At 70.6% G+C, this 56,973-nt stretch carries 49 protein-coding genes and 1 pseudogene; 15 read left to right on the forward strand and 35 right to left on the reverse strand.

All coding sequences use genetic code 11. The features are described 5' to 3' along the window. Window positions 1-166: 166 nt before the first annotated feature. From TsocGM_RS15460 to TsocGM_RS15475, 4 genes are all read right to left on the reverse strand, one after another. On the reverse strand, window positions 167-439 hold the full coding sequence (locus TsocGM_RS15460) for a hypothetical protein (RefSeq protein WP_233578930.1): 273 nt from the start codon (window positions 437-439) through the stop codon (window positions 167-169). Then, complete coding sequence (locus TsocGM_RS15465; RefSeq protein WP_126726370.1) at window positions 430-1,248, reverse strand: site-2 protease family protein; 819 nt, start codon at window positions 1,246-1,248, stop codon at window positions 430-432. Before TsocGM_RS15465 ends, TsocGM_RS15460 begins: the two co-directional genes overlap by 10 nt. A gap of 375 nt (window positions 1,249-1,623) precedes the next feature. Beyond that, entirely contained in the window at window positions 1,624-2,895 is a 1,272-nt protein-coding gene (locus tag TsocGM_RS15470) for a M24 family metallopeptidase (protein WP_233578933.1), read from the reverse strand. Window positions 2,896-3,126: 231 nt separating this feature from the next. After that, window positions 3,127-3,681, reverse strand: a complete 555-nt coding sequence (locus TsocGM_RS15475) for an L-2-amino-thiazoline-4-carboxylic acid hydrolase (RefSeq protein WP_126726371.1) — start codon at window positions 3,679-3,681, stop codon at window positions 3,127-3,129. 412 nt (window positions 3,682-4,093) lie between these two features. Here TsocGM_RS15475 and TsocGM_RS15480 point away from each other — a divergent pair, with 412 nt between their 5' ends. The 3 genes from TsocGM_RS15480 (at window position 4,094) to TsocGM_RS15490 (ending at window position 7,507) form a co-directional block, all read left to right on the forward strand. Then, window positions 4,094-6,268, forward strand: coding sequence for a polymorphic toxin-type HINT domain-containing protein (locus TsocGM_RS15480; protein ID WP_126726372.1), 2,175 nt, complete (start codon window positions 4,094-4,096; stop codon window positions 6,266-6,268). A 65-nt stretch (window positions 6,269-6,333) separates the two neighbouring features. Next, complete coding sequence (locus tag TsocGM_RS15485; RefSeq protein WP_126726373.1) at window positions 6,334-7,041, forward strand: hypothetical protein; 708 nt, start codon at window positions 6,334-6,336, stop codon at window positions 7,039-7,041. A 115-nt stretch (window positions 7,042-7,156) separates the two neighbouring features. After that, window positions 7,157-7,507, forward strand: coding sequence for an HPF/RaiA family ribosome-associated protein (locus tag TsocGM_RS15490; protein ID WP_126726374.1), 351 nt, complete (start codon window positions 7,157-7,159; stop codon window positions 7,505-7,507). A gap of 85 nt (window positions 7,508-7,592) precedes the next feature. Here the strand turns inward: TsocGM_RS15490 and TsocGM_RS15495 are convergent, their stop codons facing one another. The 6 genes from TsocGM_RS15495 to TsocGM_RS15520 are packed head-to-tail and all read right to left on the reverse strand — an operon-like array spanning window position 7,593 to window position 15,047. Next, on the reverse strand, window positions 7,593-8,630 hold the full coding sequence (locus TsocGM_RS15495; protein WP_126726375.1) for an ROK family protein: 1,038 nt from the start codon (window positions 8,628-8,630) through the stop codon (window positions 7,593-7,595). Window positions 8,631-8,683: 53 nt separating this feature from the next. Further along, window positions 8,684-9,739 carry a Gfo/Idh/MocA family protein gene (locus TsocGM_RS15500; RefSeq protein ID WP_233578951.1) on the reverse strand — a complete coding sequence of 352 codons (1,056 nt, stop codon included), beginning with the start codon at window positions 9,737-9,739 and terminating at the stop codon, window positions 8,684-8,686. Continuing rightward, a complete protein-coding gene (locus TsocGM_RS27135; RefSeq protein ID WP_233578935.1) occupies window positions 9,628-10,698 on the reverse strand; it encodes a CDP-alcohol phosphatidyltransferase family protein in 1,071 nt (356 codons plus the stop codon). Before TsocGM_RS27135 ends, TsocGM_RS15500 begins: the two co-directional genes overlap by 112 nt. Then, entirely contained in the window at window positions 10,695-12,674 is a 1,980-nt protein-coding gene (locus TsocGM_RS15505) for a glycosyltransferase family 39 protein (protein WP_126726377.1), read from the reverse strand. Before TsocGM_RS15505 ends, TsocGM_RS27135 begins: the two co-directional genes overlap by 4 nt. Window positions 12,675-12,722: 48 nt before the next feature. Then, window positions 12,723-14,294: a lipopolysaccharide biosynthesis protein gene (locus tag TsocGM_RS15510; RefSeq protein WP_233578938.1), complete on the reverse strand. Its 1,572-nt coding sequence runs from the start codon at window positions 14,292-14,294 to the stop codon at window positions 12,723-12,725. A gap of 36 nt (window positions 14,295-14,330) precedes the next feature. Further along, window positions 14,331-15,047 carry a class I SAM-dependent methyltransferase gene (locus TsocGM_RS15520; RefSeq protein WP_233578940.1) on the reverse strand — a complete coding sequence of 239 codons (717 nt, stop codon included), beginning with the start codon at window positions 15,045-15,047 and terminating at the stop codon, window positions 14,331-14,333. 271 nt (window positions 15,048-15,318) lie between these two features. On the opposite strand from TsocGM_RS15520, the gene TsocGM_RS15525 reads away from it, so the two are divergent. The 5 genes from TsocGM_RS15525 to hemG all read left to right on the forward strand — a co-directional run bounded on the left by TsocGM_RS15525 (window position 15,319) and on the right by hemG (window position 20,696). After that, the gene (locus tag TsocGM_RS15525) at window positions 15,319-15,876 is read left to right on the forward strand and encodes a DUF2617 family protein (protein WP_126726379.1); all 558 of its coding nucleotides are present in this window, start codon (window positions 15,319-15,321) and stop codon (window positions 15,874-15,876) included. 145 nt (window positions 15,877-16,021) lie between these two features. After that, complete coding sequence (hemE, locus tag TsocGM_RS15530; RefSeq protein WP_126726380.1) at window positions 16,022-17,056, forward strand: uroporphyrinogen decarboxylase; 1,035 nt, start codon at window positions 16,022-16,024, stop codon at window positions 17,054-17,056. Between the two features lie 509 nt (window positions 17,057-17,565). Then, a complete protein-coding gene (locus tag TsocGM_RS15535; protein WP_126726430.1) occupies window positions 17,566-18,630 on the forward strand; it encodes a DUF1559 domain-containing protein in 1,065 nt (354 codons plus the stop codon). Between the two features lie 107 nt (window positions 18,631-18,737). Then, a complete protein-coding gene (locus TsocGM_RS26085; protein WP_158633580.1) occupies window positions 18,738-18,908 on the forward strand; it encodes a hypothetical protein in 171 nt (56 codons plus the stop codon). A gap of 324 nt (window positions 18,909-19,232) precedes the next feature. Then, entirely contained in the window at window positions 19,233-20,696 is a 1,464-nt protein-coding gene (hemG, locus tag TsocGM_RS15540; RefSeq protein ID WP_233578942.1) for a protoporphyrinogen oxidase, read from the forward strand. Between the two features lie 280 nt (window positions 20,697-20,976). Here the strand turns inward: hemG and TsocGM_RS15545 are convergent, their stop codons facing one another. The 11 genes from TsocGM_RS15545 to TsocGM_RS15595 all read right to left on the reverse strand — a co-directional run bounded on the left by TsocGM_RS15545 (window position 20,977) and on the right by TsocGM_RS15595 (window position 31,616). Continuing rightward, the gene (locus TsocGM_RS15545) at window positions 20,977-21,327 is read right to left on the reverse strand and encodes a hypothetical protein (protein WP_126726382.1); all 351 of its coding nucleotides are present in this window, start codon (window positions 21,325-21,327) and stop codon (window positions 20,977-20,979) included. Between the two features lie 75 nt (window positions 21,328-21,402). Then, the gene (locus TsocGM_RS15550; RefSeq protein WP_233578943.1) at window positions 21,403-22,362 is read right to left on the reverse strand and encodes a type II secretion system F family protein; all 960 of its coding nucleotides are present in this window, start codon (window positions 22,360-22,362) and stop codon (window positions 21,403-21,405) included. Window positions 22,363-22,413: 51 nt separating this feature from the next. Next, window positions 22,414-23,385 carry a type II secretion system F family protein gene (locus TsocGM_RS15555; RefSeq protein WP_126726383.1) on the reverse strand — a complete coding sequence of 324 codons (972 nt, stop codon included), beginning with the start codon at window positions 23,383-23,385 and terminating at the stop codon, window positions 22,414-22,416. Window positions 23,386-23,707: 322 nt separating this feature from the next. After that, a complete protein-coding gene (locus tag TsocGM_RS15560; protein WP_199756803.1) occupies window positions 23,708-25,168 on the reverse strand; it encodes a CpaF family protein in 1,461 nt (486 codons plus the stop codon). A 66-nt stretch (window positions 25,169-25,234) separates the two neighbouring features. After that, a complete protein-coding gene (locus tag TsocGM_RS15565) occupies window positions 25,235-26,410 on the reverse strand; it encodes an AAA family ATPase (RefSeq protein WP_126726384.1) in 1,176 nt (391 codons plus the stop codon). Window positions 26,411-26,471: 61 nt separating this feature from the next. Next, on the reverse strand, window positions 26,472-27,443 hold the full coding sequence (cpaB, locus tag TsocGM_RS15570; RefSeq protein WP_126726385.1) for a Flp pilus assembly protein CpaB: 972 nt from the start codon (window positions 27,441-27,443) through the stop codon (window positions 26,472-26,474). A 36-nt stretch (window positions 27,444-27,479) separates the two neighbouring features. Further along, the gene (locus TsocGM_RS15575; RefSeq protein WP_126726386.1) at window positions 27,480-28,025 is read right to left on the reverse strand and encodes an A24 family peptidase; all 546 of its coding nucleotides are present in this window, start codon (window positions 28,023-28,025) and stop codon (window positions 27,480-27,482) included. 167 nt (window positions 28,026-28,192) lie between these two features. Further along, window positions 28,193-28,381 (reverse strand): Flp family type IVb pilin, encoded by a 189-nt coding sequence (locus TsocGM_RS15580; protein ID WP_126726387.1) that lies wholly within the window; start codon window positions 28,379-28,381, stop codon window positions 28,193-28,195. Between the two features lie 237 nt (window positions 28,382-28,618). Then, complete coding sequence (locus TsocGM_RS15585) at window positions 28,619-29,272, reverse strand: hypothetical protein (RefSeq protein ID WP_126726388.1); 654 nt, start codon at window positions 29,270-29,272, stop codon at window positions 28,619-28,621. Between the two features lie 660 nt (window positions 29,273-29,932). After that, a complete protein-coding gene (locus TsocGM_RS15590; RefSeq protein ID WP_126726389.1) occupies window positions 29,933-31,147 on the reverse strand; it encodes a pilus assembly protein TadG-related protein in 1,215 nt (404 codons plus the stop codon). Window positions 31,148-31,193: 46 nt separating this feature from the next. Beyond that, window positions 31,194-31,616: a TadE/TadG family type IV pilus assembly protein gene (locus TsocGM_RS15595; RefSeq protein WP_126726390.1), complete on the reverse strand. Its 423-nt coding sequence runs from the start codon at window positions 31,614-31,616 to the stop codon at window positions 31,194-31,196. A gap of 257 nt (window positions 31,617-31,873) precedes the next feature. Between TsocGM_RS15595 and rpmF the strand changes: the two genes are divergently transcribed. The 3 genes from rpmF (at window position 31,874) to TsocGM_RS15610 (ending at window position 33,715) form a co-directional block, all read left to right on the forward strand. Next, complete coding sequence (gene rpmF, locus TsocGM_RS15600) at window positions 31,874-32,062, forward strand: 50S ribosomal protein L32 (protein WP_126726391.1); 189 nt, start codon at window positions 31,874-31,876, stop codon at window positions 32,060-32,062. A gap of 53 nt (window positions 32,063-32,115) precedes the next feature. Next, the gene (rpmB, locus tag TsocGM_RS15605) at window positions 32,116-32,436 is read left to right on the forward strand and encodes a 50S ribosomal protein L28 (RefSeq protein WP_126726392.1); all 321 of its coding nucleotides are present in this window, start codon (window positions 32,116-32,118) and stop codon (window positions 32,434-32,436) included. 553 nt (window positions 32,437-32,989) lie between these two features. After that, window positions 32,990-33,715 carry a hypothetical protein gene (locus tag TsocGM_RS15610; protein WP_126726393.1) on the forward strand — a complete coding sequence of 242 codons (726 nt, stop codon included), beginning with the start codon at window positions 32,990-32,992 and terminating at the stop codon, window positions 33,713-33,715. 187 nt (window positions 33,716-33,902) lie between these two features. On the opposite strand, the gene TsocGM_RS15615 is transcribed toward TsocGM_RS15610, so the two are convergent. From TsocGM_RS15615 to TsocGM_RS15675, 13 genes are all read right to left on the reverse strand, one after another. Next, on the reverse strand, window positions 33,903-34,145 hold the full coding sequence (locus tag TsocGM_RS15615) for a hypothetical protein (RefSeq protein ID WP_126726394.1): 243 nt from the start codon (window positions 34,143-34,145) through the stop codon (window positions 33,903-33,905). 238 nt (window positions 34,146-34,383) lie between these two features. Further along, window positions 34,384-35,817, reverse strand: coding sequence for a DUF1501 domain-containing protein (locus TsocGM_RS15620; protein ID WP_126726395.1), 1,434 nt, complete (start codon window positions 35,815-35,817; stop codon window positions 34,384-34,386). Between the two features lie 36 nt (window positions 35,818-35,853). Beyond that, window positions 35,854-38,793, reverse strand: coding sequence for a PSD1 and planctomycete cytochrome C domain-containing protein (locus TsocGM_RS15625; RefSeq protein WP_233578944.1), 2,940 nt, complete (start codon window positions 38,791-38,793; stop codon window positions 35,854-35,856). A 170-nt stretch (window positions 38,794-38,963) separates the two neighbouring features. Then, window positions 38,964-39,617, reverse strand: coding sequence for a hypothetical protein (locus tag TsocGM_RS15630; protein ID WP_126726396.1), 654 nt, complete (start codon window positions 39,615-39,617; stop codon window positions 38,964-38,966). A gap of 87 nt (window positions 39,618-39,704) precedes the next feature. After that, window positions 39,705-41,483 (reverse strand): glycerol-3-phosphate 1-O-acyltransferase PlsY, encoded by a 1,779-nt coding sequence (gene plsY / locus TsocGM_RS15635; RefSeq protein ID WP_126726397.1) that lies wholly within the window; start codon window positions 41,481-41,483, stop codon window positions 39,705-39,707. Between the two features lie 7 nt (window positions 41,484-41,490). Then, complete coding sequence (locus TsocGM_RS15640; protein WP_126726398.1) at window positions 41,491-42,237, reverse strand: sugar phosphate nucleotidyltransferase; 747 nt, start codon at window positions 42,235-42,237, stop codon at window positions 41,491-41,493. 49 nt (window positions 42,238-42,286) lie between these two features. Continuing rightward, window positions 42,287-43,498: a glycosyltransferase family 4 protein gene (locus TsocGM_RS15645; RefSeq protein WP_126726399.1), complete on the reverse strand. Its 1,212-nt coding sequence runs from the start codon at window positions 43,496-43,498 to the stop codon at window positions 42,287-42,289. 29 nt (window positions 43,499-43,527) lie between these two features. Next, window positions 43,528-44,388 (reverse strand): lipopolysaccharide kinase InaA family protein, encoded by an 861-nt coding sequence (locus TsocGM_RS15650; protein ID WP_126726400.1) that lies wholly within the window; start codon window positions 44,386-44,388, stop codon window positions 43,528-43,530. Beyond that, on the reverse strand, window positions 44,385-45,923 hold the full coding sequence (locus TsocGM_RS15655; RefSeq protein ID WP_158633582.1) for a glycosyltransferase family 39 protein: 1,539 nt from the start codon (window positions 45,921-45,923) through the stop codon (window positions 44,385-44,387). The genes TsocGM_RS15650 and TsocGM_RS15655 overlap by 4 nt, the downstream gene beginning before the upstream one ends. Window positions 45,924-46,050: 127 nt before the next feature. Continuing rightward, window positions 46,051-47,043 carry an NAD-dependent epimerase/dehydratase family protein gene (locus tag TsocGM_RS15660; protein ID WP_126726402.1) on the reverse strand — a complete coding sequence of 331 codons (993 nt, stop codon included), beginning with the start codon at window positions 47,041-47,043 and terminating at the stop codon, window positions 46,051-46,053. A gap of 22 nt (window positions 47,044-47,065) precedes the next feature. After that, a complete protein-coding gene (gene waaF / locus TsocGM_RS15665) occupies window positions 47,066-48,136 on the reverse strand; it encodes a lipopolysaccharide heptosyltransferase II (RefSeq protein ID WP_126726403.1) in 1,071 nt (356 codons plus the stop codon). A 46-nt stretch (window positions 48,137-48,182) separates the two neighbouring features. Next, the gene (gene lpxK, locus TsocGM_RS15670) at window positions 48,183-49,232 is read right to left on the reverse strand and encodes a tetraacyldisaccharide 4'-kinase (RefSeq protein ID WP_126726404.1); all 1,050 of its coding nucleotides are present in this window, start codon (window positions 49,230-49,232) and stop codon (window positions 48,183-48,185) included. Between the two features lie 176 nt (window positions 49,233-49,408). Further along, on the reverse strand, window positions 49,409-50,041 hold the full coding sequence (locus TsocGM_RS15675; protein ID WP_126726405.1) for an SGNH/GDSL hydrolase family protein: 633 nt from the start codon (window positions 50,039-50,041) through the stop codon (window positions 49,409-49,411). 174 nt (window positions 50,042-50,215) lie between these two features. On the opposite strand from TsocGM_RS15675, the gene TsocGM_RS15680 reads away from it, so the two are divergent. The 4 genes and pseudogenes from TsocGM_RS15680 (at window position 50,216) to TsocGM_RS15695 (ending at window position 55,461) form a co-directional block, all read left to right on the forward strand. Further along, window positions 50,216-50,542, forward strand: coding sequence for an Mpo1-like protein (locus TsocGM_RS15680; RefSeq protein WP_126726406.1), 327 nt, complete (start codon window positions 50,216-50,218; stop codon window positions 50,540-50,542). A gap of 380 nt (window positions 50,543-50,922) precedes the next feature. Further along, window positions 50,923-53,298: a TolC family protein gene (locus TsocGM_RS15685; protein ID WP_233578945.1), complete on the forward strand. Its 2,376-nt coding sequence runs from the start codon at window positions 50,923-50,925 to the stop codon at window positions 53,296-53,298. Window positions 53,299-53,838: 540 nt separating this feature from the next. Next, window positions 53,839-54,165, forward strand: a pseudogene (locus TsocGM_RS15690) (H-X9-DG-CTERM domain-containing protein); the annotation flags it as partial. A gap of 60 nt (window positions 54,166-54,225) precedes the next feature. After that, on the forward strand, window positions 54,226-55,461 hold the full coding sequence (locus TsocGM_RS15695) for an aldo/keto reductase (protein WP_126726408.1): 1,236 nt from the start codon (window positions 54,226-54,228) through the stop codon (window positions 55,459-55,461). 117 nt (window positions 55,462-55,578) lie between these two features. On the opposite strand, the gene TsocGM_RS15700 is transcribed toward TsocGM_RS15695, so the two are convergent. Then, window positions 55,579-56,970, reverse strand: a complete 1,392-nt coding sequence (locus TsocGM_RS15700; protein ID WP_233578946.1) for a sulfatase family protein — start codon at window positions 56,968-56,970, stop codon at window positions 55,579-55,581. Between the last annotated feature and the right edge of the window lie 3 nt (window positions 56,971-56,973).

The following is a 56,973-nucleotide window of genomic DNA, read 5'->3' on the forward strand; positions in this document are numbered from 1 at the left end:
AGATCGCGCGGCGACTGGGGATCGGCCGGACGTCGGTCCGCCGCATCCTGGCCGCCGGCTGACGGCCAGGGCCGCCCTGCGCTCGGGCCGCGCGGGCGTCAAGGATGGTCTTCACCGGACGGATACGATGCTCGTGCCGGGGGAGCCAATCGGACGAGGAGGGGGATCAATGAGCCTGGGGAATTGTCCCGCCTCGCCCCGCCTCGTTGCCGGCGTCGTCGTCCCAGCAGAGGCCGGCGGCGGCGAGCTCGGCGGGGGGGATGTCGAGGAAGCGATGCAACAGGGAGTCTCGGCCCCAGTCCTCGTTCTCGATCGCCTCCAGCGGGGGGAGGTCGACGAGGCCGAAGTGCCGGGAGAGCAGGTCGTAGGCCTCGGCGACGCCAAGCTCGACGATCGGGGTGGGACGTCGGGAGCGGGCGGGATCGGGGTTCAGAGCCACGGTCGGGCCCCTCGGAACGGCCTGGGGGCGGGTTCGTCGAGCAGGATGACCGGGGCGAGCTGCCAGACTCCGTTGCCCAGGTCGATCCAGGTGTAGCCCGGGGCGGCCTGGCTGGCGCGGAGGCGCAACTCCTCGGCGCGGACCTGGCCGCGCTCCCCGCCGGCGGCGAGGAAGATGAACGCCGCCAGGGCGAGGTGCAGCAGGAACAGCGGCTGGCCGGTCACGACGATCGCCACGACGCAGGCCCCGCCGGCGATCATCGCCAGCGCCTGGCCCAGGGCGGCGGCGATCTCGGTCGCCCTCAGCCGGCCGAGCGGCCGGCTCAGCATGGCCCGGAGGACCCGGCCGCCGTCCATGGGGAAGATCGGCAGGAGGTTGAAGCAGGCCAGCAGCAGGTTCACCCGAAGCAGATCGCCGAGCACCATCCCGATCGAGCCGGCCGCCATCGCGGGTGCCAGGGCGGAAACCACCGCCAGGCCAGCGAACAGCGTCGCGGCGATGCCAACGTTCACGGCCGGGCCGGCCAGCGCGATCAACAACTCGGCCCCCGGCTCGCGGGGCATACGGTGGAGGCGGGCGACGCCTCCGATCGGGTAGAGGGTGATGTGCTCGGTCGGGATGCCGAAGCGACGGGCCGTCAGGGCGTGGCCGAGCTCGTGCAACAGCACGCAGCCGAACAGCGCCAAGACCATCAGGACCGCCTCGACCCCGCGCTGCGCCGTCGCCAGCACCGCCATCATCACGAAGAAGGTGGCGTGCACGTAAAGGTCGATCCCGGCGACCCGGCCGAGCTTCCAGGACAGTCGCATGATCGATGAGTTCCTTTCGAGCGGAACGAACGCTCTCATTCTAGGTTCGTCTCGCGCACTCGGGAAGTTCACCCTCGGCGCCCCGGATGTCTTGCTCGGGCCGTTTTCCCGGGAGTCATCTCCTGTATCGTCGGATCAGATCGGGATTTTCCGACCCCCTCGGGGCTGGGACCGGGGCCCGGGATGGTTGGGACGGAGGCCGGGAACGGGCGGGGCGCGATGGCCGTCGCGGCGATACGGGCGGCGGGCGAGGAGGACGAGGATGAACGTCCGAATCCGTTTGCCCTTCGTGCGTTGCGGTCGTTTTCCGGGCCGGCGCCAATGCCTCCTCGATCGTGATCGAGGCAACGGGGAGGCCCCGCCGGGATGGGTGGCTCAGCGTTCCAGGATGCCGGGCCGGGGAAGGGAGAAACCCTTGACCATGATCTCGAGCTTCGGCCAGCGTTGGGCCTCGGTGACGACCTCGAAGCCCCGGGCGTCGACCACCACGGTGTCCTCCGACTGCGCCGGGCCGACGCTGGGGGACCAGTTCAGCGGCAGATTCTCGCGGATGACGAACGGGCTGTCGGGCAGCAGCGGGAACTCGGTGGGGGCATAGCCGACGACCGATCCCTGGTAGGCGAGGGTCCACTCGTGGGGATGGCCGAACTTCTCGTAGATCCGACGGAGGCGCCGGAAGACCTCGGCCACCGGCTGGCCGGGGCGGGAGAAGTAGATCGCCGTGGCGTCGACCATGGCGGCGATTCCGTGCGCCTCTCGGACCTTCGGGTCGACCGGGCCGAGCGAGACGATCCGGGTGACCGAGGCGCAGAGGCCGTGCCGGCGGCCGGTGGCCCGGATGACGGCCCGGGACCGGATCGGGGCGGACTTGAAGGCCGGGCGGCGATAGCGGGCCGGGCGGTCGTCGCCGGCGACGCTCAGCGCCACTGGTGTGACCCCCTCGCGCAGGAGGCGGTGGCAGAGGTGGCCGGCCAGGTCGGCCTCGGTCTCGCCGGGCTCGAAGTTCCGGCAGGTGGCCTCGACGCAGAGGGTCAGCGTCCGGCCGAGTTCCCTCAGCCGCTGCCGCTCCAGCTTCGAGAGGGAGAGCCGCAACTCGCGGAGCCGGTCCGTCTCCGTCGAGAGCCCCGGGCCGGCCAGGTCCGAGGCGATCTTCCTGCCCCGGCAGAGCGATTCCACCAGCGGCCCCGCCGGCTCGTGCCAGGGGCGTTCCTTGAGGTGGAAGCCCAGGCCGGCGACCTCCTCCTCGAAGGCTCGAGGGCTCTGGACGTTGTCGGCCAGGATGGCCCGACAGCGATGGTTGATGAAAAGCTGGACCGAGGCAAACTCGGAGCCGAGGTGCTCGCGCAGGTCGCCGCCGGAGGTGAACCAGGAGACGGAGTCGGCCCGGCCCAGCAGGGCGGCATGGTAGCCGTGGCGTTCCAGGAACTCGACGACCCGCCGGTGCTTCTCATCCACGTCGGCCCGGCGGCGCCGGAGGTCGGGGTCGAGGTGGTCGGCCGCCGGGTCGGCCAGGGCCGGCAGCGACTCGGTGTCGGGCCGGTCCTCGGCGGTCTCCATCACCCGGCGCTGGGTGGCGAGCTCGCCGCTGGTCGGCTCGTCGTCGACGAGGTTCATGTACAGGTCGCCCACTCGAATCTCGGTCGACACGGCCTCGCCTCCTCTCCTGGGCGATCGATCGGTCAGGCGTTGGGAAGCCGAGCTGCTCCCCGCTCTGGACCGATCCGATCGCGGGCGTCCGATCGGACGGGAGACTGGGAACGCCGCCGCTCGGGCCGGAGGGCGGACAGGACAGGGGATCCCGGACGCTCGTCGATCCGAGGCGGAAGGATCATCGTTCCGCGCCGCGTCTCGAATTGCAAGACAGCGGCCCGGAACGAGTTACACCTTCGGCCCCGCGCGTGGGTCCGGTTCAATTAAGCGGCCTGGCTCGGGGACATTCGGGGGACCGTCGGGCCGGTCGGCCGGGAGGTGGCGGAAGCGGAAGTCGCAGAATGGCGCTCCTTCCATGATCGTCTGGGTGCGCGAGAGCGTGATGTTCGGGTCGAAGCCGCCGGCGAGGGCGGCGTCTCGGCAGCACGAGAGGCGGGAGCCGAGGTCGCCGAGGCCGAGCTGGCGGTACATCTCGGCATATCGGCAGCGGGTGACGTTGAAGTCCAGCCGGTCGTCCGACCGCTCCAGCCACTCGATCTCCAGGGCTCCCCCCTCGGTCCAGAGGTCGAGCGTCTTCGAGAAGGCCGCCAGGCCGGCCTCTCCGACCGACTTCGCCAGCTCGGCCCCCGACTCGCGGGCCAGTTGCTCGACCACCCGGCGCAGCAGGGCCAGGGTCCGTTCTTCCCCCAGCTCCTCGATCACCGCGGAAACCAGCGGAGCGACAATCCGGGCCTCGATCTCTCGGCGTTGCAGCAGGGGAATCCGGCGCGGTTGCTCGTCCATCGTGCGATTCCCCCGGGGATCAGGAATGGTGCCGGACCCGGTGCGAATTCCAGAATCGGGCGGATGCGCCCCTTGTCTTTGATTCTATCCTTCATCACGGAACGCCGCGAGGATCGCTCGCCCTCCGGGGCGGTCGCGACGCTGGTCCCGCTTGCTATCGACGGTTTTTCGCGCGAGTTGATCGGGATTTGCCCGCGTTTTTCCTTGACAATTGCACGCATGGAGGCGATGCTTGGATCAGGGCCGCGTTGCTAGGATCAAGGCGGCCCCCCGTTTCCGAGGGACACGCGTCCGGGAGTGAACGTCCTCCGCATGTCCGACGTCGAGCTTGATTGGGGGGCTCGGCTGCCGGGGGCGGGATGTCGAGAGAGACGACGGCCGCCCGGGACCATCCCGACACCAGGAGGTTGCCATGGTCTGCTCGACCGCGATCCGATCGGTGCTGTTGCTTGGGATCGGGCTGGGGACCCCGGTCGAGTCGAGCTCGCCCCCGGCCATCGAGGATGCCTACCAAGCCGCGTCCCGGGCTGCCGGGAGGGACCCCGACGCCCAGGTCCGGTTGGCCCTCTGGTGCGAGGCCAACGGCCGGAGGGCCGACGCGATGCGGCACCTGGCCCTGGCGGTGCTGGTGGCCCCCGACCACTTCGCTGCCCGAGGGCTGATGGGCCAGGTTCGCCGCGGCGCGTCCTGGCGTCGGCCGGCCGAGGTGGCCTCGGAGCCGGACGACGCGGCGCACGCCGCCCTGCGGGAGGAGTACGAGGGGCGTCGCTCCCGGATGGAGGAGACCGCCGACGCCCACTGGAAGCTCGCCCTCTGGTGCGAGCGATCGGGCCTGACCGACGAGGCGACCGCCCACTTCGCCGCGGTCACCCGGCTTGACCCGAAGCGGGAGGCGGCCTGGAAGCGGTTGGGCTACAAGAAACACCACGGCCGGTGGCTGACCGACGCCCAGATCGCCGCCGCCAAGGCCGAGGCCGAGGCCCGCGAGGCGCTGGAGAAGACCTGGCGCCCTCGGCTGGAGGCGTGGGCGGCGCAACTGGCCGACCCCGGGACACGGGGCGAGGCGCTGGCCGGCCTGGCGGCCGTCGAGCATCCGCTGCTGGTGCCGGCGATCTGGTCGGTGCTCGTGGCCGGCCGGCACGCCGACGGTCCGGTGGCGGTGCAGGTCCTCGGCCAGATCGACGCCCGGGACGCTTCGCGGGCCCTGGCGACGCTGGCGGCCTTCAGCAACGACGCCGAGGTCCGCCGGCTGGCGACCGAGACGCTCAAACGACGCGACCCTCGCGAGTGGGCCGACCTGCTGATCGGGATGATCCGCAAACCGATCCAGTACAGTGTCCAGCCGGTGAACGGGCCCGGCTCGGCGGGCGAGCTGTTCGTCGAGGGCAAGCAGTACAACTATCGCCGCGTCTACGCCGCTCCGCCGCCTCCCTCGGTGCCGCTGCTGCCAGGAGACCAACTCCGGATCGGCCCGGATGGCCTCCCCCTGCTCGCCCGATCCGAGGTGTTGGTTTCCCCCGCCTACAGCGACCCGGACCTCTCTCGGGCCCTGGCCGGAGCCTCTCCCGAGCGGCAGCGCGAATTCACCGCCCGGCTCCGGCAGGAAGGGATCGACGGCCAGGCGGCGGAGACGTTGGTGTCGGCCTTCTCAACGAACAGACAGCTTCCGTCTCTCGCGTTCCCGAGTGCTCCGCACTCACGATTCGGCGCCATCCCCCTGAACAGCGGGACGACGTTCAGTCTCGCATACAGCCGCGAGTACCAGATTCCCATCGGCCAGATGTTCCTCGAGGCCGAACGGGCGACGGCGCAGGTCCAGGAGCACCTCCGTCGGGATGTGCTGGCGATCGAGCTGACAAACGCCCCGATCCGGGAGCTAAACGGCCGGGTCGTCCCCGTGCTGGAGGAGGCCACGGGCACCCGCAACGGCGACGACCCCGACGCCTGGCGAGCCTGGTGGATCGACCAGATCGGCATGAGGCAGGTCCTGCCCCGACCGGCGAACGGCACCTCGACGGTCACCGATGTCGTCTCGGTCCAGCCCCGACCGGTCCCGATCGGCGTCTTCGAGCTGCCGCTCGTCGCCATCCGGATGGCGAGCTGCTTCGGCGCGGGGACGCCGGTGCATACGGTCGACGGCCCCCGGCCGATCGAGGAGATCCAGGTCGGCGACCTGGTGCTCAGCCAGGACGAAGCGACGGGCTCCCTGGCGTACAAGCCGGTCATCGGCCTGCACCACAACCCTCCGAGCACGACGTTCGAGGTGCGCATCGGCGGCGAGACAATCGTCTCCAGCGACTTCCACCGCTTCTGGGTCGCCGGCCGGGGGTGGGTCATGGCCCGGGAACTCCGGGTCGGTGACACGATCCGGGCCGTCGGCCGGACGGCCACGGTGGAGGCGATTGAGGAGGGGCAGGTCCAACTGGTTTACAACCTGGACGTGGCCGAGACACGCAGCTTCTTCGTCGGCGAGCTGGGCGTGCTGGTGCACGACAACTCGCTGCCTTCGACAACGATCGAGCCCTTCGATGCCGTCCCCGACTTGGCCGCGATCGCCGAGCCGGAGGCCGGCGAGCCGGGCGAGTGACCGAATTGACAGCGGCCCTCCTCGCGGCGAAGATCCCGAAGGAACGGACGAGGAGGGTCGCCGCCATGCCGGGTATCCTGGATCTGATCGAAGACCGAGGGGACGGGCCGATCCTGGCCGGCTCCGGGGTGGCGGTGGCGGACGTCGTCGATCGCCTGGAGGCGGGGGAGAACGCGGAGGCCGTGCGGCGATCGCTCGGGTTGCATGCTGGGGACGTGGTTGCGGCGATCGCCTCGGCCGCCCTCGGCGCCGGGCCCGACGACGGGCCGCCGCTGGTGCGGTCGCGCCCGACTCGCCCGAGGCTGGTGGCCGCCGTCTCGGAGCGCAACCTCGTCGCCCTCTTTCCCGACGCCGACCGGCCGAGCTTGCTGGCGCTGCAGGCCGGACTGCTGCAGATGCTTGACTCCTGGGAGCCCAGCCATACCGCCGCCCAGGAGGCCGATGACCGCGGCGAACGGACGACCTCGCAGTACTGGCACGGGATCGCCCACCGCCGAGAGCCGGACCCGGGCAACGCCTCGTACTGGTTCCGCCGGGTCGGCCGCCATCCGGACTTCACCGCCCTGGCCGAGGCCGCTCGGCCGATTCTGGCCGGGGCCGGCGATGAGGGGCTGGCGGCCCGGCTGCTTCGGGATGGCTGGGATCCGTTCGCCTTCATCGAGGCGTGTACCTCGGCCCGATCGGGGTCGCCGACGGCCGGCGCCCTGGGTCGAGTTCAGCGGCAAGAGATGGCGATCCTGCTTTCGACCTCGCTCCGGCACGTGGATCGCTGATCGTCCCCCGCCGTCGCCTCCCTCGGATCGGCCCGGACTGGGAGGTGCCGAGGGCCGACGCACGGCACCCCATCACCGATCGGCCGGGCCCTTCCCCGGCCGGAAAGGAATTCTCATGCATGTCGAATTGACCACGAATAACTACATCGAGCACGACGCCGACCTAGCCGATCGCGTCCAGGCCGAGGTCGACCACGTTCTCGGCCGCTTCGGCGACCAGATCACCCGGGTCGAGGTCCATCTCGGCGACGTGAACAGCGATAAGAAGTCGGGCATCGACATCAGGTGCACGATGGAGGCACGCATCGCCGGCCACCAGCCGCTGATCGCCTCCCACGACGCCGCCTCGATCGACGAGGCCGTCAGCGGAGCCGCCGAGCGGCTGGAGCGGGTGCTCGACAGCACCTTCGGCCGCCTCGGCCACGTCAAGGGCCGCACCTCCTTCGGCGGCGACCAGGCGATCTGACGAGTGGCCGGGCGCGTCGCACGCAAGCAGCTCCGCCCGGTGGCGGCTGGGGTCGGGACGACTCGACCCCAGCGCGCCGGGCGGGTCACGGCCGGTCGCGGTAGAGGGCGACCAGCGCCGCGCCGATGGCCTGGGAGAGGTCCCCCAGCGTCGCCGGTACGATCCGCATGCTCGCCCGCTGGTTCGGGAAGAGGAAGGGATCGGCCGACTCTCGGACGATGCGTAGGTAGCGCTCGCGGAAGGCGTCGGTCGTGGCCTCGGGATCCATCAGGCCGCCGCCGATGACGAAATAAGAGGGGTCGAGCGCCATCGCCAGGTTGGCGACGTGCAGGCCGAGTGCCTTGGCCTGGAAGTCGAAGATTGACAGGGCCAGTTCGTCCCCGCGCTGGGCCAGGCCCCGGAGGGCGAAGGCGCGCTCCTTCATCGGCCGATCGGAGCGGGCGAGTTCGTGGTTGGGGTACTCCGCGAGCTTCGCCTCCAGCAGGCGAGGCAGACCGGCGAGGGTTGTGTAGACCTCGATGCAGCCCCAGGTCCGGCCGCAGCCGCAGGGGTAGGCGGGCACGCCGAGCACCTGCAACGGGGCCGGCATGTGGCCGCCTTCCATGCCCGCCAGCGAGTCGCCGGTTAGGGGCAGGCCTCGGCCGTCGACGTAGGCGCAGCCCAGGCCCGAGCCGGGGGCGAGCATCACCACGCTGCCGGTCCCCGAGCCTCGGACGCGCTGCGCCTCGCCCACACCGCCGAGGTCGCCGTCGTTTCCCACGGTCACGGGAATCGGCCGGCCGGCCTTCGCGGAGAGGGCGTTTCGGTAATGCTCGTGCACGTTGAAGCCGGCGAAGCTTTCGGGGAGATTGGCCGAGCGGTCGAGCACGCCATACGAGCGGAACGGACCCGGGATCGCCAGGCCGACTCCCCGGACCCGGTCCCAGCCGATCCCCTGCTCGCGCAGGAAGGCGTCGACCGCCTCCACCCAGCCGCGGACGACCGCCTCGGGACCCTTCTGGGCGTTGGTCGGATGCTGGAGCAGCCGGGTGGAGACCGTGGTGCCGTCCTCCCAGACGGCCCCGACCTTGGAGGTGGTGGCGCCGCTGTCGGTGCCGATGTAAATGAATCGGGATTCGCTCATTGTTGGTTCCGATTGTCTTTTCGATGCGGTGTGCTGTGTCCGGGACGGCCTTCTCAGGGGGCCGGCGCGACGGCCCGGTGCTCCGTCGCCGCGCGGAGAACAGCCTCGCAGAGGGCGATCGTGCCGAGGTTGTCCGCTCCGGAGATATCGGGTTCGGTGCCGTTCTCCAGGGCGATCATCAGTCCGGCCATCGGGCCGGCGAAGGCGTCGGGGAACCAGGCCTCCGGCCAGCGGGGGCGATGCCACTGGCTGTCGGCGACCGTGGAGTAGTCCATCGTACTCGGCACCCGGTCCGGCCAGCCCGGCCAGCCGATCGTCCCGAGGGCCGTCCCCCGGGTTCCCTCGAACCGCCACCGGATGCCGATGTCCGCCCCGCCCCCCTCGCGGGCCGGCCCGGTCCAGACGTCGTCCCAGGAGCAGGCCCGGGCGCCGTTGTCGTATTCGAGGATGTACAGGTTGATCCCGTCGGCGTGGGGGAACCGGGTTCTTGGGTCGGGCCGGGTGCTGGCGAGCACGCGATCCGGGTTGCCCAGCCAGTAGCGAAAGGTATCCAGGTGGTGGATGCTCATGATGAACGTCGAGAGCGATCGCAGGCCCTCGGCCCAGGGCATCCAGTGGGGGATCGCCCGCATGTCGATCGTCGCCAGCACCGGGTCGCCGAGCTCCCCGCGATCGAGCAGGTGCTTCAGCGCCCGGACCGAGTGGTCGTACCGCATGTTCTGGTTGACTTGCAGGACGACCCCGGCACGTTGGCACTCGGAGACGATCTCGCGGGCTTGTTCGATCGTCATCGCCATCGGCTTCTGGGCGAGGATGCCCCTCGGCCGCTTCGGGTGGGCGAGGATCCGGCGCAGGATCTCCGGCTGGTCTTGCGGCGGGACAGCCACGTCCAGGATGTCCACGCCCCCGGCGTCGAGCATCGCCTCGACCGAGTCGAACACGCTCGGCACGCCCCGAAGCCGGGCAACCTCCTCGGCCGTCGATCGGGTCCGAGAGGTCAGGCCGACGACTCGGAATTCGGCGTCGGCATAGGCGACGAGGTGGCAATCCCGGACGATGAACCCCGAGCCGACAACGCCGATGCCGAACCGGTCGCGTTTTCCGGGCATCTCGGGCAAGTGCCCGAGCCCCTGCACGGTGTCGTCCCCCATGAATGCTCCCCTTCGCCGAGGTGCTCGTCCCGGTCCCGGCCCGTCCGGTATCGTACCCGGATCCGACCGCCGAGGCATCCGTCGTCCGCCGTCGGATCCCCCCTCCCGATCGGTCGGAACCAGCGGGCGAATTCCTCCTCGACGATCCCCCGGACGACGGTTCGGGCGATCCTCCCCGCCGCCAGGATCGGTGCGAGGGTCGCCATCGTCATCACGTACCCCCGCCAGGCGATGCTCCAGGCCCCGCCATGGACGACCGCCAGCGCGGCCAGAGCGACGATTGCCAGCAGCACGGCGTGCGGCTCGCTCGCCTTGTAGCCCGGCCAGGTGAGCATCCCTCGGCCCCTCCTTGGCCACGGGGAGGGGGGGGCGGGCCGGCCCCCGGCGCCGCCGTCGACGCGGAAGGAGCCGGGAGCCCGCTTCAACGGCTGGAAAAAGGCCTTGTATCGGCAATCGTTCTGGAGGCTGAGAAACGTCCAGCCCATCGCGACGGCGAACCCCGCCGCCGCCCAGGAGAGCTCCCCCGTCCGGGCGGCGAGGCCGAAGCCGAGGGCGAAGCCGGTCGTCATCGTGGCCGCGTGATGCATCAAGTAATCGAGGTACACGCCGTTCACTCCGGCCGTCCCCCGCCACCGGGCGACCTGCCCGTCGACCCGGTCGAGCCAGAACGCGAGCAGCCCGAGGGCCGCCCCCGAGATGAACCCGGCCCGCGTCCCGAGGCCGATCGCCGCGGCCGAGGCCAGCGACGCCGCCAGGCTGGCCACCGTAAGCTGGTTCGCCGACAGCCCCAGCCGGATCGCGAGCCACGTCCCGAAGATCGCTGCCGGTCGGGCGAACCGCCGGGCGAGCCAGTTGCCGATGCGGGCATCTGGCCCCTGAAGCTCTCGGCGACGGAGCTCCTCAAGGGTCGGGCTCATCGAGGGGTCTCCCCGTCGTCGGCCAGGGCGATTGGGTCGTGGTCGCGCAGGTCGTAGAGGGCATACTGTCGGGTCACGCCGTCCGGGTCGGTGATCGACTCGGCGTAGAGGGGGACCCGGGCGTCCAGCCAGGGGGCGAGCAGGCGGCCAAGCTCGGGGTCGAACTCGACGGCGTCCGGCGGGTCGGGGGGGCAGAGGAGCAGATGGGTGAACCCGCGGTCGAGGAAGTGTTGCACGATCCGAGCCGGCGACTCGCCTCGCGTTCCCAGGCCGGTGCGGCGTCGGTGGGCCTTCTCCATCGTGTACGGGCGGGGGAGGTAGAAGCCCCGGTGGTCCTGGCCGACGATCCGGGCCGAGTCGGGCAGGTGGGCGTCGATCCAGCGGCCGACGCGGTAGGTCGGCTCTCTCCTCGCCAGGTAGTCCTCAGCCGATTCGAGGCCGATCGCCGCGGGCAGCCCGTGCCGGGCCCGGGAGACGGCGATGGCCGCCTCGAACGTAAGCATCAGCACGACCCCGGCCAGGAGCAGCCTCGGCGCGATCCCCCGCCGGTCGTGCCAGTCGGCCGCGAGCCAGGCGACGGCGACGGCCATCGGCCCGACGGCCGGCAGCACGAACCGCATGCTCTGGCGCTGGGTCAGACAGAGCGACAGGAAGGCGTAGCCCACCGCCACGATCGCCGCCAGCCGGGCTGGCGGCCAACGCAGCAGCAGGGCCGGCAGGAACAGGAGGAACGCCGGGCCGAACTGGTGGGCGAAGCTGTCGAAGCGGCCCGGATCCAGGGTCATCGGCCCGATCGCCGTCAGGACGTTCCAGGGGGTCGGGGCCATCGGCCTCTTGTCGGGCGTCAGGACCACGTCGAGCCCGCTGCCGAACGTCTCCCGGAAGAACGGGTGGACGGGATTCCCGGTGAACAGGGACGCGCGGAGATACCAGCAGCCGCCGACGAGCAGGGCGACCGCGCCGAACGCGGCCGAGCCGCGGATCGCCGCGCCCCAACCGATCCGAGTCGACCCGCCGGCGAGCACCATGCCGAGGCCGATCACCCCCGCCCACACCAGCGCCGGGTACTTCACCCCCATCGCCAGCCCGGCGAGGATGCCGACCAGGGCCGAGGCGGGGATCGAAGGCCGGTCGAGCCAGCGGCACCAGGCCACCAGCGCCGCCGAGGAGAACGCCGCCAGCGCCACGTCATTCAGCGGGGCTCCCATGCCGTTGGACACCGCCGGCACCCCGAGGGCGATCGTCGCCGCCCATCGCGACCGCCTCCCGAGCATGGGCCTGGCCAGCGCCGCCACGTTCAGCGCGAACACCACGCCGAGCGCCCACTGGATCAGCCGGCAGGAGACCGGCCCCCGGAAGGCCAGGGCGACGCCGTAGAGCAGCTCCGTGACCAGCGGGTAGACCGTCTCGTGCAGGTCCGGATCGAAGCCGGCCGAGCCCGACCACAGGAACAGCTTTGGCACCTGGAGGTGGTAGCAGAGGGCGTCGCCGTCGGTGGGAGGGGCCATCGCGGTGAGCAGCGAGCCAAGGAGGATCGCGGCGAGGGCGGCGTCGAAGGCCAGCCGGAGCGAGGACCGGGGCGTCGACCTCTCGTCCGAGGAGGCGGCCGGGGGGAGGCTCGGGGGCTCGGCGAGGGCCCTCTCCTCCCGACCCTCCCCCCGCTCCCGATCTCGGGGAGAGGGAGGAGGAGAGCCGTCAGAGGGAGCGCCTCGGCGGGGGAGGAGGCGGACGATCGCAGCCGGGCGGATCGAGGCTAGCACGCCGAGGAGCAAGACGGCCAGCAGGCCGGGTCGGCCGAGCCAGCCGAACTGGCCCAGCCCCAGCGCCGAAAGCGACAGAGCACCCAGCCCCAGCGGGATCGCCAGGCCAAGGGCGTCGGCGAAGTGGGGGGGAGGGGGGCCGAGGCGTCGGAGGACGGCAAGGCCGACAACCGTCGACCAACAGACCAGCAGGGAGACAAAGGTGAGGTCAAGCATCCGTGCGTTCCTCGGTGTCGATCCGTCGATGGCCGGATCCGGCCGCGATCAGGCGGCTGATGCGGGCGGCCGGGCCCGGCTGACCAGGCCCCCCCAGCCGTGGGCTCGTCCCCAGAGGAGCATCGCCGGCAGTCCCCAGGCGGCGAGGAGGGACACCCGGAGGGCGAATTCCCGCCAGGCCGGTCCGGGGATCGGCGCGTGGGCCGCCAGCAGGGCGCCAGCGGCGAACCAGGAGACGGGCAGGAGCAGCCTCGCCTGGTGGGAGAGCCAGCCCCGGGCCCCCAGCCCGCCGCCGAGGGCCGCGGCGGCGGTGACGAGGTAGACGGCCGCATACCCGAGCGTCATCCCCCAGGAAACGCCGACGATCCCCGCCCGGGTCGCTCCGATCGCCCCGGCCAGGGCGGCGATCGCCAGGCCAGGCAGCGTGGCCAGCGCCAGGCGATAGGGGCGGTCGACGGCGATCATCGCTTCCCGGCTCGGCAGGGCCAGGCCCAGCAGCAAGGTGCCCGGCAGCAGGGGGCGGAGGGCCTCCAGTCCAGGGGCGTATCGGGGGATGAGCAGGCCCAGAAACGTCGGCGCCGCGACGTAGGCCACGGCGCTGCCGGCGGCCAGCGGAGCGGCCATCGCCTCGACGACCCGGCTGGCCTGCGAGGCCACCGCCACCGGGTCGCTCGTCCTCCCGAGGGTCGTCTGGAAGTACGGGTACATCACCGAGGCGATCCGGCCGGCCAGGTCGAGCGTCCAGCCGGTGCCCATCAGCGCGATCGCGTAATAGCCGGCCGCCTCGGCGCCGTTGGGGGCGAGCGACAGGATGAGCACGCGATCGAGGCTCAGCAGGCCGGCGAAGGCGGCCGAGTTGGCCAGGATCGGCAGGCCGGTGCGCAGCAGCCGCAGGACGATTGGCCCGTCCCAGGCCAGGCCCAGCCGCATCGGGTGCCGGGCGTGGAGGTAGGCGATGTTGAAGAGGCTCAGCAGGCCGATCGCCGCCAGCAGGCCCCACAGGCCGGCCAGCCAGAGGCCCAGGGCGACCATCGCGGCGAAGAGGGCCGCGTCGACGATCGCCAGTTCCGTCGTCAGGGCGAAGCGGCGATGGGCCCGGTGCAGGGCGATGAGGAAATCCTGATACCGCTTGATGAGCACAAGCAGGGCGATGGCGGCCAGGCCGCCGCTCCAGGTCAGGTCGGCGGCCGAGGCCTCCGGTCCGGTCGGCCATCGCCACCAGGCCAGCGCCAGGAGGCCGAGGGCGTAGAGGGCTGCGCCGGCGGAGCACGCGGCGAAGGCGACGTCGGCCACTCGCCTCGCCTCGGCTCCCTTCCCGGAGGCCAGCAGGACCGGGATCTCCTGGACGGCTCCCCGTCCGATCCCCAGGCTCGCGCGGTTGGCGTGGTCCAGGGTCAGGCGGAGGCCGGAGTAGATGCCGTGCTGGGCGGGGTCGAGCCCCCACTTCATCGCCAGGGCCGTCAGGGTGCCCAGCGCCCGCTCGAGCTGGCCGCCGACGGCGACGATCAGGCTGTCCCGCAGGGCTCGCTTCCCCTCGGCCGAGGAGGGCACGTCGGGGGAGGCGACGGCCTCGGGCCGGGCGGTGGCGACGGTGGGAGGGGGGAGGGGGGTGGCGGTCACGGGGGCACCGATCGGCTCGTCGGGGGGCAGTGCCGCTCAGAGGGCGGCCACGCAGAACTGCGACCGGGCGATCTCGTCGGCCGAGCCGACGGGGATCGGGCCGCATTCGGCCAGTCGGATCCCGGCGCCCCGGTACCAGGCCGCCGTGTCGTAGCCGAACCGATTGTACGATTCGTCCGTGTCCTCGTTGTGCGCCACCCAGCGGCGGGCGACCCGGATCGCCTCGAGCCGGATCCGCTCGGCGACCTCGGGGGCATTGTGGAGAATGACCGCCGAGGTGAGCACCAGATCGAATGAGGAATCGGGGAACGGGAGCCGCTGGCCGTCGCCGAGACAGAGGGAGACACCGCCGAGGCCGTCGAGGTGGCGCCGGGCGAAGGCCAACTGGGTCGGGCTGAAGTCCAGCCCGAACAGGGGCACGCCGGGGAGCCGGGCGTCCAGCTCCCGGAGCTGCTTGCCGTAGCCGCAGCCGATCTCCAGCACGGAGGCCGGCGCGTAGCGGGCGATCCGCTCGGCGAGCCATCGGGCGCGGTCGGAGCGGGAAGGTTGCCCCTCCTGTTCCCGAAAATAATCATCCCCGCCGCGTAGGGTCCAATAGACGCGGGGGTTTCGGTAGAGTATCCGTCTCTTCCAGGAGGGCCAGCGTCCGAGGCACCGGCGGAGGGCCTTGTGCCAGACGTACCTTGGGCCTCCGCGCCGCCAGGCGGCGACGGCCCTCGCGGGGAGTGGAGGGAGGGAATCGATCCGGGTCACCTCGGGCCTCCAGGGCGATCGAGGGTGAGAGCCAACCGGCCGTGCCCGACGGCCGGCGCTCGGGCCAAGGCGGGGGGAGTGCCCCCGTCGGCGTGGCGAGTGTAGGGGCAGGGACGAGGTGGGTCAAGCCGAGGCGGGTCGTCCGCGGGGACCCGGCCGCTCGGTGTCGGTTGATGTCGCGAGTCGTCGGATTTCTCGGTTTCTCTATAATGTCCTCGAAGCCCGGCGCCGGGCGACCATCAGGGACGATCGATGAAGGGAGGACGTCGGGATGGGCGTCAGCTACGGTCGGTCGAAGGTCGTCGATGTGTCGTTCCAAGTCTTTGCGCGGGCGATCCACCCGGATTTCTTCGCCGTGAGGGGCCACCGCCGGATCTCCCGGCCAGCCTGGGAGGCCGACCTCCGCATCATCGAGGGTGGGCACGCGATCACCTGGTCCAGCGGCCCCATCAGGCTCACCGAGGTCCTCTGCGGCCCGGAAACGCCGCTGCCGGACGACGGCCAGCTCCTGCGCGAGTCGGTGCGGCACGAGCGCTCGGCCACCCTCCGGCGGGGGGCCACCGTCGAGTATCAGACCTGCTTCGACGCCGAGCGGCTCGACGGCGAGGTCTTCCGCCACCTCTGCGACGAGCTGGCGCTGGACGCCTCCAAGGGGCTCTACCATCGCTTCTCCCCCCCCAACCGGCTGGCCCCCTCCCCCGTGAGCTTCATCCGGATCGACTCCCGATTCAACGGCCTGTCCGTCCAGGCCTTCCACACCTTCCCAGATGACCGCTCGATCGTGCGCACCCAGTCGCTCTTCGAGGTGCTCGACCTCCGTCGCGACTGATCCCGAGGGAGGATCCCCCGGCGATCCCGCACCGGGATGGAGGTTGCTGGACGTCCCGGCAACCTTGCGCGCACAATGGGCAGGCCCCGCGGAGTCCGGCCCCGCCGGAGCGGGCGTCGAGGAACATCGACAGGAACGCTCGCTCATGCCGGATCGCCACGAGGATCCCCCCTTCCTGAAGGCCTGCCGACGCGAACCCACCGAAGTGACGCCGATCTGGCTGATGCGGCAGGCCGGGCGTTACATGGCCGATTACCGCGAGCTCCGCTCGAACGTCTCCTTCCTGGAACTGTGCAAGACTCCGGAACTGGCCACCGAGGTGACCGTCTCGGCGGCCGAGCGGCTGGGGGTCGACGCCGCGATCCTCTTCGCCGACATCCTGCTGATCCTCGAACCCCTGGGGTTCGACCTAGAATTCTCCAAGGGGGACGGCCCGGTCATCCACAATCCCGTCGTGGAGCCGAAGGACGTCGACCGGCTCCGGGAGATGCCCGACGCGACGCCGTTGGGCTTCGTGACCGAGGCGGTGGCGCAGATCCGGGCGGCGCTTCCGGCGTCGATCCCGCTCATCGGCTTCGCCGGGGCCCCGTTCACGCTGGCTTGCTATGCGATCGAGGGGGGCGGGTCGCGGCACTACGACCGGGCCAAGGCGTTCATGTACCGCGATCCGGGCGCCTGGGACGTGGTCATGAGCCGGCTGGTCGACGCCACCGCGGTCTACCTCAACGCCCAGGCCGAGGCGGGTGCCCAGGCCTTGCAGGTGTTCGATAGCTGGGTGGGCACGCTCTCGCCGTCCGACTACAAGCGCTTCGTGCAACCGCACATGCGTCGGCTCTTCGCCGCCTTGCCGGCCGACGTGCCCACGATCCATTTCGGCACCGGCACGGCAACCCTGCTGGAGGCCCAGCGCGACGCCGGAGGATCGGTCATCGGCCTGGACTGGCGAGTGGAGCTCGACGAGGCCTGGGACCGGCTCGGCCCAGGCGTGGCGGTCCAGGGCAACCTCGACCCGGTCGTGCTGCTCTCTTCTCGCGAGGAGATCGAGCGCCAGGCCCGCCGGATTCTCGACCAGGCCGCCGGGCGACCCGGTCATGTCTTCAACCTCGGCCACGGGATCCTCCCCCAAACGCCCGTCGATCACGTCCGGGCGCTGGTGGAGTACGTCCATCAAGCCCGCTGACGGGCCGTCGATCCGGAGGCTCCGATCCTCGCTCCGCGAAGCGTCGCGATTTTTTTTTGGCGCGTTGTCGCGGCACATGATGAAAAAACAGTTGCATTCTCTCGGGTCAGACGGTTAGCATGCTTGGGTCATCCCTGCGCCCCAAGTCATTTTCCTCTCTCCTCTCAGACTCCGGATGTGCAAACGCTCGCCGGAGTGAGTGATTGACGAGCGTTGGGATCACACGAGCCTTCCGGCTCGACTCCGGAGACAGGTCGGCGATCGCTCGGTCCTGCCCGCTGAAAATCGATGGTCCGGCGCCGAGTTCGGAAGGGCAGGTCAACGTGCTGCCTTGCATGACCGCTTCCTCTCTCAGGAATGATCGGGTTCAGTGGATCCTCCCGGCGAGGTAAACCGCACCCGACCGGTTTCCCGAACCGGCCAGGCCCGCGCGTTCCCTCGGGAGCTCCGCCCCTCATCGTTGGAGAGTGATCTTCGTCCGACCTTTATCTCCTGGAGATTGAACCCCGATGAAGGCTCGAACGGCCGCGAGCCGCGGTTTCACGCTCATCGAGCTGCTGGTGGTCATCGCCATTATCGGCGTGCTCATCGCCCTGTTGCTGCCGGCCGTCCAATCGGCCCGAGAGGCCGCCCGACGCGCCCAGTGCACCAACAACTTGAAACAGATCGGCATCGCCCTGCATAACTACGAGAGCGCCTACGGCTCGTTCCCCTTCGGCATTCTCTCGAACATCCCCAACAACGGCGAGGCGCTGGCCTCCGGCAGCAACCCGTGCGACACCAGGCTGCGGCACACGCTGTTTACCTACTCGCTGCAGTTTATCGAGGGGACCAACCTCTACGCCTCGGTCAACATCAACGCGCCGGCCAACAGCATCCGGAACATCACGGCGCTGAATCAGCGGGTGGCGACCTACGCCTGCCCGTCGGATGGCGTCTCCGACCCGACCCCTGAGGGCTATCCCGGCTACTCGCATGGCTCCTATGCGGGGAACGCCGGCACGATCAACTTCTGGCGATACTGGACCGGCAGCTCGTCCGACCCCATGTGCGGCGTGCTCCAGGGGAATGGCTCGTTCGTCCGCAACTGGAACTACGGGATCTCGTCGATCAAGGACGGTACCAGCAACACCCTGTTTGTCGGCGAGGCCGCCCGGGACGATAACGAGGTGAGCGGCATTTTCAACTTCTGGAACTCGGGCGAGTGGTTCGGCGATGGCATGCTCCACCGCCCCACTGGCCTGCGGTTCGCGGTCCCTCGGATCAACGCCAAGCATGTCCGAAGCGCGGCCGAGGTCGGCGGCGATGCGTATGCCTGGATGTCTCACCCGACCCCGCCGTCGTCCCGGAACTGGTTCGCCAACCCGGTCGCCCTGAAGGTCGGCCAGTGGGGCTTCCGGTCGAACCACCCCGGCGGCGCCAACTTCCTCTTCGGCGACGGCTCGGTCCGGTTCCTGAAGGAGACGATCGACATGGGCCAGATCACCGGGGACGTGAACACCAGCCGGATGGGCGTCTATCACGCCCTTTCGACCCGCAATGGTGGCGAGGTCATCTCCGCCGACCAGTTCTGAGCCCCGGGTTCTACGATCTCCCGGCGAGGGCCGGCCGGGGTTCATCCCGTCCGGCCCCGCCCGTTTTGGTTTGCCCGCCTGAGGCCCCAACGAGAGTCCCTCCGACGATGATGCTCCACCTCCGACGCCTCGCCGCCCTGACGACCCTGACCCTGCTGATTGGCTGCGGCGGCGGCGAGCCCGAGCCCGCTCCGGCCCCCGCCCCGGCCGAGCCCGAGTCTCCGGCCGCCGACCCGGTCGCGACCGAGACCCAGGACATGAGCGGCACCGTGGATTGACCCCCCGCCGCTCCGCGTCGTCTCACTTCGCCTCGCCTCGCCTCGCCATGTTCACCAACCCCGCCCGGCCGGCTCCCGGCCCGGCGGGGTCGTTCGTCTGCCAGGCCCACCCTGGGCGGCCGAGGCGATTGGCCCGGGATCGTTTTCCTCGGGGGCCCGGCCCCGATCCGCTCCGGGATGGCTGGGCGCTTGTGCCGGTCGGGCCGACGGTCCTAAACTGGGAAGTGATCCGCGGTGCCGTCGCCGCCCGGGGGCCCGGACCGGCCGGACGATCAGGCCGGGTGGAGGCGACCGGGATCAGCCTCGTCCGAAGGATTGGCCGTCGTGTCGGAACGTTCCGCTCGAGTCCATCGGGTGGTTGTCGTCGGTGCCGGGCTGACTGGCCTGACGGCGGCCCATCGCCTGATCCAGCGCTCTGGAGCCCCCCGGACTCCTCTGGAGCTGACGGTGCTGGAGTCGAGGGATCGGGTCGGCGGCGCGATCTGGACCGACCGGGTGGACGGCTTCACCCTGGAGGGGGGGGCCGACTCGTTCATCACAAATAAGCCGCAAGCGGTCGCGCTCTGCCGGGAGATCGGCCTAGGAGACCAGCTCATCGGCACCGATGACCGCTACCGGCGCTCGTTCGTCGTGCGCAAGGGCCGCCTGCTCCCGGTGCCCGAGGGGTTCGTGCTGATGGCGCCGCAGCGGCTCGGCCCGCTGCTCGGCTCGCCGATCCTCTCCTGGCGGGGCAAGCTGCGGATGCTGCTGGACCTGCTGCTCCCCCCTCGGCTGGACGACGCGGACGAGAGCCTGGCGAGCTTCGTGCGTCGCCGGCTCGGCCGGGAGGCGCTGGATCATCTGGTACAGCCGCTCGTGGCCGGCATCTACACGGCCGACCCGGAGGAACTGAGCCTCCGGGCCGCGATGCCGCAGTTCCCCCAGATGGAGCGCGAGCACGGGAGCCTGCTCCTGGCCGCCCTCCGTCAGGGCCGGGCGGCGAGGCAGGAAGGTCGGGGGGCATCCGGGGCACGCTACAGCCTCTTCCAGACGATCGCGGGGGGGATGGGGGTCCTGCCGGCCACGCTCGCCCGGTCGCTGCCCCCGGGCTCGGTCCGCCTGGGGGCCTCGGTCCGCCGGATCTCCAGGCAGGAGGCCGAGGGGACCTGGCGGGTCGAGCTGCTCGACGGCCCGCCGATCGAGGCGCACGCGGTGATCCTCGCCGTCGAGGCGCACTCGGCCGCTCGCCTGATCGACGGCGAGGCCCCCGAGCTGGCGCTGGACCTGAGGTCGATCCCCTACGCCTCCTCGGCGATCGTTCAGCTGGCCTACCCCCGAGAGCTCGTCTCCCACCCGCTCGACGGCTTCGGCGCCGTCGTGCCGGCGGTCGAGGGCCGGGAGATCCTGGCGATCTCGTTCACCAGTGTGAAGTTTCCCGGGAGGGCGCCGGAGGGCTCGGTGCTGCTTCGGGTCTTTATCGGAGGAGCCCTGCAGGCTTCCCTGTTCGACAGAGACGATGAGGAGCTGGAGGCGATCGCCCGCCGAGAGGTCGGCGAGCTGCTCGGCGCCTCCGGAGAGCCGATCCTCTGTCGGGTGGCCCGACATGCCCGGGCGATGCCGCAGTATACCCTCGGCCACCTCGATCGCGTGGCCGCGATCCGCCGCCGGGCCGCCTCGCTCCCGGGCCTGTTCCTGGCCGGCAACGCCTTCTCTGGCGTTGGGGTGCCCGACTGCATCCGCAGCGGCCAGGAAGCCGCCGACGCCACGGCCCGCCTGCTGGCCGACGGCCAGAGCCGGGCCGTGGCGTGAGGCCGGGGGGAGGCTCAGGGGCGGTCGGGAAGGATGCCGGTTGGCCGTTGCCGGTGGCCGGATGACCGGGACGAGCCGCCAGCGGGCCGATTGCTGACTGGAGGGGACGCAAGGCCGCTGGGCCCCAGTCCGGCATCCGGCGAGTGGCCGTCCGCGAACGTCGATCGGTCGTCGGCCGCGCCGCATCGGGCTTCGACTCGCCTCCATCAACCGTCCGGTACCCGGTTCTGGGTATCGGGCATCGGGCATCGGCGCAGACGGCTTCCGCGCCGCCGAGGGGTCATCGCAGTCGGTTGTGTCTCATGATGAGCGTCCCGATGCAGAGGCTGGTGATCAGGGCTCCCACAGCCCACTCGATGGGGACGGGAACCCGCCCGAAGGGCTTGGCGGCGCGGCGGCGGGCGACCGAGGAAACCTCGTCGATGTACCTCACGGCGAGGTCCAGGGCCGGGGTCTGAATGATGGGGACCGGCCCGGAGAGGGCGGCCCAGCGGGCGTAGCAAAGCTTGGCGCCATCGAAGAGAAACGGGACGGTCAGGATCAGGATGATCAAAGAGACCCCGAACCGGAGCCTCTGGGCCTCGGGGGCCGAGGCGTGCCGATCGATGGGGGGGGAGGTCTGGCTCGGCATGGCGGGGTCCCCGCTCGGGCCGGTCGGCCGGAGGTTCGGATCGAATCGGATGGGATCGGATGGGATCGGACCGGATCAATTGGTCATCATGGTTTCCATGATCTTGATGGCCGCGGGCCCGACGAGGACGACGAAGACGCCGGGGAAGATGAACAGGACCAGCGGCAGCATGATCTTCACCGCCGTCTGGGCCGCCTTTTCTTCGGCCAGTTGGCGGCGTCGGGTACGCATCGCGTCGGACTGGACGCGGAGCGCCTGGCCGATCGGCGAACCGAACTTCTCGGCCTGGATGATCACGGCGGCCAGGGCGCGCACGTCCTCGACGCCGGTCCGGATACCCAGATCGCGCAGGGCCTCGCGGCGCGGGCGGCCCATCTGGATCTGGAAGTTGACGATATTCAGCTCGTCACAGACTTCCTTGCACGAGTCGACCAGTTCGGCGGTCACGCGCCGCATGGCGGCGTCGAACCCGAGGCCGGCCTCGACGCAAACGACCATCAGGTCGAGCGCGTCAGGCAGCCCGAGGAAGATGGCCTGCTGCCGCCGCCGCCTCTTCTGGGCGACGACGAGCGCCGGCAGGTAGAAGCCGAGGCCGCCGGCGGCAACCACCGTCAGCAGCGAGTTGCGGTCGAACCCGTTGGAGATGGCCGAGGGGGTGGCCAAGGCCAAGCCGATGAGCAGGCCGATGACCTTCAGGCCGAGGTACACCTGGACGGCCTGAGGGCTGCGGATGCCGGCGTTGAGCAGGGCGGTGCGGATCTTGCCCAGCTCCTCCTCGTTCTTTGGCTGGACCGGGGCGGCGAGCTTTCGGGCGGCCTCGGCGACCCGGTCCTGGATCCGTCGGCGCTCACGCTCGGCCCGGGCGCGCTCGGCGTCGTGCTGCGAGCGGTCGAGCATCCGCTTCAGGCGATCCTCCGCCTTGGTCGGCCGGGCCCCCAGGATCAGCAGGACGGCCCAGCCGCCGAGCATGAAGGCGAGGAAGGCCGCCGGCGGCACCAGGTTCTCGGGCGTCAGCAGGGTCTGCAGGGTCGGCACGGGGAGGCCTCTCGGTGCCGGCCGGACCACCGGCCGGGCCTGGGATGCGGGTCAGACCTTGATGGAGATGATCTTCTTGATCGCCAGCGCCCCCAGAACCTGGAGCACGATGGTGACGGCCAGCAGCTTCGTGCCCGTCGTCGTCTGGAACAGCGGGGCGACGTAGGAGGGGTTGCTGAAGGCGATGAACCCCAGCAGGCCCGGCGGCAGGGCCATCAGCACCAGGCCCGAGAGCCGCCCCTCGGCGGTCAGCGCCTTGACGTGGCCGACCAGCTCGAATCGCTGCCGGATCAGCCGGCCGATCTTGTCGAGCACCTCGGCCAGGTCGCCGCCCGTGGTGCGCTGGATGATGATGGCGGTGACGAGGAAGCGGACGTCCATCGTCGGCACCCTCGAGGAAATCCCGCGCAGCGCGTCGTCCATCGGCACGCCGAGGTTCTGCTCCTCGAAGGCGCGGCCGAACTCGGCCGAGACCGGGCCCTTCATCTCGTGGGAAACCAGTTGCATTCCTGAAGACAGCCCGTGGCCGGCTCGCAGGGCCCGGCTCATCAGCTCGACCGCCTCGGGCAGTGAGGCCATGAACAGCGCGATCCGCTTTCGCTTGCGGTGCACCAGGTACAGCAGCGGCAGGCCCACCCCCATCGCCAGCGCGATTGCTGGTGCCAGCAGCGGCGAGATGAGCGTGGCACCGATCAAGCCCCCAATCAGCCCCATGACGCCGGAGATTGTCAGGTAGGTCTTCAGCGGCGTGCTCATGTCGGCCTGCTCGTAGAGCGCCTTCAACGAGTCGGCGCTGGGCAGGAACCGGTCGATCGCCAGCTGCTGGGAGTTGACCGGAGGCGCCCGGAGCAGCGAGTCGGCCGCCAGTTGGCGCTGCTTCTTCGGCCGCTTGCCGGTGGTCAGATGCTCGAGCCGCTCCTCGGCCACGGCCGACTGCGGCTTCATCAGCACCATGGCAAGGCCGGCGACCACCAGCGCGATCGCCGCGCCGGCGGAGATCGTCACCAGGGTGAGGGGGTCCATCGTCGCGGCTCCGGTGCGGTTGGGCGGTGTGCGGCCCGGCGGGCGGGGCTTCGCCCCTTGACGGCGCGGGCGTCTGTCACCACCCGTCGGCGAGCGTGAACAGCACGTCCGATGAAATCACCATACGTCACGATTCCCGTGCCGACTCGTGATTCCGGCCTCGGCCGACGCCCTCGCGGGACTGCCCGGGGGCGGGACTCTTGCGCGGAGATCCCGCTCAAACGCCCCTTCTCCGCCGGGGCACGATGGGGCGGCCGCCGAGGGGCGGTCCGGGGCCCGGCCTCGCGTCGATCCCACCGTCCGCCTTCCGCAACATTCGGAATCAGTCCTCCAGCAGGACACGCTGGCGGAAGAGGTCGTGCGGCAGCAAGCAGCCGGAGGCTTCCAGCCGCTCCATGAAGGTCGGGCGGATGCCGGTGGCGACGAATCGGCCGTGGGCGCGGCCGTTGGGGTCGACGCCGAGCTGCTCGAACTTGAAGATCTCCTGCATGATGATCGTGTCCCCCTCCATGCCCACGACCTCGGTGATACTCGTCACCTTGCGCGGGCCGCCCTGGAGGCGGTTGGCCTGGATGATCAGGTCGACGGCCGAGGCGAACTGGGCGCGGAGGGCGCGGATGGGCAGTTCCAGGCCAGCCATGGAGATCATCGTCTCCAGTCGACTCATGGCGTCGCGCGGGTTGTTGGCGTGGACGGTGGTCATCGAGCCCTCGTGGCCGGTGTTCATGGCCTGGATCATGTCCAGGGTCTCGGCGCCTCGGCACTCGCCGATAATGATGCGGTCGGGCCGCATCCGGAGGGCGTTCTTGACCAGGTCGGTGGCCGTGACGGCCCCTCGGCCCTCGACGTTCGGCGGCCGGGTTTCCAGCCGGACAACGTGCTCCTGCTGGAGACGCAGCTCGGCGGCGTCCTCGATGGTGATGATGCGGTGGTCGTTCTGGATGAAGCTGGAGAGGGTGTTCAGCAGCGTCGTCTTGCCCGATCCCGTGCCGCCAGATATGACAATATTCAGGCGTGCCTTCATGGATGCCTCCATTAACATCAGCATTTCGGGCGTGAAGGCCTTGAACCGGAGCAGGTCGTCCTGACTCAGAGGCTTGGACCCGAACATGCGGATGGTGAGCACCGGCCCGTCGAGGGCCAGGGGCGGGATGATGGCGTTGACGCGGGAGCCGTCGGGCAGGCGGGCGTCAACCATCGGCGAGCTCTCGTCGATGCGCCGGCCGACGCGGGAGACGATGCGGTCGATGATCTGGAGCAGGTGGTCGTCGTCTCGGAAGTTGATCACCGAGCGCTCGATCCGGCCCTTCTTCTCGATGAAGACGTGCCGGGGCCCATTGATCATGATGTCGCCGATTCCCTCCTCCTTGAGCAGGGCCTCCAGCGGGCCGAGGCCGAAGGTCTCGTCGAGAATCTCGTCGACGAGCCGCTGACGCTCGGCCTTGTTGAGCATCGGGTCGTCTTCGTCGAGCAAGTGCTCGATGACGGCCCGGACCTCGGCGCGGACGGTCCTGGGGTCGAGCTCGTTGACGCGGTTGAAGTCGAGGCGATCGACGAGCTTGCCGTGGATGCGGCGCTTGATCGCCTCGAACTGGGCCACCGCCGGGTCGGCCTTGGCGAGGGCCTCGGGCTCCTTGGCCTTGGCCTTCGGGGGCGGGGGAGGCGGCGGCGCGGCGGCGGGCTCCGGCGACTCGGCGCCGACGCCGCCGGGGGGCCGGGTGGGGACGGGGGTGGGGCCGAGGGCGCGGTGGCCGAGCGGGCTGCGGCCGAATCCGTTGAGCATCGTCAGGGGGCCTCCGGAGGTCCCCAGGTGGCCAGGGGGCGGGCGGGGACCGGGATCGAATATCGATCATGTGAACATTGCAGCGAATTTCCCGAAGATCGGCTTCGCGGATCGCTCGACCCCCAGCGGCGCGAACGAGCGGGCGATCTCCTGGATCGCCCGGGTCACCCGGTGCTTGGGCGCCTCGAGCTCCAGCGGGACCCCTTTGGTCCGCGCCGCGCCGACCACGTCCGTGACGTTGGGGATCTGCCAGCCGATCGGGGCGCCGAGCGTCTCCTCGGCCTTCTTCAGGCCAATGCTCGTGAGGTCGGAGCCGACGCGGTTGACGACCACCTTGACCCGCTCGGAGAGCCCATCGACCTGGCGGAAGACCTGCATCAGCCGGGCGCCGTTGCGCAGGCCGCAAACGTCCAGTTGGGTGACCAGCAGGATGGTGTCGGAGAGCTCCAGGGCGACGAAGTCGGTGGCCTGGAACCCCTTGCTCGCGTCGACCACCACGAAGCGGAAGGCGCGGAGCAGCAGCTCGAAGAGCCGGCGGAGGGCCTCGGGTTCGACCCGGGCGGCGTCTTCCATGGCCGTTGGTGCCGAAAGGATGTGCACGCCCGAGTCGTGTCGGGCCAGCACGCGGTGCAGCAGGGTCTCGTCGTAGCGGTCGATCTCCGTGGTCACGTCGGCTAGCGTCAGCTCAGGCATGACGTCCAGCAGCGTGTCGACGCAGCCGAGCAGCAGGTCGAGGTCGACCAGGGCCACCGAGGCGCCCGGGGCGTGAGCCAGTGCGCAGGCGAGGTTGACCGCCAGGGTGGTGCAGCCGACGCCGCCGGAGGAGCCGACGATCGTCAGCAGCTTGCCGTTGCCGCCGGCCGCGGGAAGCTCGTCGGGCAGCAGACGCTCGACGGCGGCACGCGCCTCGGCGGGATCGACCGGCAGCGGCAGGAACTCGGTGGCGCCGGCCCGGAGCGCCTTGAGGATCGTCTCGCCGTCCCGCGATCGGCTGGCGGGCAGGACCGGGATCCGAGGGACCGAGGTGGCCACCTGCCGGATGGCTCCGCAGGCGCGATCCGTGTCGGTGTCGAGGACGATCACCACCAGGTCGATCGAGGAGTCGAGGGCCCGGGCCACCTCGTCGTAGCTGGGGCATGTCCGCTCGACCCTGGCGACTCCGAGCCCGGCCAGCGCGGCCTGCACGGCGGCGCGCGAGGCGGGATCGGGGTCGACCAGGAGGAGGCGTCGGGCGTTGTTCATCGGGGGATCTGCCGGTCTGGGGCGTCGGTCGGAGGTCCGTTCGGCCCGGGCTCGGCCGGGATCATTGGGGGAGGTCGGCCGCCGGAGGGGGGGGCGGGGGGAGGTCTCCGAAACCGTCGAGGACGAACGGCCTCCGGGCGTCGGGGGCGGCCACCACGACCTCGGCCGGCTCCGCCCGGGTTGGTCGGGCCCCGACCTCGTGCATCCGATGCAGTGCTCCGCCCATGAAGACGGTCAAGCGGCGGGGGGCCTGGCGCTCGACCGGCGGGGCGATCTCGGCCGGCACCGCCGGCGCGGACGCCAGAATCGGCTCGGGCTCGGGGGCCGGCTCGGGCTCGGGGGCCGGCTCGGGCTCCTCGGCCGCCAGGACCGGTTCTGGCGGAGGCATGATCGTGTGATCGTCATTTAACCCCCGGAGGGCCAGCGTGAGCGTGCCTCGCTGCATGGCGTTGGCCAGGGTGAGGACCTGCTCCGGCGTGACCTCCAGGGTGACGGTGTTGGCGTCAATCGCTCGCTCCTCGGGGCTCTCGATGATCTGGCCCGAGGCCAGGACTCGGACGTTTTCCAGGATGACGTCGGCCCGGTTCGGCTGGTCGGGGCGGGGCTGGAGGACATCGACACGGTAGTCGGGCAGGATGAAGCCGGAGACGCCGCTCTGCTCGTCGACGCGGATGGCGAACGCCCGCATCCCGGGGGAGATGCGGGCGATCATGCCGGTGGGCGTCCCTTTCTGGGCGAGCTTGCCGTCGAGGATCACGTCTCCGGGCAGGATGCGGATCATCGCCCAGCGGCCGAGGGCCTGCTTGGCCTCGGTCAGGGCTCCAGGCGGGACCGACTCGGTGGGCATCTCCTTGATCGAGACCAGCTCATCGGTGATCGTCTGCTCGACCTTGATCTCCTGGACGGCGACCAGCACCCGGCTCATGGGCACGGTGCTCGTCGGCTTGCGGTCGAGCACGGTTCGAACGCCGAACATCGCCGTCAGCCCGCAGGCCGCGGCCATGCCGAGCAGTAGGAACGCCTTCCCGTTCATCCCGGTCCTCCTCGGCCTCGGGGCCGCTTCATAAGGTCAATGGAGCAGACCGCTCCAGGCGAGGTAGCCGACCGAACCGATCGTCAGCGGGACGCCGTAGGGCAGCAGCCGCAGCGTGGGCTTGCGCGCGGCGGCCAGCTCGGAGACCTTGTCGGGGTGGCGCACAGTGGCGATCTCCTGGACGATCTCTCGGGCCGTCCGCCAGTGCCGGCCCCACTGGCCGCTCTGGGCGACCATCGCCAGAGCCATGATGCCGCCGACGATGGCACCGGCCGCCAGCGCGTTGAGCGCCACCGACGGGCCGACCCAGGCGCCGAAGCCGGCGAAGAGCTTCACGTCGCCGCCCCCGACGCCGCCGTACCAGAACAACAGGCCGAGGAAGACCAGGCCGACGACCAGGCCCAGCGCCGACCAGACCAGGCCCTCGGCCCCGGCCTTGCCGGCCCAGAAGGACAGGCCGCAGAGGGCCATCGGCAGGGTCAGCCAGTTCGGCACCCGGCGTTCCTTACCGTCGATCCACGCCCCGTAGGTCATGGCCGCGGAGACGACCCAGGCGGCGCCGATCGGCAGGGTGAACGTCATCGCTTCGAGCTCCCCTGCGCCCCGGCCGGCCGGCTCCCCCGGCCCCGGGACGATTCCTATGAGGATCCTAGGACATGAAATGGCGAAGGGCCCCCGCCGGGCGGCCGCTCGCCGCCCGGCGGGGGCCCTCGCCCCTCGGCCGGCCCGCGGGGGGCCGCCGCGGTCCATCAGCTCGTCGTGCCGGAGGGCAGCGCGCTGCTGACGTTGCTGAAGGTCGTGCTCAGGTTCGTGCCCAGGGCCCGGACGGTCACGATGATCGCCACGGCGATCAGGGCGACCATGACGGCATACTCGACGGCGGTCGGTCCGTCTTCGTTCTTGATGAAGCGGCGGAGGCGAGCGATCAGCGTGTTCATCTCTCTGGAGTCCCTCGGTGCGGGCCCCGCCCGGAGGCGCTCGCGGGCGGCGGCCCTGGTGTCGTCGGTTTCGTCCCCCGCCCCTTGCCCGCGGGGAGCGGGCCGGGACGGTTTCTCCTCTCGTCCCTCGGCCCCGGCTGTGGGGGGGGGCCGAGAGAACCCTAGGTCAGCTTTCGCCGAGCGGCCAGAGGCGCCCGCCGGAGATGCTCCACGGCAACACGCCGTGGTCGGCCGACGTCAGAGCCCCAGATTGACCGACCGCGGCGTCTCGTCGGTCGAGACCAGCATTCCGCCGTTGTAGTAACGCACGCGCATCAGTCTCATCGACGAGACGCGGTTGGACTGCCAGCCCGGCCCCGAGTAGGAGACCGATGTCGTCGGCCGGTACGCGGTCATCGACTCCAGTCCGGTCGCGATCCGGACCGCCAGGTTCGCCCCCGACCCCTGGCCGAATCGGCCCCAGGTGGTCGAATTCCCGACGATGATCTCGTAGTCGAGCAGCCCCCCCGACAGCCGCAGCGACTGCGTCCAGGTGATCGTCTCCCCCTCGGTGGCCAGCCGGCTTGTGCGCTGGGTCGACGTTCCCAGCACGCGATCGCCGTCGTAGGACACCACCTCCAGCCCGCCGGGCTGGTAGGACGGCTGGCTACGGTAGTTCAGGTTCAGGGCCACGAACAGCCCGGTGATGTCCCCCAGCGGGCTCATCGTTGTAGTGATCTGCGGCCCCTCGGCCAGCAGGTCGGGCTCCCCAATGACCAGTTCCCAGTCCTCTTCCACGCGGTCGAAGACCGCGGGGACCTCCTGGGCGCGGGCCGGCGGCGGGCCGGCCGAAGCGATCCACGCCACGGCCACCAACGGGCAGGCGACGAGGGCGATCGAAGGTCGTTTCATGTGCCTCTCCTCCTCGGGTCGCCGGGCGGGGGATGGACCGCCCGGGGTATCGCGTCTGGTGCGGCCGGAACTCCCCGCCCGCCTCCCCGATCGACCGGAGCCGGCCGGGAATCGCCGTCGGGTCGCGCGTCGGCGCCGGCCAGACGATGTCGAGCTTCGGGATGCCGCTGAACCCCACCGCCGCGAGCCCGATCGGCTCGCGGCCGGCGATCTGGTACCGCCTCGTGTCCCCCATCCCGATCGAATCGGCCGGGTCGTCGATCGGGATCGTCCGGGAGTGGTCGAGGAGCTTCGCCAGGTCCTCCTCCGCCCCGGGGCGGAGGCCCGGGGCGCCGAAGCGCAAGGCGTGGCTCGTCCTTCCCGGGGGAGTCGCCCCGGCCGGGTTCCCAGCGTCCGCTCAGGGGCCGGCCGAGGAGAGAGGCCTCGCCGGCTCCGGGACACCGCATCACCCCCGGGCCGTCGGGCCCGGCGATCGGCGACGGTGGACCGTCCCGGAGAAGCCTATTCCGCGCCCGAGCCAAGACGACCTCGGGCTCAACATCCCCGTTGCCGATTCGCAACGCGGTCCCGGTCCCCGTCCCCGACCCGGTCCTGGCCCGGTCAGTCTCCGAGCCGCCGGCAGGGTCCTCCCACCGGGGCCCACTGGCCCTGCCCCCGGCCTCAGCGCGTCAGGTGCAGCCGGATCAGCCCGCCGCCGGACGTCCAACCGTTGGGCTTCGGATCGCCGGGGATTGCCGTCGGGTCGTTGATCATCGCCGGCTGGACGATTACGTACTTCGGGTTCCCCTTGAAGCTGACCGCCAGGACGCGGACCGGCTGAAAGGCGATGATCTTGTACTGCGCGTTGTTACCGTTGCCGCCGGAACCGGCCGGGTCGTAGATCGGGATCGTCCGCGGCTGGCCGATGATCGCTTCCAGGTCGTCCTTGATCCCCGAGCTGATGCCAGGGTTGCCCCCCAGCATCACATACGTGTTTCCCTGGGCGTCGGTCTGATTGAGCGTGAGCTTGCCGCCGGGGTAGGTCCCCAGCTGCTGGGGGGTCACGCCGTAGCGGATCTGGGCGCCGAGCGTGCTCGTGCTGTTGTTCGAGACCCCGATCTTCACCGTGCCCCAGTTGCCCGGGTAGCCGTTCTTGACCGGATAGAGTTGGGACTCCTCCACCCCGTCCGCCCCGGCGCTGACGGTGCGGGTGATCGGGTCGTAGCGGTACTGATCGGTCGTGGTGACCGATGGGCTGATCATGTCCTCGTAGGTGTTCTTGTCGAGCACGATCGGCAGCAGACCGGCGTTCGTGTCGGGGTCGGACCCAAAACCATCAACCTCGTACACCAGGGCCGATCCCGTGCCGACGGCGCCGAGCGCGGTCCCCTCGAAGCCGATGGCGCGGGCGAAATACGCGGGGATGATCCCCCCCCGCTCGGCCGACCGCACCGCCCGGACCCGCACCGAGTTGAACAGCGGCTGGAGTGACGGGTCGGTCAGAAACGGGCTGTTCGGATCGGTTGGGTGTTCGATGTATCCGAGCACGATGTCACCATCGGGGGAGTTCGACGGGTTGGGGTAAAGCACCGGCGGCCGGCCGAGCACCGGGTTCCGCTCAGCGAAGAGCTCGGCCCGCTCGTGGGCGGCGGCCATGATGTCGTCGAGCGGGGCGTCGGGGGCGAACCGGCGCTCGTCGGCCAGCGCGGCGGCGCCGGCCAGCGCGCCGGCGTCGGCGGCGGTGCTGAGTTGGTGCTTGGCGACGGCCAGGACCATGGTGTCGACGGCCAGGGCGACGAAGCCGAGAATGGTGGTCATCATCACGGCGGTCAGCACCATGGTGGCGCCGCGTCGCCTCGGCCGTCCGGATCGTCTGCGGGGGGCGAGTCCTCTCATCGGCGGGGGTCCTGCTTGGTGCGACCGCGAGCGGGGAGGGCGGCGCTCAGTCGTCTTTCTCGCTGCACATGGTGGCCGAAGCGGTGACGGTGGTGCCGCCGAAGGCGAAGGGGTCTCCCAGCCAGCTGACGCGGTCGAAGGGGACGCTGAGGGTGACGGTGATGGGGTTGGGGGCCGGGGCCGTGGTCCAGCTGCTGGCGGCGGTGGTGGAGATGACCATGGTTGGATCGATGCCGGAGCCGGCGAGGGTGGCGTCGACGCGGGCTCTGACCCCAGCCTCGGTGGCGCCGGGAAGCACGGCGGCACGGCAGGCGTCACGGGCGGCGACGTGGAGCAGCTGGGAAACCATGCCAAGGCGGGAGGCCTCGATGGTGCCAAGGATCAGGGCGATGAACAGCGGCAGCACGACCGCCATCTCCACCGCCGCCGCCCCCGACCTCCTCTCCCCGGCTCGAACCGTTCGTACCATGACCCTGTCCCCCAGCGCCCTCCCCGGACCCTCGGCCTCTCACGATGAAGGGACACCCCGAGCGGTCGCTCGTGACCCGGGCGCGGCGTCTCGTCGAAGCCGTCTCCGAGAATCCTAGGTCGGGCCCCGGTTCGTGTTGTCCGGATCCGTCGGGGCGTCGCCTCCGGGCCTCCCTCTTGCCGGTCCCGGCGGCCTCGGTTACAATGGGACCTTTTCCACTATCCACCCGACCCAGGCAGTTCGCCGGAGCGTGTGCCGTGGCCGTACCGAAGCGGCGTACATCAAAGTCCAAGAAGGGGATGCGGCGCAGCCACGACGCCCTTCAGTTCACCATCGTGCTGATCCCCTGCGACCAGTGCGGCAACCTGAAGCCGCGGCATACGGTTTGCCCCGAGTGCGGCACCTATCGCGGTCGGCAGGTGGTCAAGGTCGGCGACGAGGAGTGAGCGGTCCCGATCCCCAGCGATCGCGGCACCCGCGTTGACCAGGAGTCAGTCCGATGGGACGGCAGTGCGAAGTTAGCGGCAAGAAGACGTCGTTCGGCAACCATGTGACCACACGCGGCAAGGCCAAGTACCTTGGCGGCGTCGGCACCAAGATCACCGGCATCAGCCGGCGGAAGTTCAAGCCGAACCTCCGGTCGATCAAGGTCTGGCTGCCCAACGGCACGACCCGGCGCGTCCGCGTGGCGACCTCGGTGATCCGAGAGGGCAAGCTCACCCTCGAGGTCGACGGCAAGATGCAGACCTTCCCGCTGATCAAGGCCTCCAAGGGCAGCCGGGAGGCCCGAGAGAAGCTGGGGAACCTCTACCCGCTCTGATCCGGGCGCGGGAGCTGGCCTGGGTCCAGGCCCCTGCTTGCGACCGGGGCACCGCGCGTCGACCGTCCGGGACCGCCGGCCCTCCGGCGGTTCGCGTCCCTCTTTGGGGCGAGCCGCCCCGCTTTCCCATCCGTCCTCAGTGTCCCCTCCGGGGATGATCTCCCCATCCCATCTCCCTCGAATCCGAACCGAAGCCTTGTCCCCTGGGCTGGGCGGTCATCCCATCACCCATCCGTCCCCGCCCACCGCGAGATTCCCCAGCCCCGTTGGCGAGGCTCGCCCGCGGCGACCCCGGCCGGGCACGCCGCTCTTCGCCTCCGAGCACGCCTGACTTCCGGAGTCAACATTCCGCGTCGCTCGGCCGCAGCGCCTCTGGAATCCCCTTCTGGAGCTTGACAAAATTCCCACACGGCCAAGTCCGGAGGGATGCGTTGATCAATCTCGGGATGTGGACGAGCCGGGGGAGCGTGAGGGAGTGTGTCGGGCCGGTCGTCCCCTCGCCACAATCGCTAGCACGGACCGGAGTTGGAGGCTGAGGAGCGAGGCCCGTTGGATGGACGATGACGCCGCCAAGGTCGCCCGAATCGGCCGACTCCCTGCTCAGGGAGAGGCGCGGGTGGCCGATTTCCCCCTCGACCCCACGGAACGGGAGGCGATCCTGGATCGCTACCAGGAGGCGGTTCGACTTTATCTCGGAGGGGCCGTCGGCCACGCGGAAGATGCCGACGCCCTCTTCCTCGAGTTCTCCCGACGCTTGCTCCAGGAGGGGGATCGATCCGCCGGTCTCCTCCGCGATCGCTTCGGCTCCGGCCTCGCCCTCCTGGTCGTGGCCCACCGCCGGGATGCCCAGACGGTCCACGACCTTCAGGAGCTTCGAGGCCTGACCGAGGCGGACGAGGAGATCGGCCGCTTCAACGCGATCTGGAGGGAGGAACTCCTCCGGCGCGCCTGGCGGCGGCTGGAAGACATCGAGCGCCAGACCGGACGCCCCTTCCACACGACGCTCCGCTCTCGAGTCGATGCCCCGGGCCTCTCGTCCGCCGAGTTGGCCGATCGGGTCGGCGGCCAGCTCGGGCGCGAGCTCTCTGTCCCCACCACCCGACAACTCCTTCGCGAGGCCCGGGCCGAGTTCTCCCGGCTGCTGCTCGACGAGGTGGTCGCTACCCTTCCCAGCCGCGCCCCCTTCACCCTGATCGAGCGCGAACTGATCGACACCGGCCTGCTCGCGTTCTGCCGAGAGGCGATCGATCGCATCCGCCCGGCTTCCCGGCGGCGGTGATCCGGACCGTCTCGATTCAACCCGCCTGCGCGGAGCCCTCGCAAGCAAGGACGCCACCAATCGCGAGAACCTGTTCCCTCCCCGACTCCCCGCCCTGAAGAGCCCGGAGTCCGAGAGAGCCATCACGAGCGGAGGGGCCGGAGCCAGCCCCCCCGCTTCCGGTCGACCCCGGTCAGCTCAGGTCGGCTCAGTTGAGCTCGGCTGTGACGGTAGGGTCAATCAACTTCTCGACAACGACCAGCGCGTCATCAGCCCGGCGGCGATCGGCGTACTTCGCCAGGGGCGCCGACGGGGAACCATCCCGGTAGATGCCGACAACGGCGTACAGGCCGCGATAGGCGACCACCTCGGCCCGCTCGAACAGCCCCGAACGGATCAAGGAGGCCAGGTTGCGCTGCCACAGGGTCGTCTCGGCGATGGGAGCGATCATCGTTGACCTCCTCGCACCAGGAGCCTCGGGTCGTTTTCTCGGGTTCTCCTCGACGACGGTCGTCTCGGTTTTCCCCAGAAATTCTACGACGGTGCGACGCCGATGGTTCTCCGATCCGGGGCGAAGCCACCGTCGGCCATCGCCCCGCATGCGCCGGACCAACACGACGGCCACATCGGGAAATTCGACCGATTCGGACGGAGATTGGGCGAGATTGGCCCGACGGTCGCGGTCGGGCTCAGGCGAGGAGCTCCGGGACGACCCGGCCGTGGACATCGGTCAGGCGCATGTCCCGGCCGCTGAAGCGGTAGGTCAGCCGGGTGTGGTCGATGCCGAGCAGGTGGAGGATGGTGGCGTGCAGGTCGTAGATCTCGACCTTGTCTTGCACGGCGTGGTAACCGTAGTCGTCGGTGGCGCCGTGGATGGTGCCGCCCTTGACGCCGCCGCCGGCCAGCCACATGGTGAAGCCGAAGGGGTTGTGGTCGCGGCCGTCGGTCCCCTGGGCCATCGGGGTGCGGCCGAACTCCCCCCCCCAGACGACGACAGTCGAGTCGAGCAGGCCGCGGCCTTTCAGGTCGCGGAGCAACCCCGCGATGGGCTGGTCGACAGCTCGGGCGTTGTCCTCGTGTCCGACCTTGAGGTTGCTGTGCTGATCCCAGCGGTCGTGGCCGACGCCGGGGCAGGTCAACTCGACGAACCGCACCCCGCGCTCAACCAGCCGCCTCGCGAGCAGGCACTGCCGGGCGTACGACCGCGTGGGCGGGTACGGCGCATCGAAGCCGTAGAGCCGAAGCGTTTCGGGAGACTCTCCCGAGAGGTCTGTCAGCTCGGGCACGGCCGACTGCATCCGAAAGGCGAGCTCGCCGTTGGCAATGGCCGACTCGATCGCGTCGTGGTCGCCCACGCGGGCCAGGACGTCCCGATCCATCGCCCGAACGAGGTCCAGCTTCCGGAGCTGATCCTCGGCCGTCGGCTCGGTCGGAGTGATGTTCGCCAGCGGCGTCTCCCCGGCCTTCAGGACCGATCCCTGGTAGGAGGCGGGGAGAAAACCGTTGCCGAAGCAGTCCAGCCCTCCCGGTGGGATCAGGCCGCCGTTGAGGACGACGAAGCCGGGCAGGTCCTCACTCTCCGAGCCCAAGCCGTAGGTGACCCACGCCCCGGCGCTGGGTCGGCCCTGCTGGCCGAAACACGTATGCAGAAAATAATTCGCGTTCGTGTGTTCCGAGAAGTTCGAGACCATCGACCGGACGACCGCCAGGTCGTCGACGCAGCCGCCGACGAGCGGGAACAGGTCGCTGACCGGGATGCCGCTCTCCCCCCGCTTCCGGAACGGCCAGGGGCTGCGGAGCACGGCCCCCACGTTGTTGAACTGCGTGGGCTCGACCCGGGCCTGGATCGGCTGGCCGTGCTCGCGGTCGAGCCGGGGCTTGGGGTCGAACGTGTCGACCTGCGACGGCCCACCATCCATGTACAGGAAGATCACGCTCCGGGCCTTCGCCGGGTGGTGCAGGCCCCCGGCCTCCCAGCTCCCCCCCTCCGGGGCGAGCCGAGCCCCGAACCCCCGCTCGGTGAGCAGCGACGCCATCGCCAGGGCTCCGAAGCCGTTCGCGCACCGCGAGAGCATGGCCCGGCGGCTCAGGGGAGGGGCGATGATGCGTCCGCAATGACTCATGGCGGGGGCTCCGGCGGCCGGAGGGGGCGCGGCCGATCAATCGATGTATCGAAATTCCTTGGCGATCAGCAGGGCGTGGCAGAGGTCGGCCCAGGCCTCGACGCCCGCCCGGCCCGCGGCCTCTCCCTCGCGGAGGAACGCGATCGCCCGCTCGCGCTCTGCCCCGATCGGCGGCCGGCTGTAGGCCGATTCGTAGAGGGCGTCGACGACCTCCTCGGGGGAGGCCCCGGGAGCCGACGCGGCCCGCCCCGCCCAGAGCCGGGCCTGCTCCACGACAAACGGGTCGTTCATCAGGGCCAGCGCCTGCGCCGGCACGTTCGAGGCATCCCGCCTGCCCCGGCAGGTGGCCGGGCTGGGGAAGTCGAAGGCGAGCAAAAACGGGGAAAGAAAGTTTCTTCGGATGTTGATGTAAAGGCTTCGCCTTCCGTCGCCATCGATCGGCCCCGAGTTCGACGGCCGGCCTCTCCCTTCCATGAACGGCGACAGGTACGGCGGGACGCTCGGCCCGAACAGTTTCGGCTCGAGCCGGCCGGAGAGGGCGAGCATCGCGTCTCGGATCGCCTCGGCCTCCAGTCTCTTCAGGTTCATCCGGTGGAGCAGCGCATTGGTCGGGTCGGCCGCCTCGGCCTCCGGGAAGAGCCGGCTGGACATCCGGTAGGCGCTGGAGGTCATGATCAGGCGGTGCATGTGCTTGATCGACCATCCAGAGCGGATGAACTCGCTCGCCAGCCAGTCGAGCAGCTCCGGATGCGTCGGCGGCTGTCCCATCGCCCCGAAGTCATCCGGCGAGGCGACGATCCCCCGGCCGAAGTGGTGCGCCCAGAGGCGGTTGACCAGTACCCGGGCCGTCAGCGGGTTGGCTGGGTCGGCGATTCTCCTCGCCAGTGCCAGCCGGTTGTCGGCGCGGTCCTCCCGGCCTCGGCTGAGCACCTCCAGGAACCGCCTCGGCACGACCTCTCCCAGGTTCTTCGAGCTGCCCCGGATGTGGACCGGGACGTCGATCCCCGTCCCCTCGGCCGCGGCCAGGGCGAGGGTCGGCTCGGGCAGCTCGGCGGCGACCTGCCGGTACCGGTCGATCAGCGAGGCCGCCTCGGCGGGCAACTCGCCGTGGGCGACCCGCCCCCGAGCCGGCCCCGGCTTCGCCTCCCCGGCAGGGACCGGCGGCTCGGGGTGGATTGAGGTGACGATCGCCCCCACGGCGAGCCAGCCGTCCCCCGGCCAGAGGCCGGAGGTTCCCCCCGTGTAGTTCGACGAGGCGCCGTCGGCCAGCTCGAGGTAGGCGAGGTGCCCTTGCCACATCGAGACGTCCATCGTTGCCCATCTCGGGCCGTCGCCGTGGTTCACGCCGATCGTCAGGCCGCCGTAGATCGGGCTGCGGATTTTCTCGAAGCCGTCGACGACGAGATTGATCCGCCCCCCCGTCCCGGCGACCAGCAGGTGCAGATAAGGCGATTCGATCTCGAACGTGCGCGAGCGGAGCACCCCTTGCAAGGTCGTCGCGATCGCTCCGCTGTGCGCCCAGCCGGCTTCGAGCCGAAGGAGGCCCCCGTCCGGGTCCGGTGTCACGTCGCCCGGTCGGGTCGGGCCGTCGCCGAAGGCCTGCCCGGAGGGGAACCAGCCGTCGAACGAATCGCCCGAGAATTCCTCGAACAGGGCGTCTCCCTCGCGGAGCGGCAGCGCGGGAGGTCCGGCGGCCTCGGAGCGGGGGAGCCCGGCGGCGAGGGCCGATCGGATCGACTGGAGTTCGAGTACGCGATCGTCGATGCGGTCGGGAGGGTCGAGGAACGCGTACTGGTGCCGGAGGCTCTGCAGGTGCCCGGCGAGGGCGTAATAGTCCCGGGTGCTGATGGCGTCGAACTTGTGGTCGTGGCAGCGGGCGCAGGCGATCGTCAGGCCGAGGAACGCCTTGCCGAGCACGTCGATCTGGTTGTCGACCCGCGTCCGCATCTCCTCCCTCACGTCGACGGGGGAGTGGGTCCCCTCGGCGAAGAAGAACGCCATCGTGCCGAGGATCGACTCGTTCGTCCCGGTCGTCGGGTGGCGGCGGGGGTTGTCGAGCAGGTCGCCGGCCAGGTGCTCGATCACGAATCGGTCGTAGGGCACGTCCTCGTTCAGCGCTCGGATGACGTAATCCCGGTAGCGATGGGCCGTGAGGATGTCGTAGTCGAACTCGTGCCCCGAGGTCTCCGCGAACCGGACCAGGTCGAGCCAGTGCCTGGCCCAGCGCTCGCCGTAGGACGGAGAGGCCAGCAGGCGGTCGATCAGTCGATCAAAGGCCCCGGGCCGGTCGTCCTGGAGGAAGGCCTCGATCTCCGCTCGGGTCGGTGGCAGTCCGGTCAGGTCGAAGGTCGCCCGTCGGATCAGCGTCCGCCGATCCGCCTCTGGCGCCGGCGAGAGCCCCGCCCCTTCCAGGCGAGCCAGCAGGAACCGATCGATCGGGTTCCGGGGCCATCCCCGGGCCGAGACTTCCGGGACCTCCGGCTCGACGACCGGCTGCAGGCTCCAGTGCCCCGCCCTCGCTTCCAGGTCGAAGGGGTCGGATCCGGCCGTCGCTTCGTCCTCCGGTCCCGAGCCGGCTGGCCAGGGCGCCCCCATCGCGACCCACTCGGTTAGCCGATCGATGGTTGCGTCGGAGAGTTTTGAATCTGGAGGCATCTGGATGTACGAATCATAACGAATCGCCTCGATCAGCAGGCTCCCGTCCGGATCCCCGGCGACGACTGGCGGCCCTGAGTCCCCGCCGACCTCCAGCGCCGCCGCCCTCGAATCCAGGCGCAAGCCGGCCTTCTGGGCTTCGGGCCCGTGGCAGGAGAGGCAGCGCTCGACCAGCACCGGCCGCACGTGGGTCTCGAAGAACGCCAGCCCTTCGGGAGACGGGGCCTCCTCCTGAGCGGGAGCCGGGCGGATCATCGCCATCAGCAGGATCGCGACGATTCGCAGGATCCGGCGGGATCGGGAGGGAAGGGGCGGTTCCATCGGGGCCTCCGTCGCGGTGGGGCGGGGGGCGAGTCGCGTCGCGGTCTGGCCCAGAGCGGGCGCAATGCCCGAGACTCCCCAACATGCGCGATCGGGGCTCCGATGTCGAGCGGTTCGACGTCCTCGGCGGGGGCCAATCACCCGAGACTCCACGCCGACCGGGTACCCGATCAGCCCCCGACGAGGGCGATCAGCGCGGCGAGCCCGATCAGCGTCGCCAGCACGACCGCCCAGAAGACGGTCGAGAACCGCCAGTCGCCGCCCTCCTCGCGAACCGGGGCGACTTCGTCCCAGTCGGGCTCCTCTTCGTCCTCCTCCTCGTCGGCGGGGACGGACCACGACTGCGAGAGCAGGATGCGGGCGTCTTGGGAGAAGGCGCGGGGCACCTGGAGCCGGATGCCGCCGATCGCGACATGGTAGGCGGTGTTCGTGCCCATCCGGTAGCCGTCGAGCAGGGTCGGCAGCCCCTCGGCGTCGAGCCTCAGGCGGGCTGCCTCCGCCTGGAAGGGCAAGGGGTAGCTGCCGACCGTCACCCAGTCGATCCGATCGCCGTCGCCAACCGTCAGCGGGGGCTCCGGCCGATCGGCGACCAGCGGCAGCTCGTGTTTCGGGCACGGCTCGCCTTCGACCAGGGGCCAGAAGGCCTCGCAGACGGTGCAATACCCCTGCGATTCCAGCCGGTCGCCGCATTCGGGGCACAGACCGGAGTGCGACGCTCGGGGCTTCGAGCACCCCGGGCAGAACCGGGGCGGGTCGGGCCGGCTCCGCTCTCGGAGTTGCTGCAAGCCGGCGTCATCGGATCGCCAAGGACCGTTCTCCGTCATCGGATCGCTCCCCGGGCCTCGATCGCTGCCCTCTTCATCATAGTCGTGAGGGGGGCTCGAGGGTACCGGCCCGATCCGCTCCTCATCTCATCGCGTGATCGGACGAGAATCGTGTGCTCGAGACGACGACGCGACCTCGACGGACTCCCCGCGCTGCCGATCCCGGAACGCGACGATCCGGACCCCTCCCGAACGATCGGCGACGGCCAGCACCCCGAGATCGGGACAATAGGTCAGGCCCGTCGGGATGATGCTGCCCATGTTGAGCGGCCCCCGCAGGGGCAGCCGGCCCTTCGCCCTCCGCTCTCGGCCGTCGACCAGCTCCAGGGCCGACCCTCGGGGCAGCGTCGAGACCAGGAGCGGCCCTGCGACGCCGGGCGCATCCTCCACGAGCACCGTCTCCCGGTCGGAATCGACGGGCATGAGGATCGCATCTCCCCCGTCTTCGCCGATCGGCGACATGTAGGGGACTTCCAGGTTCGCCAGCGGCACCCGGCCCGTCTCCACCGGGGAGGCCGGGTCGCTCAGGTCGACCCCGGCGATCTGGCGAGAGCCGGCCAGGACGATCGCCGCGTGCCGGGCCGACTCGGACAGGACGATCCGCTCCGGGTCGTCCCCCGGGACGGTGAGGGAGAGCCGGGCAAGGATCCGATGATCCTCGGTCCGGTCGCCGACCGACACGACGACCAGCGCCGGGTCGGGCTTCCCCTGCTCCCCCTCGGCGTGGCCGGAGGTGAGGACGAACGCCCACCGGCCGTCGGGGCTGAAGGCCAGGTCATCGGGATCCCAGCCGACCCGGAACTTCGAGCCGACGGGATTCCCCTGGAGATCGAACGCCTCCCAGAACCCCTCCTCCAGATGCCTCGCGTCTCCGTGGGGGCGCTGCAAGACGAACAGCCGGCCGCCCGAGGCTCGCACGGCCACCGGCCGGCCGGGTAGCCGAAGATCGCGGAGATGTGTGGCCCGGCCATCCTCGTCGACTCGGTAGAGCACCGCCCGGTTGTACCTCGGGCACGCGACGGCGAGCACCCGGCCCCCGTCGGCGAAGGTGAGCGACTCGGCTCGTTGATAGCCCGTCCGGACTCGAGACACCTCGACCAGCTCCGTGCCGCCGATCCGCAGCGTCGGTGCCGGCCGGCGCGCGAGCGTCACTCCCGCCCCGACCGCCACGGTGGCCGCGATCGCCCCCAGCGCCCCGAGGACGGCCAGCCCGACACGACCCTCCCGCCTCGGTTTCGGGGCCCCCACCTTCGACTCGGTCCCCTCCCGGATGCGCCGAAGGTTCGAGCGATGCCGATAGATGAGCATGAGATAAAGCACCACGATCAGGGAGGCCGTCGCGGCGTCCGACGCCGACCACGGCCCCCGGTATCTCGAGAAATGGACGGCCACGAACACCGTGCCGCCGAGGATCGACGACATCGACACGTACCGGGTGATCGCGAGCACGACGAGGAACCCGACGGCCGCCGCCGCCGCCGCGGTCGGGTCGAGCGCGAGCACGGCACCGAGGCTGGTCGCCACCCCCTTGCCGCCTCGGAACCTCAGGTAGACCGGATAGTTGTGCCCGACGATCGCCGCCAGCGCCACCGGGACCGCCAGCAGCGGGACGGCCCGGCCGGTCAGCTCCTCGACCGCGGCCGGGAACCCCAGGGTCGGCCCCAGGCCCTTCGCCAGGTCGAGCAGCATCACCAGGACGAAATACTTGAACCCGAGCACTCGTCCGACGTTCGTCGCCCCCACGTTGCCCGAGCCGACGGTGCGGATATCGATCCCCTTCGCCCACCTCGCCGTGAGGAAGCCGAAGGGGATCGAGCCGATGAGGTAGGCGAGCAGCGTCGCGAGGACCGAGAGGGCCAGCGTCATCGTGGGGTCACCCGATCTTGAGCTGAGGCCGGGCCGAGGGGCCGAGGAATTCCGCCCGGCGCGCTTCGAAGATCTCGGTCGCCGCCGCGTAGTCGTCGTGCCGGCCGATGTCGAGCCAGGTGCACTCTTGCCGGAAGCAGTGGACCGGGTGGCCGGCCCCGCGCATCGTCTCGAGCAGTTCGGGCATGGTCAGTTCCTTCCCCGGTTCGAGGAAGTCCCAGGCCACCGGGTCGAGCATATACAGGCCCATGCTCACCTGGAACGAGAACTCCGGCTTCTCCCGGTAGCCGGCCAGCACGTGCGGATCCCGGCCGAATTCGAGCACGCCGAAGTCGATCCGCACCGTGCGCCGGAACGAGGCGATCGTCGCTCTCGCCCCGTTCTTCCGGTGGAAGTCGGCCATGGCGGCGAAGTTGAGCGTGGTGAGGATGTCGCCGTTGAGCACCAGCACCGGCTCCCTCGGCCGCTCCACCAGCACCAGGCCGCCCGCCGTGCCCAGCGGCGAGGCCTCGCGCCGGTACTCGATCCGGGTGCCGAACCGCCGGCCGTTGCCGCAGAACGCCTCGATCAGCTCGGTCAGATATCCGGTGATGATCGTCACGTCCCGGAAGCCGAACCGCGCTAGTTGCCGGAGCACGACCTCCAGGATCGGCATCGGCTCGGCCTCTCCCAGCGGCATGAGCGGCTTCGGGAAGACATGCGTGAACGGCCGCAGCCGCGTCCCCTTGCCGCCCGCCAGTACGATGGCCTGCATCGGTCGTTCCTCCGGTCCTCGGTCCGTCTCCTGGCGATCGCTCCGAGACTCAGCCGGCCGCCCGCCACTCCCGAGGGGGCCCGGCGGCCGATCGATCGGCGGCGACCTCCTCGAACAGCGCGATCAGCCGGTCCAGGTGCACGTCGAACGACTGCGCCTGGCCCAGCTTCGCCGCGGCCTTGGCCATCGCCGATCGGGCCCGGTCGTCGCAAAGGCGGTCCAGCGCGCCGGCCAGGCCGGCCAAGTCGTCCGGCTCGGGGACGATGAAGCCCTCTCTCCCCTCGGTGATCACCTCGCCGGCACCGTTCGTCGCGGTTGTCACCACGGGCAGACCGCAGGCCAGCGCCTCGAAGACGACGAGCGAGCACGGGTCGTAGTAGCTCGGCAGCGTGAAGCAATCGCTTCCATGAAAGGCCGGGCGAATGTCCGCCTCGAAGCCGAGCAGATGCACGTACCGATCGATCCCCAGGGCCCGGGCCTTCCTCCGGTACGGCCCGACCGCCCCCCCGCCGCAGACGACCAGGTGGACCGGCCTCGCCTGTCGATCGCGATCGAGCCGCAGCCGGAGCGCGGCGAGCAGCGGGTCGAGCCCCTTGAGCCGGAAGTTGTGTGCGACGAACAGGGCGACCAGCGCGTCAGCTTCCAGGCCGAGCCGGTCCCGGAACGCCCGCCGGGCCGCGCCGGGATCGTCGACCCGCAGCCGGTCGGCGTCGATCGCGTTCGGGATCACCCGGATCCGCTCCCGGGAGACGCCGTAATACCGCTCCAGATGCCCCCGGACGAAGCGGCTGACGGCCACCACCCGGGCGCCGAGAGCCGGATCGTACTGACGGCGTTCGATCGCCCGGTAGAGCCAGTCCTTCGGATTGACCCGCTTGCCCGCCGTGTACAGCGACCTCCGCCAGCCGGCCGGGAATCGCCGGGCGTTGTGCTCCAGGCTCGCGGGGTGGACGCCTCCCTGGGGGATGATCACGTCATGGTGCCAGGTGTTGATGAAGCCGACCGAGCAGTCGAACCGGGCCGTCCGCAGCGCCGCCTCGGAGTTCCTCGCGAAGCTCAGCATCCGGGCCCATCGCGACCGGCCCGACTCGGCGATGGGGATGACGCGCACTCCCTTCGCGATCGCGGCCTCGTCCCACTCCGAGGCGTAGAGGTCGACCCGGTGCCCGCGCTCGACCAGCCGACGGCAGAGGTCGGCCACGTAGGTCTCGGCCCCTCCCCGGGACGGTTCGACGCGTCGGAAATTGATCGCCAGTTGCATCGAGCGGCCTCCCCGCCGCCGGGTCGGGTTCAGCCGATCCGACGTGCCTTCTTCCGGTTGTGCGCCAGGTAGCGGGCCGCCCTCGCCCGGACCATCCGGGCCTCGATCTCCGGGTGCCGGAGCCGCATCAGCCTTCGGTACCGGGCCCAGAACCGCACGCGGTCGCGGTCGTCGACTCCGGCAACGTCCGCCGTCGAGAAGAGCAACTGCGCCAGGTCCTTCCAGCGCCACCAGGCGGCCGTCGCCCGGTGCGTCGCCAGCCGGTGCAGGTCGATGAGGTAGATCGGCGAGTCTTCCCGGTCAATGTCGATATAGTAGTGGCACAGGTACAAGTCCTTGTGGAACGACCGCGACGAGTGGAGCCTCGCCGTCAGGTCGGCCATCGTGGCGGCGAGCCGCCGTTTCCACCGGAAGAATTCCCGGGGGGGGAGCCGCCGGGCCTGCTCAGGGATCGCCTCGTGCATCGGGAGGAACCCGGTGAGCTCCTCCACCATCAGGTAGCTTTCCAGCCGTCCCCACGGGCCGATCGTCTCCCCGGCGGCCACCGGCTCGGGCACGAGCAGGCCCAGCCTGCGGCCCCGGTGCAGGTGCCGCCACTCGGCCCCGGCCGGCGAGTGGCGGCCTCCGGGGTCGATCAGCGCGGCGAGCCGCTCCCGCCAGGGCAGCCGGTAATGCCGCTTCAGGTAGACCGTCAGCGGGCCCCCCGGGCCGTCGAACCGGACGCGGCAGGTCGACCGCCCTTGCTTGGCGTGCAGGCGGTCGTCGCTGCGCAACTGCATCACGGTCGCCTCCAGGTCTTCCGGAAGGCGTCCCGAGTGCCGCTCCGACCGCCATGCCCAGCGTTCCCCGCGGAGCAGACGATCCAGGAAGGTCCCGCCCCCGGTCGTCATCGGACGATCCCCTCCCACGAATCCGGCCTCCGGAAGCGGTAGACTCGGACGCCGATCTCCTCGTCTCCCTCCCGGCTCGGGAAGGCGGCGACCGGCTCGGCGGCGAAGCGAAGCAGCGCGCCGAGCGTCTCGGCCCTCCGGCTGGGGGCCGACAGTTCGTCGACCCCCACGACGACGTACGAGAGCCTCGCATCCGTGAGCGCCTGGCGGATGTGCCACGGGTCGTAGGCCGTCAATCCCGAGACGAACGCCGCCCACCCCCTGGTGTCCAGCACCGCGTCCCCCGGCCGGGCGTGATCGGCCAGCCATCGGCCGGCCTGCTGGTGGCCCCATCGACTCGGGTGCCCTGGCTTGAGCTGGACGCCGATCCCCACCGCCGCCAGCACCGCGAGCGAGGCGATGACCAATCGCCTCCTCCGGGACGGTTCCGGCCGGAACCTCCCGGCGATCCGCAGGGCGCCGGCTGCCGAGAGCGGCGTCGCGAGCGCCACCAGCAACGCTCCATGCCGATCCGAGACGTATCCCGCACTCATCGCGTGGCGCACCAGCACCGCCGCGAAGGCGATCGCCAGCATCTCGACCATCCGCCTCGCCCGAGCCGACCCTCGCCCTCGCATCGCCCCGACCAGGGCCAGCGGCACCACCACCCACCCCGACGCCTCGCCGACCCCCTCCGCCACCAGGACGACAGCCGGCATCAGCCCCAGCCGCCCCGGGGCATCCGACTCTTCCTTGGGCGAGAAGTCCCACCTCGGGTCGTCCAGCCCCCGGGGAAGCCAGTGGGGAACGCTCCGGGCCAACCCGGTCCCCTGGCCCAGCCCGGTCGCGTATCGCATCGAGAGCTTCTCGGAGATCGTCCCCTTGATCGCCGCGTAGGAGCCGACGCAGACGAGCAGGGGGGCGAGGACGGCGACGGAGCGGAACAGCGCCGCGGAGCGGCCCTTCCGCCAGATCCCCATCCCCACGGCCATCACCCCTGGCACCAGCGCCACCTCCGGCCTCGCGAGGAACCCGATTCCCCCGATCGCCCCCGCACCGATTGCGGCGCCGACCTCCCCCGTCCTCATCGCCCGGAGCCCCATCGCCAGCGAGCCGACCGCGCAGAGCAGGGCCGTCGCGTCGCTGAGCGTCTCGTGTCCGATCCTCCCCGAGATCGGCAGCGCGATGAAGGTGAGCGTCGCCAGGACCCCCGCCCGTCGGCCGACGAGCTCCCTGGCGAACGCGAAGAACGGGACGACGATCGCCGTCATCGCCAGCGTCGACACCCCTTGCGCCGCCACCCGCCACGACGCCGGCCCCTCGCCGATCGCCGAGGAGACGATCGGGTGCAGCCCGGCGATCAGCGCCGGATAGAGCGGGTGCTGGTCGGCCCGGCGGACGACATCCGCCCAGGGCTGGTCGCCGAACTCCCGGGCGATGCGGATGAACTTCAGGCCGTCCTGCGAGGGGAGCGGGGTCCTCGCCATCCCGGCGACGTGAATCGCCACCGTCAGCGCGACCAGACCGATCAGCAGCCAATGTTCGCGGCGGGTCACCGCTCCGCCCTCCCTGGCGATCACTCGTTCGCTCGCTCGCTCTTTCGTTCGATCGTTCTCGCCGAAGCGCGGTCCGGTCCCTGGGCCGCAGCCCGGATTCTGGCGAGGGGGTCCGATCGGGTCAAGGTCACTCACCCAGGGGGACCCCGGGCGGCCGGCCGGCCCGATGGAGCGGGGACGAACCGGCATCGAGTCGGGCCGTCGGTCGATCCGGCCCGGAAGCGACCGCGGCCGACGCCCAGAGATCGGCCAGGCTCCGCTCAAAGGGGATGCGGGGGGACCAGCCCGTGTCCCTCCGGATCGCGCCGGGGTCGGCCCTCGAGTCGGTCGGACCGATCACTGATCCCGTCGCCTCGATCGCCACCCGACGCCTGCTCAGGGCGACCAGCCGATCGAGCCCCTCCCGGATGCTTCTCGACGATCCCGAGCCGACCGGGTAGCTCGAGCCGGCCTTGCCCCGGGTCGCCAGGGCGAGCAGCGCCGAGGCCACGTCTCGGACGTCGATGAAGTCGCGACGGGAGTCGAGGGCGCCGGTCCGGAGCGTCATCGGTCCCGGTCCCGCCTCCGCCAGCTCGGCGGCGAATCGGCCGAATGCCTGGCTCCTGGGCATTCCCGGGCCGATCGGGTTGAAGATCCGGGCGACCACCCCCTCGACCGGCCCCCGGCACCCCGCGGTCGCGTTCGAGGCGAACCACTTGCTCAGGCCATACGGCCCCTCGGGTCGGCAGGGGGTCTCCTCGCCGATCGGCAGCAGGCCGGACGGCACCGGCCCGTACTCCGCGGCCGAGCCCGCCGTCACGACCCGAATCGGTGTCCCGAGACCCTCCAGCGCCCGGAGCAGTCCGACGGTCCCCCCCACGTTGGTGCGGTAGAAGTCGGCCGGGGCGGCCGGCGGGGTCCGGCCCGCGAGGTGGAGCACGAACTCCGGCCGCACCTGCTTCACGGCTCGGGCCACGCTCGGCGGATCCTCCAGGTCGGCGCGGACGAACGCCTCGGGAGGCCAGCCGCTCGGGAGGCGGCGGCCGATCGCCACCACCTCGTTCTCGGGCGAGCCTCGCAGCAGGTCGAGCACCCGGAGGCCCAGGAACCCCGATCCCCCCGAGACGAGCCAGACCGGCATCGGCACCCCCTCCGTTCGTCGATCAGGCGGCCTGGCGTCGGTTGTCGCCACGGTCGAGGTCCAGGCCGAGCAGCCTCCGGCTCTCCTCGAAGACGGCGTCGGGCATCAACTCGGTCATGCAGCGGTGGTGCCCCAGCGGGCAGACCGGCTTCTGGCAGGGGCCGCAGGGGACGGGCTGCTGCAGGTGAACGGCCATCGGATGATACGTCCGCGTCCAGGCGATGTGAGTCGGCCCGAACAGGCTGACCACCGGCACGCCGAACCCAGCGGCGAAGTGCCTCGGGCCGGAGTCGGTCGTCACCAGCAGGGCGCTGCGCCGGACGCTCGCTTTGGTCAGGCCGAGGCTCACCGCCTCATCCGCCAGGCTGACCACGTCCGGGTGCGACGCCTGCGCCACGATCTGCCGGACCGATGCCCGCTCGGCCGGGCCGCAGACGACCAGCACCTTCACCCTCAGCTCATCGACCAGTCGCCTCGCCAGCGTCGCGAAGTGCCCCTCCGGCCAGTTCTTCGCCGGGCCGAAGGCGCCCCCGGTGTTCAGGCAGACCACCGGCCGATCGCCTTCCAGGCCGAGCCGACGCCACGCCTCGTCGGCCGCTCGCTCGTCGGCCTCGGTCGTGAACAATTCGCAGGAGATCGAGTCGACCGGGCAGTTCAAATGCCTCGCCAGCGCCAGGTAATACTCGACGATCGGCACCGGCCGGAACCGCCCGCGCTCGTCCCTCGGCGCAAGGAGCCGATCCGTCAGCAAGACGCCCCGCCCTCCCCTCGCGTAGCCCACCCGGCGCTCCACGCCCCCCAGCGCGGCCATCAGGGCGGATCGGATCGAGTTCGGCAGCAACACCGCCAGGTCGAACCGCTCGTCCCGCAAGCGGTGGATGACGCCCGGCATCCTCCGATCGCGCTCGGGCGCCTTCGGGTGGAAGAGGATCACGTCGTTCAGCCACGGCGCCCCGGCCAGCGTCGGCGCCACGCCCGGCTTGAGCAGCCCGACGATCCGGGCCTCGGGGAATCCCCCCCGCAGGGCGCGCAGGGTCGGCGTCGCCATCACCGTGTCGCCGACCAGGTTCGGGCAGAAGACGACGATCCGCATCGGGCGTCCTTTCCCGATTCGGGGCGGGGCAGGGCAGGGGGCTGGCCTACCGGGCCTGCTCGGCGATCCGGTCGAGCGCCCCGTCCAGCACGTCGCCCCCCTCGATCGGCTCCAAGCCGATCCGGACGGCGCGCAAGGGCACCGGCCCCAGGTTCGAGAGGCGGAGCTTCACCGAATCCTTCTGCGTGGTCAAGGCCAGCGCCGCCCCCCAGTCGCGCGCCCATTGGATCAGGCCCTCGACGTCCGCGCGATCGTAGGGGTGATGGTCCGGGAACGTCCGGAAGGCGATGAGGTCGGCCCCCAGGCCGATCAGCGTGCGGCGGAACCCTTCCGGGTTTCCCAGACCGCAGAAGGCGACGACCGGCCCCTCCCGGAGGCGATCGATCGGCTCCGCGTTGGCGTCGGCGTCGAGCAGGTCCCTTGGCGCGTGCCGGGCCTCGGCCCATCGCAGCGGGCCGGCGGCGCGCTCGGCTCGCGACCGGATCGCATTCCGCTCCGCTCGACTCACCAGATCCGCCCGGGAGAGCACGACCACCCCCGCTCTCCTCAGCGAGCCGACCGGCTCCCGGAGCAATCCCCGGGGCAGGAGATGGCCGAGGCCAAACGGGTCGAGCGCGTCGAGCAGCACGACGTCCAGGTCCCTCGCCAGCCTGCGGTGCTGGAAGCCGTCGTCGAGCACGAGGACTTGAGACTCGCACTCCTCCACCGCGATCCGGGCCAGGGCCACCCGGTCGGGATCCTGGAAGTGCGGCACGTCGGGCAAGTTCGCATCCAGGACGAGCCCCTCGTCATTCAGGCCCTCGGTCGCCCCGTACCCTCGGCTGAGGATGGCGACCCGCAGCCCTCGCTCCCGGAACCGTCGGCAGGCGTACTCCACCATCGGCGTCTTGCCCGTGCCGCCGACGGTGATGTTGCCGATCGCCACCACCGGCACCTCGGCCCGATCGACGCCCCGGCCGCGATCGAACCTCGCGTTGCGTAGCCTCACGCCGGCGCCGTAGCCGATCGAGGCGATCCTCAGCCCGAGACGGGCCAGCGCGGCGCCCGGCCCCCGAGCCTCTCCCCGGACGAGTCGGTGATAGGAATTGCGGTCCATCCCTGGACCTCCCGGGCCCGGTCGGGTCGGCGGACTCCGTTCCGATGGTTCGGAGTAGGCTACCGGAGCCGCTCGGGATCGTCGAGATCCCTGCGGAAGAAGATCTCCCGAGTCGGGGGCGGGGCGATTCTCTTCGACGTCCCGGCCCGGCGATCGCACTCCGGGCGGGCGGTCGCTCACGAGACGATCCGACATCCTGCGCGCCCGAAGTCGAGCGACGTGACGATTGCGGCCACCTGCCGGGCGATCTTGCCGCCTCCCCGGTCGGACGGCTCGATGGGAGACACCGCGGCGTAGTCTCCCGGTTCGTCGCAGATCAGCCGAAGGTCGATCACCGGCAGATACGCCCGGGCCGCCTCTCGGAGGATCACGTCATTGAACAGGCAGAGCCCCGCCCGCTCGGCCGGGCCGAGGCCGGGGATGGCGTCGTAGATGCTACACACGGCGACCGGCTTCCGAAGGGCTCGCACCCGGTCGAGCATCCTCCGGTACTCCGCCAGGAATCCCCCTCGCATCGACTCCAGTCGGGAGAGGGCCTCGACGATCGAGGAGGCCGGCTCGGACAGGATGGTGCCGCGCGCTCGCAGGGCGTCGTTCCCCCCGGCGCTGACGATCAGGTGGGTCGCGTCCCCAGGCACTCGGTCGAGCTGTCCGGAGACGTCGCTCACGACGGCGCCGTCGACCGCGGCGAGCGTCGCCTCCCAGCCCGTCGGGAGCGATCGGCGCAGGTGCTCGATCACCGAGGGCCCGCCGGTGACGTAGGCGGCGTTGTCGAAGATCGAGTCGCCGAGCAGGACGACGTGGCCCATGGCGGGGCTCCTGCTTGAGGAATCGGACCGCGGGCCGGCTTGCGGGCGAGGGCGGCCGGGGGTTAGGCTCGATCTTGGTCGTCGAGTTGTCGCGCGTCCAGGCGACTCGGCCCCGCCGATGACCGTCAATCAATCGATCGCGCCCCCGATCGCCTGACCGAGAACCACCCGCCGATGCTCTGCCCCCCGCTGTCTCCCGACCCGGTCGTGCAGGACTGGATCGCCCGCCACAAGAACCCGGCCAACTTCGCGCTGCACATCGTCGCCATCCCGCCGACGATCCTGGGGGTGCTCTACATCCCGATCTACCTGACGCTGCTTTCGATCCCCGTCTTCCTGACGGCGCTCGGCCTGTTCGCCGGCGGCTACCTCGTGCAGTTCCTCGGGCACGCGATCGACCGCTCGGAGCCGGGGGAGATCGCCCTGCTGCGGCGGTGGCTCCGCCGGCAGTGGGAGCGTCGGGCGGCGGTCGGGGCGAGGGCCGGACGGGAGTCGTCCTGATGGCTCCCGGGCCCGACGCCGGGAAGTCGGGCGGCGGCGGCGTCCCCATTGGGTGCCGGGAGGTCGCCCGCACGCGGCGTGATCGTTGCCCTAGGCACGGCCCGGAAAATCAGTAGGATTTCGCGCATCCCCTCAAGACGCACATCCGATCCGGCCGATTGAACCGACGGTCGATTCGAGGGAATTCCGTAGAGAACGACGGCCGATCCGCCTCGCCCCGGGTATCCGCCCGGGACGGGCCGGGCGATCGTCGACGGGCGGCGGACCGAAGGATCGCGAAGCCGCTCGTCGCCGGGACCGCGAGCCGCGGCATCGCGGCGGCTCCCGGCCGATCGGGTCGGTCCCTTCGTCCCATGGCGCAAAACAAGGACGGTCTGGCCATGCGATTGACCCGTTTCGGCAACCGGTACCTGCGAGCGGCCCTCGCCGCGGTGTGGCTGACGCCCGCCGGCTGCCAAAGAATCCCTTACATCGACCAGTCCAAACCGGTTCCGCACGACCCGATCGCCGCCGTCGCCCACGAGGACCAGGCCATCCGGCAGGCCGCCTTCCTCAGCGAGCTGCCCGTCCAGCTCCCCGATGTCGCCCCGCCCCGCACCCCCGACAACGCCGAGGCGATGGAGCCCTGGCCAATCACCCTGGAGGAGGCCATCCAGATCGGGATGGACAACTCCGAGGTGATCCGAGTCATCTCCCTCGGCGCCCAAGGCATCCCCGTTACCGGCTTCGCCCCCACGCCGCTGAACACCCAGGCCGGCGCCGCCCTAGGGGCCGGCACCCTGGCCACGGTCTACGATCCGGCCATCCAGGAGACGCAGATCGCCCAGGCCCTCTCTACCTTCGACGCCCAGCTCTCCACCCGCCTCTTCTACGAGAGCCGCGACTTCCTGGTGAACAACTCCATCCAGGCTGGCTTCTTCGATCCCGACACCAACGTCTTCGCCCTGGTCCGCCAGCGTGGGGCCCCCCAGGGAGTGCCCAGCTTCGAGGCCGCCATCTCGAAGCGAACCGCCACCGGGGCCACGTTGCGGGTCGCCAATCAGGTGAACTACACCTACGGCAACTCACCGATTCAGACTTTCCCCTCGACTTACACCGCGCAGACCACCCTGCAATTCAGCCAGCCCCTGCTCGGCGGCTCAAACCAGTTCGGACCCAGCGGCCTGGAGGCCAACCGCGCTCCGATTGTCATCGCCCGCCTGAACGCCGACACCTCCGTCTGGCGGTTTAAAGCCGAGGTCATGGCGATGGTCCGCTCCATCGAGCAGCAGTACTGGGCCCTGGCTCAGCAGCAGGTGCAGTACTGGAGCCGCCAGCAGGCGGTGCGGCTGGGCGAGGCGATCTTCGAGCGAGAACTGGAGAAGAAGCGCGTCGGCACCGGCTCGGAGCCCGACGTGGCCGAGGCCGAGGAGCAGCTCCGTCAGTTCCAGCTCGACCTGGTCCAGGCCACCAGCGACCTGATCACCACCGAGCGGCAATTCCGCGAGCTGCTCGGCCTGCCCCCCTACGACGGCCGCCGGATCGTTCCCGTGAGCGAGCCGACCACCGCCCGGCTCCAGCCCGACTGGGAATCCAGCCTGGCCCAGATGATCAGCTACCAGCCCGACATCGTCCAGCAGCAGTTGCTCGTCCGGGTCGCCGAGCTGCAACTGCTCCTGGCCCGCAACCAGTTGCTGCCGGCCCTGAACCTGGACGTGCTCTACCAGTTCAACGGGCTGGGCAAAGACCTTGACAGCGCGTTCGCGGTGATGACCGGAAAGTCGGTGCTGGCCATCGACCCCATCATCGCCCAGCAGCAGTCCGCCGCGGGCGTCAGCCCGGCCCCGGCGTTCTTCAACAACTTCCAGACCTGGCAGATCGGCCTGACCTTCTCCATGCCGATCGGCTTCCGGGGCCCTCTGGCCGAGACGAGGCAGGCCCAATACGCCCTGCTCCGCCAGCGGGCCTTCCTCCAGCAGACGGTCCACCAGTCGACCCACGCCCTGGCCCGGTTCTTCGTCGAGGTCGACTCGAACTACAAGCTCCTGAAGGTCGCCGGCCAGCTCCGGGAGGCGGCCGAGCGCCGGCTTGAGGCCCAGGAAGCGTTCTTCGAGGCCGGCACGATCAACATCGACCGCTACCTCGACGCCGTCAACCGCTGGTCCAACGCCGTCGCCACCGAGGCCCAGTTCAAGACCAGCTACAACACCGCCATCGCCGCCCTGGAGGAGGCCAAGGGCACGCTGCTGGCCTACAACAACATCGCCGTGGCCGAGGGCCCGCAGCCGAGGAAGGCGTACATCCAGGCGATCGACCAGCAGAAGGCCCACCACCGCATCCCGATCCCGCACGACGGCCCGGTCGCCCCCCGGCCGGTGGTTCACCCGCCGGTCGCCGATCCCGTCGAGCCAATGCCCACGCCCGGCACGTATCAGACCGAGCCGAGCCCCGACTTCCCCGCCCCGTTCGGCACCTTCGGCCCCCCGTCGCAGCCGGTCGGCCCGACCGTCCCCGTCGGCGACCCGGCGCCGCTGGCCTCGCAGCCGCCGGGCGAGCTCGACCCCGCCATCTCCCGGGCCGCGGCCCCCGCCGGGCCTCCCCCCGGCTCCGAACCGCTGCACCCCCCGAGCACCCCCGAGCCGACGCCCTCGACCCCCCTCCCTCCCCTCCCGACGCGCTCGCTTCCCCAGGCTGGCCCCTCCTCAGGCCCAGCCCCGGCCGAGCCGATCCGGGAGACCGCGCCGATCGACCTGCCCCCCCTGCCATCGGGCGGGTGATCGGTCCCCGTTGCTTCGCTTCCCTTCTCCGGGGGAGGGCCTGTCGAGCCAGGCCCTCCCCCTCGTTGGTTCGCCTCGCCGGACCCGGCACGACGAGGCGATTCGGCGAGCCGGGAACAGAAATCGCCATCCTGGCATCCACCCGCCCCTCCGGCTTCGATTCGGGAGAATCACGCTCAGCCTCCGCTGGGACGGCCGTTCGCACTGGGCCCAATTCCGGTACGGCTCGATCGAGGACTGCTTCGGTGCGATGCGAGGGGATGTCGTCGTGATCGCACCCTCGTCGATCCCGCCCAGGGGCCGCCCATCCCAAGGAAGGTCATCCTCGAGAACTCCTCCTCGCGGGATGTCATCGGGCTGACGAACCTGACCCTCGGCGAGGCGCCCCCGGCATGGGAGTTCACGCTCTCGGCCTTCGGGCTCCCCGAGGTCCTCGATCCCCCCAGGCGGGCCGAGGGCTGGGCGCGGTGTCCTGGTTCTTCGCCCTGGCGTCGGCGTTGAGGCCCGAGCGGCGGCGCGGCGGCCGGGGAGTCCCATTGCTTCGCCTCCTTGAGCATGCATCCCGGGGGGATCAACGCCCTGATGGCGGACGGCTCGGTCCGCTTCGTGACCGATTCGATCCAATCCTGGCCGTTCGAGCCGATCAACGGCGAGCCGGTCGGCGCCCGAGGCCATTCGGAAGCGTGGTGGGAGGAGACGCCGATGCCAGGCGTCAGGCAGACTCAAGCCGGTCGAAAGGCGGTTGTCGCCGAGGCCTTCTCATCTCGACGACCTTGCTCCGATGCCGTCTGCCCTCGGTTGACCGCCTCCCCCCGGCCCGGCGATGATACAGCGCCCGCGTCGGCCGGACGTCACGTCGCGTCGTGACGGAGTCGCCGCGGTTGACGGACTCCCTTCCACCAGATCCGCGGAGAGGAGGCGATCGCCATGCTCGCTCACTGCGACGGCAGCCGGAGACGGTTCCTGAAGACCACGGCGGCGACGGGAGCGGCCCTCGCCTCCGCCCCGGCCTCCCGAGCGTTCGGCCAGGACGCCGACGGCGCGCAGCCGAAGGTCCCGCTCGTGACCCTGGGCAAGACCGGACAGAAGGTCACCAAGCTCGGCATGGGGTCGAGCTGGCCCGTCTCCCCGAGCTTCGTCCAGGCGGCGCTGCTCTCCGGGGTCCGCTACATCGACACGTCCGAGTCCTACGAGAACACCCGAGCCGAGCAGACCATCGGCCAGGTCCTCGAGCGCACCGGCTTGCGCAAGGATGTCTACCTCGTCACCAAGTGCAACCGCTACCGGGGAGTCGCGGACCCCGCGCCGGTCTTCGAGAAGCAGCTGGACGCCAGCCTCGAGCGGCTGCGGACCGATTACGTCGATGCCTACTTCATCCACGGCATCTCCGGCCAGGATATGAGCCTGCTCACCGACCCCGCGGTCAAGCAGACCTTTGAGCGGCTCAAGGCCGCCGGCAAGCTGAGGTTCGTCGGCTTCTCCTGCCACGACGCGCTGCTGCCCGAACTGCTGGAGAAGGCCGCCGAGGTCGGCTGGATCGACCACGTGATGATCCAGTACAACTTCCGGGCCGTCGACCACGACAAGCTCCAGCGCGCCATCGACGCCGCCTCCAAGGCCAACATCGGCCTGGTCGCCATGAAGACCCAGCGTGGCGCCGACGCGGTCATCGAGGCGATCGACAACGACGGCGCCTTGTATCAATCCGACCAGGCCCTCAAGCGGATGCGAGAGGCGGGCATCAAGAAGCAAGTCGCCGCCATCAAGGCCGCCTGGGCCGACGACCGGATGCAGGTCGTCGTCTCCGAGATGGTGAACTTCTCCGACCTCCGCGAGAACATCGCCGCGGCCAACGAGCCCCTGACCGTCAAGGAGGCCCGCCTGCTGGAGGATCACCGCCGCCAGACGGCCCACCTCTACTGCCACGGCTGCGGCCACCTCTGCGAGACCGCCGCCAAGGGGGTCCCCGTGGCCACGGTCCTCCGCTACCTCCGCTACTACGCCGCCTACGGCAAGCGTCAGGAGGCCCGGGCCCTGTACCAGGCCCTCCCTCTCCAGGCCCGCGACCTCGCCGCCGCCGACCTCGCCGCCGCCGAGCGTGCCTGCCCCCACGGCCTGCCCGTCGTCGACCTCGTCCACACGGCCGACCGGCACCTGAGCTGATCGACCGATGGCCGAGAAATGAGGGCGAATGATGAATGATGAATGACGGATGGCGGGGCGGGACCGCGTCCCGGCTCCGTCATTCGCCATCCTTGCATCGCATCAGCCTCCCGCCCTTCATTCCCCGGGCTTCCCCTCCCCCGGCGGCTGCCACGGCACCCGTCCCGCCTGCTGGGCATGCCGCATGATCGCCCGAGCGAGCTCGGAGGCCATCTCCCGCCGCTCCGCCGCCAGGTCATGCCGCTCCCTCGGATCCTCGTCCAGGTTGTAGAGCTGGAACGGCTCGAACGGCTCGTTCTGGACCAGCTTCCAGGGGCCCCGGCGCGCCGCGTAAGACTCCTGGCCGAGGTAGCGCGGTCCCCCCTCTCGGCGGACCCAGAACAGCAGCCGATCGTCGCCGCCGCCGCCGCCGTCGCGGCCGAGCAGGGTCGGCACGAGCGATCCGCCGTCGATCGGGTCGGGGATGGGCACCCCGGCCAGCTCGCAGATCGTCGGCACCAGGTCCATCGACAGCACCACCCGATCCGAGCTCGAACCCGGTGCGATCCTCCCCGGCCAGCTCGCGGCCATCGGCACGCGGATGCCCCCCTCGTACAGGTCCCCCTTGCCTCCCCGGTACGGGCCGACCCGGGCGCCGACGCTCAACTGCCCGCCGTTGTCGCTGGCGAAGATCACCAGCGTGTTCTCTCGCTGGCCGTTGGCCTCCAGCGCCTGCAGCACCCGGCCGATGCCGTCGTCCAGGTGCTCGATCAGCGCCACCAGCTTCGCCCTCGCCTCGTCGATCCCCGGCTCCCGGCGCCGGACCCGATCCAGCCAGGCCTCCGGGGGCTGGATCGGCGTGTGCGGCGCGTTGTAGGCCAGGTAGAGGAAGAACGGCCGGTCGTCCCCCTTGCGGGAGTCGAGGTAGTCGATCGCCCACTCCGAGAACAGGTCGGTGGCGTGCCCCTCGGGGTCGATCTCCTCGTCTCCCAATCGCATGTAATTGATGCCGTGGCGGCGATGGGTGAAATAGTCATCCATCATGTCGCCGAGGAAGCCTTTGAATTCGTCGAATCCCCGCTCGGTCGGCGTGTTGGGCGACTCCAGGCCCAGGTGCCATTTGCCGACGATCGCCGAGTGGTATCCCGCCGCCTTGAGCCGATCGGGCAGCAGCGGGGCGCCCGGGTCGAGGTAGCCGAAGTTTTGCTCCGGGTGCGTCCGGATCACTCCCGGCACGCCGACGACGTCCGGATAGCGCCCCGAGAGCAACGCCGCCCGGGTCGGCGAGCAGACCGGGCAGTTCGCATACGCATTCTCGAAGCGCAGGCCCGAGGCCACCAGCGCGTCGATGTTCGGCGTCTTGAGGTCGGGCGCCCCGGAGCTCGACAGGTCGCCGAAGCCCAGGTCGTCCACCAGGATCACCAGCACATTCGGCCGCTCGGCAGGGGCGGCGAGCGACATGCCGAACGTCCCGAGGGCGACCAGGCACGGGACGGCCAGGCAGCAGAGCAGTCGATAGGGCACGCGCATCGT

Source organism: Tautonia sociabilis (assembly GCF_003977685.1).
GTDB classification, from domain to species: Bacteria; Planctomycetota; Planctomycetia; order Isosphaerales; family Isosphaeraceae; genus Tautonia; species Tautonia sociabilis.

Bases quoted from the DNA above. Each gene is read 5' to 3' on its own strand.
- TsocGM_RS15645 (WP_126726399.1), bottom strand. From the start codon at position 43,498: ATGCAACTGGCGATCAATTTCCGACGCGTCGAACCGTCCCGGGGAGGG.
- TsocGM_RS15535 (WP_126726430.1), top strand. From the start codon at position 17,566: ATGAAGGCTCGAACGGCCGCGAGCCGCGGTTTCACGCTCATCGAGCTG.
- TsocGM_RS15680 (WP_126726406.1), top strand. From the start codon at position 50,216: ATGCTCTGCCCCCCGCTGTCTCCCGACCCGGTCGTGCAGGACTGGATC.
- waaF (WP_126726403.1), bottom strand. From the start codon at position 48,136: ATGCGGATCGTCGTCTTCTGCCCGAACCTGGTCGGCGACACGGTGATG.
- TsocGM_RS15630 (WP_126726396.1), bottom strand. From the start codon at position 39,617: ATGACGGAGAACGGTCCTTGGCGATCCGATGACGCCGGCTTGCAGCAA.
- TsocGM_RS15560 (WP_199756803.1), bottom strand. From the start codon at position 25,168: ATGCTCAACGGATTCGGCCGCAGCCCGCTCGGCCACCGCGCCCTCGGC.
- hemE (WP_126726380.1), top strand. From the start codon at position 16,022: ATGCCGGATCGCCACGAGGATCCCCCCTTCCTGAAGGCCTGCCGACGC.
- TsocGM_RS15640 (WP_126726398.1), bottom strand. From the start codon at position 42,237: ATGCAGGCCATCGTACTGGCGGGCGGCAAGGGGACGCGGCTGCGGCCG.
- TsocGM_RS15610 (WP_126726393.1), top strand. From the start codon at position 32,990: ATGGACGATGACGCCGCCAAGGTCGCCCGAATCGGCCGACTCCCTGCT.
- cpaB (WP_126726385.1), bottom strand. From the start codon at position 27,443: ATGAACGGGAAGGCGTTCCTACTGCTCGGCATGGCCGCGGCCTGCGGG.
- TsocGM_RS15565 (WP_126726384.1), bottom strand. From the start codon at position 26,410: ATGAACAACGCCCGACGCCTCCTCCTGGTCGACCCCGATCCCGCCTCG.
- TsocGM_RS15685 (WP_233578945.1), top strand. From the start codon at position 50,923: ATGCGATTGACCCGTTTCGGCAACCGGTACCTGCGAGCGGCCCTCGCC.
- TsocGM_RS15700 (WP_233578946.1), bottom strand. From the start codon at position 56,970: ATGCGCGTGCCCTATCGACTGCTCTGCTGCCTGGCCGTCCCGTGCCTG.
- TsocGM_RS15615 (WP_126726394.1), bottom strand. From the start codon at position 34,145: ATGATCGCTCCCATCGCCGAGACGACCCTGTGGCAGCGCAACCTGGCC.
- TsocGM_RS15495 (WP_126726375.1), bottom strand. From the start codon at position 8,630: ATGAGCGAATCCCGATTCATTTACATCGGCACCGACAGCGGCGCCACC.
- TsocGM_RS15620 (WP_126726395.1), bottom strand. From the start codon at position 35,817: ATGAGTCATTGCGGACGCATCATCGCCCCTCCCCTGAGCCGCCGGGCC.
- TsocGM_RS15580 (WP_126726387.1), bottom strand. From the start codon at position 28,381: ATGAACACGCTGATCGCTCGCCTCCGCCGCTTCATCAAGAACGAAGAC.
- TsocGM_RS15585 (WP_126726388.1), bottom strand. From the start codon at position 29,272: ATGAAACGACCTTCGATCGCCCTCGTCGCCTGCCCGTTGGTGGCCGTG.
- TsocGM_RS15625 (WP_233578944.1), bottom strand. From the start codon at position 38,793: ATGGAACCGCCCCTTCCCTCCCGATCCCGCCGGATCCTGCGAATCGTC.
- TsocGM_RS15555 (WP_126726383.1), bottom strand. From the start codon at position 23,385: ATGGACCCCCTCACCCTGGTGACGATCTCCGCCGGCGCGGCGATCGCG.
- TsocGM_RS15490 (WP_126726374.1), top strand. From the start codon at position 7,157: ATGCATGTCGAATTGACCACGAATAACTACATCGAGCACGACGCCGAC.
- TsocGM_RS15505 (WP_126726377.1), bottom strand. From the start codon at position 12,674: ATGCTTGACCTCACCTTTGTCTCCCTGCTGGTCTGTTGGTCGACGGTT.
- TsocGM_RS15545 (WP_126726382.1), bottom strand. From the start codon at position 21,327: ATGCCGAGCCAGACCTCCCCCCCCATCGATCGGCACGCCTCGGCCCCC.
- TsocGM_RS26085 (WP_158633580.1), top strand. From the start codon at position 18,738: ATGATGCTCCACCTCCGACGCCTCGCCGCCCTGACGACCCTGACCCTG.
- TsocGM_RS15590 (WP_126726389.1), bottom strand. From the start codon at position 31,147: ATGAGAGGACTCGCCCCCCGCAGACGATCCGGACGGCCGAGGCGACGC.
- TsocGM_RS15500 (WP_233578951.1), bottom strand. From the start codon at position 9,739: ATGCCCGGAAAACGCGACCGGTTCGGCATCGGCGTTGTCGGCTCGGGG.
- TsocGM_RS27135 (WP_233578935.1), bottom strand. From the start codon at position 10,698: ATGAGCCCGACCCTTGAGGAGCTCCGTCGCCGAGAGCTTCAGGGGCCA.
- TsocGM_RS15480 (WP_126726372.1), top strand. From the start codon at position 4,094: ATGGTCTGCTCGACCGCGATCCGATCGGTGCTGTTGCTTGGGATCGGG.
- TsocGM_RS15660 (WP_126726402.1), bottom strand. From the start codon at position 47,043: ATGCCGGTCTGGCTCGTCTCGGGGGGATCGGGGTTCCTGGGCCTCCGG.
- TsocGM_RS15650 (WP_126726400.1), bottom strand. From the start codon at position 44,388: ATGACGACCGGGGGCGGGACCTTCCTGGATCGTCTGCTCCGCGGGGAA.
- TsocGM_RS15695 (WP_126726408.1), top strand. From the start codon at position 54,226: ATGCTCGCTCACTGCGACGGCAGCCGGAGACGGTTCCTGAAGACCACG.
- TsocGM_RS15675 (WP_126726405.1), bottom strand. From the start codon at position 50,041: ATGGGCCACGTCGTCCTGCTCGGCGACTCGATCTTCGACAACGCCGCC.
- TsocGM_RS15595 (WP_126726390.1), bottom strand. From the start codon at position 31,616: ATGGTACGAACGGTTCGAGCCGGGGAGAGGAGGTCGGGGGCGGCGGCG.
- plsY (WP_126726397.1), bottom strand. From the start codon at position 41,483: ATGACGCTGGCCCTCTCGGTCCTCGCGACGCTGCTCGCCTACCTCATC.
- rpmB (WP_126726392.1), top strand. From the start codon at position 32,116: ATGGGACGGCAGTGCGAAGTTAGCGGCAAGAAGACGTCGTTCGGCAAC.
- TsocGM_RS15575 (WP_126726386.1), bottom strand. From the start codon at position 28,025: ATGACGTTCACCCTGCCGATCGGCGCCGCCTGGGTCGTCTCCGCGGCC.
- TsocGM_RS15485 (WP_126726373.1), top strand. From the start codon at position 6,334: ATGCCGGGTATCCTGGATCTGATCGAAGACCGAGGGGACGGGCCGATC.
- TsocGM_RS15475 (WP_126726371.1), bottom strand. From the start codon at position 3,681: ATGGACGAGCAACCGCGCCGGATTCCCCTGCTGCAACGCCGAGAGATC.
- TsocGM_RS15465 (WP_126726370.1), bottom strand. From the start codon at position 1,248: ATGCGACTGTCCTGGAAGCTCGGCCGGGTCGCCGGGATCGACCTTTAC.
- lpxK (WP_126726404.1), bottom strand. From the start codon at position 49,232: ATGGACCGCAATTCCTATCACCGACTCGTCCGGGGAGAGGCTCGGGGG.
- TsocGM_RS15525 (WP_126726379.1), top strand. From the start codon at position 15,319: ATGGGCGTCAGCTACGGTCGGTCGAAGGTCGTCGATGTGTCGTTCCAA.